Below are 41,314 nucleotides of genomic sequence, written 5' to 3' on the forward strand. Positions count from 1 at the left end.
TAATAAGAGCTACAGTCGATTCTTCCACTAAACTGACTGTTGTTGAAGAATTTCCTCAAAAATAAGCGTTAATTCTTAAAATAAGCGTTAATCCTTCTTTTACTGAAAAACTGGAATGTAAAAAAATCGCTGAATTCCAATGGTATCAAGGGTTTCAAGCGATTTAATCATCTACATTTATTCACGTTAAAAGGATTTATGCGGAGCGAGCCCATTACCCTTGATGTAGGAGACCGTTTAATCCCCCTTTGATTGAAAAGGGGGATTTTTACATCCATTCATCATACATCTCCTTCCGGGCATGGTCGTACAATCGGGCATATACACGGGTAGTCTCAAACTTATCATGGCCTAAGAGAACCTGAATGCATTCAAGTGACATTCCTTTTTTCGCCAGATGAGCAGCAAAGGTGTGTCTCAAGGTGTGCGGTGTCATCTTGAACCCCAATTGCTCTGAATAGATAAGAAACCTTTGATCCACCACACGAGCATGTTTTGAACGTTTCCCGTTTGAAGTCACTAAAGCAAAAACAAAGGGCCAATCGTCGGTTCGGCTATCCAAGTAAGATTTTAAGTGTTCTGCACACTCCCTCGTAAATAAGACGATACGCCCCTTTTTCCGTTTCCCCATTGGAATCAGAATGAGTCTTTCTGACCAATTGATATCTATTTTTTTCATGGCAGCTAACTCACTCTTTCTTATGCCGGTAGCATATAATACTTCGACAATCGCTCTCTCTTCAAGCCGCCCTTCTAAGAGCGCCCTTAGTTTGGTGAGCTTTTCCATCGATAAATAACGAGGCAGTTTCCCCTCTACTTTCGAGAACAAAATATCTTTTGTCGGATTTTTTGAAATGACCTTTTCGTCTAGACAATACTTAAAAAAGAGTTTCACCCCAGCGAGCTTTGTGTTAATCGTACTTGGTTGGTACCCCTTTTCTATCAAATGGCCGAGCCAATTCCGAATATCGTGTTTGGTAATGGTATCAATTTCTTTTCTTATGTAATCGAGCAAGTTTTTGATTGAAAGGTGGTAAAGAGTCAATGTGCTTGAATCCAATCGAAATTGATAATCCAATGTAAATCGCTTAATCCATTTATCTGTATTCATCATTCACATCCACCTTATCCCATATACTTGCGGTACAGGGTAATAACCTTCGATTTGGGAAGGTTGGCGTATACCTGTGTTGTCTTTAAATCGGAATGGCCCAGTTCATCAGCGATAAAAAATAAATCCGCACCTTTTGCCAAAAGTTCCGTCGCAAACGTATGGCGTAGCCGGTGGGGATGTAGTGAACCTGTTACGCCAGCCTCGTTCCCAACTCGGTTGAAGATTTTTTGTATCCATCTACTCGAAATTCGGCTCGATATGATTCCGCTTGCAACAAAGAGGGCCGGATTACCATCCTTTCGGCATTCGAGGTAACGTTCCAAAAGCAGAGCACATTTTTCCGAAAAATGAACCTGGCGAATTTTCCTCCCTTTCCCGACAACCCGAGCCGTTCGATTTTCTAGATCGACACTTGCTCGGTCGAGTAAATGCACCTCCCCCACTCGACAACCAGAGGAAAGAAAAAATTCTAACATCGCTCTGTCTCGTAGCAAGCCTTTCTCGGATATCCAGCGAATTTTAGCAATCTCCTCTTTTCCCATATATTTAGGAATGGGTTTCGGACAACGTGGAAACCATCGTGACTTGACCGGCGATCTATCCAGATAACCTTCTTCTACACAAAATGCATAAAAAGCTGAAAGAGCACTTACATGAAACTTTATGGTATTTTCTTTAACACCCTTATGATGTTGGATGAGCCATTCCTGGATTTCATCCGATGTAAGGGAAGAAAATAATCCTTCCTGTTCTTTAAAAAAGGATTGTAAAAAATACCTGACGTTGTTAATAGTATAAAAACTTCGGTTTGCTACTTTCAGACTTAATAAATACTCGTTAATGAATCTTTTATTCTCTACATTAGGCAGTTGTACCTTTACTTCCCAGTACTTTTCTGTAATACTCCCCTGAAATTTGCTTTTGATAGGCGGTATTGCCATATAGCCTTTTTCTACACAATAGCGAAAAAAAGAACGAAGAGCAATTGAACGGGAACGAATGGTTCCTTCATTCCAGTCCTTTTGATGATCCGAAAGCCATTGCTGGATGTTATTAGATGTGATGGACGAAAAGAGGATTTCTATCTCCCCAAAAAAGGATTGCAAAGTAGTCCTGTACCTGATAATCGTACTCTTACTTCTATTCGTATTTTTCAGGTTAAGTAAGAACTTATTGATCACTTTCTCATTCTCCGAATTAGGTAATTTCTTTTTAATCTCCCAGTACATTATCATTTTCTTTCTCCTTTTTCTTATGACTGAAACCGGTCATACTGTTTTTTACGTGCATGGTTCATGAGACGAGTGTAAATACGAGTACTATTGATATTGGCATGACCGAGCAATTCTTTAATGTAACTAAAATCCATCCCCTTTTCTGCTAGATGAGCTGCAAACGTATGGCGCAAGGTGTGAGGGGTGACTCTAAATCCTAATGTCTCTGTATATTGTCGAAACAGCAATTCCACTAAATCACGACTTAGGGGTCCGCCTCTATGATTCGAAAAGAGGTATGTGCTGTTAATATCACGTAGGTTCAAATACGCTTTCAATCGTTCTGCACAATCATGACTAAATAAAACATATCGTTCTTTGTTCCCCTTTCCTTTTCGAATCCAGATTTGTCGGCTCTCCCATTTCACATCTTCTAATTTGATATTCATCAATTCACTGATTCGAACACCTGTTGCATATAGCGTTTCTACTAATGCTCGTTCCCTAGGATTGTCTTTCGTTAATTCCTGAAGTAGGACTAATTGCCGTTTATCCAAATAGTAAGGAAGGGAATCCTCTTTCTGAGGTGTACGTACCTTTAATGTCGGGGATTTTTCCAATTTGTTTTCTTCCATCAAGTACTGATAAAACGATTTCAATGCAGATAATTTCATTTGAACACTGCGTGGTTTTAACCCTTTCTCAGTCATCATGGCTAACCAGTCCCGTACATCTTTCGCCTTCACCTCATTCACCTTTTTTGGACAAAACGAAAAGAATTGAGAAAGAGCTATTTTGTAGCCCCGGATGGTTTCTGGACTAAAACGAGCCTGCTGGTCATTAAAAAAAGATTGTTGGACTTCTAATTTCATAGATTTCACCCCATAATATTTTGGTATTTTAATATCATATCTTCTGTCGGTATTCGGGCATAAACCCGTGTTGTATTCAAGTCTGAATGGCCCATCTCATCCGCAATAAACTGAAGGTCTGCCCCTCTAGCCAACATATTGGTCGCAAATGTATGCCTACAACAGTGTGGATGGAAGGATTGCTTCAGGCCTGTTTTTTTCCCTACCTTTTTTATTACTTGTTGAATCCCACAGGCTAAAAGTCGTTGACAAAATTTATTCATAAATAATGATTCTGTCGGGTCACCAGAACGAGTTTGTAGATAGTCTTTTAACACTAACGCACATTCTTCTGAAAAATGAACATGCCTTATTTTTTTCCCTTTTCCTTTTACTTCCCCTATTCGTTTATCAATATCAACATCTTGAATATTTAAATTTGATACTTCGGAAACTCTGCAGCCAGAAGAAAAAAGAAATAATATCAGTGCCCTGTCCCGAATCGGCAATTGTTCTGCAGTACGCTTTACACGAGCGTATTCATATTCATCCAGATATTTTGGTAAAGCCTTTGGTATTTTGGGTCTCATCGTTTTTTCATGACGGTATTTTCCATATATTCTTCCTCCAAACAAAAGTTAAAAAAAGAAGATAGGGTGGCTAGGACGAGATCAATGGTTTTCGGTTTTTTATTTACAGAAAATCCGTTTAACCACCTTCGTACCTCTACGGAGGTCAGCTCTTCAAGAGGAGTCGTACATTTAATTAAAAATCTTTCTAAAATTCTTCGGTATTTGATGATGGTTGCTACCGCTTTATTTTCCAGTTTTAAACTTAATAAGTATTCATTTAAGATGGTTCTAGTTTGATTAGATATTTCTTCGTGTGTGCTTTGCCAATATTTGTTGGTTACTTCCAACTAAGTACCCTCCTTTCTCTAAAATAGCTTTATAGTTTGATAGGCTTTACCATTTTTGACTAAAAAACTCTTTTATATACATCTATTTTTTCGAAAATAATGGGTTTTGAATTTAAAAAGGAAATGAGCGTGTTCCCTAATAAGTATTTCATTTTAAAGACTATTCTTCATATTATTGATTTGTTCTACCTTACAAAAGGAGCTTCAATAAATATTAATCCTTTAAATAGAAATAGCCCTTACTTCTCGAACAGAAATAGGGCTCTAAATACTTTATCTACATAAATCTTCAATTCTCTTTTTAAAAATTTTAGGGTTCCTGGCCACGGACCTACCTGGCTAATGTCAATGTTTGAAAAAATGGGCAATAACCCAGAACATACAGATTACCTCAAACCTTTTGATGGGGATGTATGGAATTTTATTAAAAATATTGCAGAATGGTCAGAAAAAAACGATAAGCAAATTAGGAGCCTCTAAGAGGTTCCTTTTATATCGTTTTTAAAACTAATTGTGCTATTAATTGAAAAATTTAGAATGCTTAACGCCTTCCAGTGGAGGTTAAAAATAAGGCTTTCTGAGACTTATGTCTGTAACAGAAATACGTTCCCAATAAAAAAGCACACTTCTCGGTAAAATGGACATATCCAAATTTTTTACCTTTACATACAACTCGTGCGGTGCGGTTCTCAAGATCTACATCCTCTCGATTTAGCTCCCTTACTTCTCTTACTCGACACCCTGTTGTTAGCATGAATTCTACCAGCACCTAATTTCGAAGGGAGGTAAATTCGCTTTGGTAACGTATTTTGGCAATATCTCCTTTCTCTAAATATTTAGGAAGAGATTGTGGAAGTCGAAGAAACCACCGGCTTTTTATTGGAGAACTATCTACATACTCTTCTTGTAAGCAAAATTTGTAAAAGGGAGAAAGGATACTTAAACGAAGCCTGAAAGACGCTTCATTTAGATGGCCATCATTTTTTTTAAACCATACTAGGATAGTATTTGAAGTGAGAGATGTATAGGGTTCTTTCATTTCCCCAAAAAAACGTTCTAAAAAACTCCGATATAAAATGATTGTTCCTCGGCTTCAGTTTGATACTTTTAAACTTAATAAAAATTCTCCGATGATCTCTTGATTGTCTTCATTTGGTAAGTCTTAATTTAACCCCCAGTAATTACCCATTTTTTCTACCTCCCTAATGGTAAAGGTCATATTGTTTTTTACGAGCATGTTCCATCAATCGTGTATAAATACGAGTACTATTAATATCAACATGGCCGAGTAGATCCTGAATGTAACTTTGAGGCATATTTTTTTCTGCTAAATGGGCAGCAAATGTATGTCGCAACGTATGTGGAGTTACTTTAAAATCAAGGGACTTTGAGAAATTGCGAAAGTTCTTTTGTATAAATTCTCGGTGAAGTGCCCCACCTCTTCGATTGGAAAATAAAAACACACTGTTCGTTTCTCGCTTTTCGAGGTACATCTTTAAGCGTTCTGCACAATCGTGCGTAAAAAGGACAAAACGTTCTTTGTTCCCTTTTCCTTTTCTTACCCATATTTGCCGGGTATCCCATTTAATATCTTCTAGTTTGATTTGTAATAGCTCACTGACCCTTACCCCTGTGGAATATAACGTTTCAATGATGGGACGGAATTGGAAATCATTTCTTGTTAATTCTTGAAGTTGGGCTACTTGCCGCCTACTTAAATATTTTGGAAGGATATCATCTTTTTTAGGAGTTTTTACTTTTTGTGCTGGATTTTTCTTGAGGAGATTCTCTTCCATACAATATTGGTAAAACGATTTCAAACCCGATAGTTTAATATGTATCGTACGTTTTTTAAGACCTTTTTCCTCCATTGAAGCAAGCCATGCTCTTATATCTGTTGCTTTCACTTCATCATAATTTTTTCCACAAAATAAAAAAAATTGATTAAGAGAAAGTCTATAGCTTCTAATTGTTTCTTCGCTAAACCTAGAACGATGATCATCAAAAAAAGATTCTAGTACATCTACTTTCAAAGTTATCTACCCCATTTTATTTTGATAAGCTAAAATCATGTCCTCCGTTAGAATTCGTGCATAAATACGTGTGGTATTTAAATTTGAATGTCCTAATTCATCTGCAATGAATTCAATGGTTGCCCCTCTTGCAATCATGTTTGTAGCAAACGTATGGCGACAACAATGTGGATGTAACGATTGCTGTAGACCAGCCTTTTTCCCAATTTTCCTTGTGATGTAATAAATGGATTTGGGTCCTAAACGTTGACCTGAATTATTCAAAAATAATGGATCTGCTTCAATACATTTTCTTGTTTGTAAATACTGATTCAAAATAATTGCACACTCTTCAGAAAAATGCACCTTTCTAATTTTCTTTCCTTTTCCAGTTACTTCTGCTGTTCTTTTTTCTAAATTGACATCTTTAATAGATAGATTAGAAACTTCTGAACTTCTGCATCCCGACGAAAATAAAAATAGTACCATCGCGCGATCATGAGGAGACAAATTTTCTACCGCGATTTTTACCCTAGCAAACTCTGTCTCATTTAAATATTTAGGTAAAGATTGCGGTATTTTGGGTCTCCATCTTTTTTTGATAATTACATTTTCTATATAATCTTCAGCAAGGCAAAATTGAAAAAATGAGGAAAGTGCTGATAAGTAGGCGTCCACGGTCCTTTCCTTTTTGTTGTTAGTGAATTCATTCAGATACTTTCTCACATCATCAGATGTTAATAGTTTTAAAGGCACAGTACACACGCTAAAAAAGCGTTCTAAAAACCAACGATAATTTCTTATTGTTCGTTCGGCTTTATTTTCAAGTTTTAAACCTAGCAAATATTCATTCATAATAGCCTTTGTCGATTCGTCCTCAAGGTTACTCTTCCAGTAATCACTTGATTCTTTCATTTGTTAACCTCTTTTCCTTTTTTCTATCAATGCTAACTATAATAATCTTTAACTAATTTATTTTTTTATATACATTTTAATATGGATAATATAAGACAAAAAACCCTAGGGAACATCCTGATCTGAGACATTAGTTATTATTCATGTAAAATAGTCATAGTATAACAATAACTTTGTAATCCTTTAATTTGGCTAATGAACAAATTGAACGTAAAATAAAACAATAAAATTTGATGTTCTTCTGTGTAACCTGCTTTACTATAAAAAAAAGCATTCCAATCAAGTTACAATTGGAATGCTAAATGGTGTGTTATCCAACTCTATGGGATAACTTGGGTTTATTATGACAATTATATTAATTAGTTGATAACATAATGATATTTATGTTTTTTATAGATTAGTTAGGCAAGATCCCCATATTCCAGTGATATAGTAGTATTTTCATCTCTATTTAAATAGAATGTTCTATATCATAATCAAACAATAATGAATCAAGATGTTCATTTATTTTGTAAGGTTTCCTACTTTTAGTTGTTCTTCCTGTTTCTGCGAATAAGTGTAAATTTGTTATAGCTCTAGATCCAATTACGTATAAAAGATTATATGAAGCAGATTTTGTTACATAATATGGTTGATTTATGATGGAACTCCAATTAGGTATATTTCCCCAAAGTAGTCCAAAAGCTATGACTGTTTCGAATTCCTCACCTTTTACACCGTGACAAGAATTTACAACTACTCCTTTTGATTGTTTAAAAGTACTTTTTAAATATTTTATATCTTTTGGGATATCTTTAAAGTTATCTGATTCATAACGAGCTTCTAACCCATTGAAGAATGAATTCCACTGATCAAACAGTACTGGGTTATCTACAAATTCGATATCAAGAGCCTTGAAGAATTCATTGAATGCTGTTTGCAAGTATTTAATTGCATTGTCATCATGTGGTTTAATTCTATTGACAATCTTTAAATACCTTCGACAATCTAATTGTTCTACATTTAAAGATTTATTGGTATAAATATTAATTTCTTGTATAACTTGTTTTATCCATCGAAACCGGTTTAAAGATGTTTCGGGAGAAATATCTGTTAAAAATATCCTAGTTAATTTCCACCAGAAATTTTCTCTATTTCTCGGTAAAGGAGTTGCAATAGGGGCTTCAAACGGAACATCAGGTAGCAAGCTCCTTAGCTTTTTAACTAATGGAGTAAGGAAGTACCACACAGGTGCAATTATACAAATTTCGTTTGGTTTTACACCGTCATCAAGATTATTCCTTATTATTTTTGTAAACTCAGAGAAAAGGTCATTTTTATCAATTGTTTTATTTAGGGTAATTAATCCTCTCTGCCAGGAATGTGGACCAAGTGCTTGAACTTCTACATCTGTTGATTGAAAGTTTGTGAAAAAGTCCACTATCCTTTGAGTTGACCGATAATTCCCAGATATTTTTTTTAATTCTATTTCTTGTTGACCAATTTCATCTCTTATTTCTTCAATACTTCTTGGTGTACCACCTAAGGAACCATATATTGCCTGATCAGGATCCCCGACTAAAAATAATTTACAAGCATCTCTCCCGTCAATAATGTTTCCAATTATTCCATACTGCAAATCTTGTGTATCTTGATATTCATCAACAAAAATATAACTAATTAAATTAGATAGATGTTGACGAATTTTTTGATGATTATTAATTAGTTTATACGAATAGTAGAGTAATAAATCGAAGTCCATTTCTTTATTTTCTAGAATAGCATGGTGAAATTCCTTTGCTAGATCATTACTGTAACTATCGTTGTTTATATATTCTCCTATCCTATTTAATGAAGTACTTATCTCTGCCCATACGGGTAATGAGCGTTTCAATTTCATTTCACTCAGTATTTTTTCTTTCTTTGTATCATCAATGATTGAAAAGCCATTTACCAAATCTGGTTCATAACAAGAATAAGGCTTTATGATCCACTGATAACAAAATGAATGAATTGTTCCTGCCCAAAGTTGGTCTTGAGGGATACCCATCTCATCTAATCTTTTTTGGATTTCCTCTGCTGCTCTGTTAGTAAAAGTTAGGGCAACAATGAATTTCTTTTTCGTTTTCATCCGTTCTAACTCATATGCAATCTTTCTAGTTAATACACGAGTTTTCCCACTCCCTGGACAAGCGATTACTAGTGTATTTTTTTCTGTTGTCACAGCTTCTAATTGTTCTGGATTTAAACCTTCAAACATTTTTGATTTCCTCGTATTTTTCCATAAATAAATATAAATCATCATCACTTTCTAAAATGTCATTAGAGAGACTCTTTAATAGCTCCAGGTCTCTGTCTCCTAATGGAATGGCCTCTAATTTCTCTTTAAATTTTTCATATTCCTCCTCGCCAACTTCATTTTCTATTCTATACTTGATCATTTTCTCAAAATGTTTATACCCAATATGGCCCGTAGAAAAAGCGATAGCATCAAGAATATATTTAGGTATATAACTTTTATAGGTTATTTCTTCGGCTAATAAAAGAGCAAACCACCCTTTCCCTACTACACTGTCTGCTAATCGTAGGGTCTCCAAACCAACATCGATAGGGTTATTGGACTTAAGTAAGTTTTTAGAGCCTTCAATTGCCTTTTTTTGCTTATAAATCTTATTAAGTGTCCCTCTTACTTCATGATCATTATCATTTAGTACAAAATCAACTTCAAATGTATGCTTAGCATAAAATGCCTCTACCCATTGATTTCCCAAACAATAAGCGTCAAGTTTTTCTTTTCGTTCTTGTCCTTTCTCAGCAGAATTCCTTGCCTTCCTTTCCTGGTCATTATCCTTTGACTTTTCTATAGGAAGGGGAATAAAGGATTGATCATGGTCAGTGATAATCGCACAATTCCTTCTGATACGTTCATCGTGAAATAGATTTGAAATATGTTCAAATACAGTACTATTCATATTAATTAAGCTGACACCTATTTCATCTAGGCTTAAACCGAACACTTTCTTGAATAATGTAGGAATCAAGACTAATTCAGCATCACCTTCAACTAGTATTACACCTTTAGCAAATAATAGTGTACTTCTTGTTGCGTCTAAATACCTTTCGATTCTCAAACACTCTTCAGGTGTCAAACCATTGCTTGGTTGACTAACGAGTGTTTCGTTTGGTTCCTTACAAAGTATATTGACTGAAGTAATTTTATTTGCAGATGAAATATGAGTTGAATGAGTAGTTGTAATAACTTGTGTATTTTGAAATCTGTAATTATCAAACAATGTTTTTTGTATATGCGTATGAATGTGCGCTTCAGGTTCTTCAATTAATAAGAAATGAGCTGCTTTTTCTTCCGTTGGTTGTTTATACTCATATTCAAGTAATTTTAAAGTAATATAAATAAGGTTTGCTCCACCAAGACTAAGATCGTCTAGTTTTCCTAAATGATTATCATTTTCTCCGTCCCCTACCCACAAGGTTAAGGCTTGAAATAATTTATTTATATCTTCTGGTAGTTCAGATTGGATACTGACATTCGGAGCATATGTAAAGCCAATTGTAGAATTAAGTGTATTCCTAACCCGTTCAGCTAGTTGCATTATTTCAGGAAGACCACTAATTGTTTTATTTAAATCTGTAACTTTATCCGTAATAGTCTTTGAATCATCTACTAATATATTTTTTGCACTTCCCCTCAACAAACTTAATAAGGGACTTTGTTTATTTTTTCGTAATTCAGACATAACATCACGCAATGCTTTGATATAAGTACATGAAATTTCCGATCTAACTAAAAATAAATTAGCTGCTGGATATCCTTGAATATCTTTTTTTTCATCTTCAGGGTTAGGGAAAATAATATTTTCAAAATCACCTACTAATTCTTTATAAACCGATTCTTCAGAGAAGTTAGCTTTAGCTCTTAGGTAAAAAACACCTTCATAATCATTAATGGTGATCTCATTTAATATCGCATCTAGCTTGTTTGGATCTTTATGTTCATCCATTGTTAAGTCGTAGAGCTTTTTTCTGTATTTTTTATTAGGTCTAAAATAAAATGTATATGTCCCAGTTGAAACACTTCCTTCGATGTGTTCCAAATTATGAGCTAAAAGACTTGCCCCCTCGCTTGTATCTAAATTTTCAAAATCAATTGAGATAATAATCCAATGTCCTTGCCATCTTCTAATTCCTCTATTAAAATCTGTTTCTAAGAGTTTTGATGCATTAATAGGTAAATTGTTGTCTAACAATAGCCTTAATGCAAAAAGAACATTAGATTTTCCAGATCCATTTTCCCCAATCAGTGTATTTACTCCAGGTTGGAAAATAAATTTTTGGTTTCGAAAATTTCTAAAGTTTAAAATGTGTAATTTTGATATGTGCATAGTACCTCCAAAATAAAGGGAATTTTATATAACTATACTAACATTTCCATTAATAGGATAGTTAAGTAATTGTTAAATTTTGACGAAAAAAAGCCACTTATATATTAGTGACTTTTTCTCTAGTTGAGTTAGTATTGCTGGTACCAAGAGTGACGATACTTCAACATTCCCATTAGAATCATTACCATTATTTCCTTATCGCGATAAAAAAAGGGGGGATTCTATAAACCTGATTCTTTAGTTAATCGAATAAGAAAAAGATTCCGCAACGGCAGCCTGTCTTCAACTCTTGCCCACGTTACTTTAAGTGTAATTCTTCACAATTTGATTTTAAAAAAAGAAGCTACCGCAGCAGCCACTAATGAAAACACTATTTCTTTTTTTGTTCAGTCCAATCTGAAAGGATTTCTTTAATAATTCCTGAAAGGACATCCACAGTTCTATATTCCTCATCCAAAGTATTTTCAGGTCCACCAATTTCTAATAAAACAGAGTTACCAAAAAGGTCTTGATTATAAGTATTTTGATTTGGTGGATTGTCTTTAACAAATACTCCTCTTGATAAGTGAGGATATTTTTCTTCAATATATTGATGAAGCAGCTCAGCGAACTTTAAATTTACTTCGTAATTGACACTTGTTTTGGATACTAAAAACGCAATCCTAGGATAATCTTTTCCATCCAAATTAATCGTGGTCTCACTTCTCTTTCGTGAATCCCTGTGTATATCAAAAACCATTTGAATCGTCTTATTATTAGCTAAGGATTCTTCCAGTGGCTCTCTAGAAACTTTATATGAATCGCTGAATGGTAAGTTTTTTTCTTTTAGAATTTCCATTATATTGGTATTATCATGGATGGAATTTATACCTCTATTTCTTAATGATTGGCTTAATCTCTCGCCAACTAATGTAATATTTTTCGTATCGTGAAACGCTTCATTAGGGTCAATTGTTTTAGACTCTGTGAAAAATGATTCTAAATTGTGTGATTGATAAATATAAACTAAAGGGTTTTGGTTGTTTATAGTTGTGATGGATGAGGAATTCCTTTCCTGAAGGGTGTTTTGATTGTTGGAAATTACATCCTTTCCGCCATAAAAGAAAAACCATGAAATAGCTACGGCACATATTGCAATAATGGTTGAAGTGAAAGAGAATCGTTTAATCCTTTTTTTCCTATTTATTTTCCTTGCAGTTTGTTTAAGTTCAGCGGCTGTGGTTGAGACAAACTCCTCTCTAGGGTTGAGTGGATATGCTTCTTTAATTAAATCAAATAAGTCTTTATCAGTTTGCATTTCCAATAACCTCCTCTGCATCCAATTTCAATTTCTTTTTAAGTTCTTTTAAGGCTCTGTGATAATCTACCTTGACCTTTGATTCGCTACATTGAAGGATCTCGGATGTCTCTTTAATTGAAAATTCGTTTATGCCTCTTAATATTACTACTGCCCGATAGTTTGGTTTTAACTTTGAAATTGCTCCGTGAACCAGCCTTTTCATTTCGTTTTGTTCATATACTTCATTTGGTTCCTTTTCAGTTGATACGATATGTTTAAAAAATCCATCCGTGAAGAGGGAAGAGAATCTTCTTTTCCGATAATGGTCAATTGCAACATGCTTCGCAATTGAAAATATCCAAGTTTTAAAGTTAACGATACTGTTTATGTTAGACAGGTTATTTAGGACTCGAATAAACACTTCTTGAGTTAAATCCTCAGCATCGTTTTGATTTCCAGAAAAACACATAAGGAACCGATACACTTCTAAATAATAGCGATGATAGATAATATCAATCTGTGCCTCTAAATTTTCATTATCAAACAAATCGTTCCCCCCTCGTTTTGGTTTACATATATTAATCGTTTGAGCCCCAAAAAAGGTTACAAGTATTTATTCACGCCTATATAAATAAGACCGTCATTTAAACGGTCTTTATGTCATATGTAAAAAGGAGCCATTTTACAATTTCTCGAAAAGAAGGTATTTTACCTCTAATTTTTTTCTTCTTCTTGTTCCACTAGCCTGCTTCGTTAACACAACAAGAAAAAAGACCGCCGTAGCGATCATTTCTTTTGCTCTTGCCCCCGGTTACTTCAATAAGATTCTTTTCATCATCTTTTCTCTTTGAATGCTAAAAAGGTAAGAACTAATGCAATTAAAACCAACAAGTAAACTGGTGTCATCCAAATTAGATAAATAGATTCAGGACTATTTTTTACTATTCCCGTATCAATTGCAATGGCATTCCAATGAAGACTAACCGAATTATCAGCTTCGATTGAAATTTTAGGAAGGTATAATGTGCTATGTGTAACCCGAACTATTACATAAATTAGGCTAAACAATAAAAATACATTCGCAACTAATAATTTCTTCATTAACAAACCTCCTTCGGTATAAACATATGCTACCGATAGGACAAAGAGTATTCCTTCTTCAACTATCCTGCCCCATTAGTACATTAAGAAGGCTCTACTCCTTCTTGAAGTAAAGCTCTCCGTTAGCTTTTTAAGGGTTGTCATAATTAACCTCTTAAAGAATTTGTCCATGTAAGATACGGGATAAAACAAAAACAATTAACCCAAATATCAGTAATTTCACATGTTTTGATTTACTTTTCTTTTGTTCACTCTTCTTATTTTTCGTGTCTATAATCCCAATATTAATGACGCTAATAAACATAATTAAAATTCCTAAAAATGCCATTAAATAAAATAAAAAATCTTTCATCAAAGCATTCATCTTTTATACTCCTATTCTTTGTATTAATGGATTCGATTTGCTTCTCTTTTATTCGTTTCCCAAAGCGTTTTGATTTAACCTTATTGAACTCCCTCCCGTTACTTTAATAAGAAAATGCATTACCATTGTTCCAGTAATGCACCCGAGTTTAAGAAGGAATCTTTAAAGTTGGAGATCTAAATCATTTAAAGTCACATTCAATATTTATCTGATTTTCTCCGCCAACTCTAAAATAATTCCCTCTGGACCACGAACGTAACATAACTTATAACTTTCTTCATATTGCTGTATCTCACTAAAGATTTCCGTGCCCTTCTTTTTCAATTTTGCAACAATAGCTTCAATATCTTCAACAGCAAAGCAAATATGTCGGATACCCAGCGTATTTGCAAAAGGTTGCTGAATATCTTTTTCATCTGACGGCGTATAAAATTTGACCAGCTCTATCCATGCCTGACCATCTGGCATCCCCAATCCTACACAAGCCGTTTTAACATCATTAAGCCCAACTATTCTGTCCAACTGTTCTCCATCCAATTCCCATTCCGTTTGCACTTCAAGTCCTAAATCAAGAAAAAACGCTTTAGCCTCTGAAAGATCATTTACGTTTATACTCACATGATCTATTCTATTGATCTTCATATCTCATACCTCCTATGTTCCTGTTATTTTCAATACCTGTATTCGTGTAAGGTTTGTTTGAAATTCTAATTCGCTTAAAACAGGAAAATATCCTTCTTCAACAAATCTGCCATTTTAGTTGAAGAAGAAAAAGGGCTGCCGCAGCAACCAGACTGTTCAACACTTGTTTGCAATAGGTAAGCGTTTGAAGTGATCTCCAGCTTTTCCCCTGCTCCACACGGAACGTGATAGTTTCCCATCATTCCGCGTTCCATCTAACGATGTGTACTAGACTATAAGTTCCTCGTTACCCTTAGAAAAAAAGGAGTCTCAACTCTTCCTACTAAGAGCTCACACTGTGGAAATCCCCACGTTCCTACCCGATCGGTGCGATGCACGCTTGGAAAATAATCATTTCATTTCGCTAGACTTGGGGCTGTTCCTCCACTCCCATTACAGGAGCTTCCTCAGTCATACCCCTACCCTCACAAGGATGAATGCTTTTCAGCTTATGCCTTATAACAACCGTTTCGGGTGACAGCCCTTGGTTCAACGTTCCTTGCTTTCCAAGTCCTTTACAACGTAGCTATACATTCTAAACGTAGGTGCTTCCTATAAGCCTGTGAGCTGGATACCGCCGTTGTTCGGTATAGTGTATTTCAGAGGGTGCATTTTTACTTTACACCACTCACCCCATCTTTGGATGGTACATACGTTTCCGTATGTTCTAACTTTAGACCCTTACCTTCGGAAGTTCGTCAGTTCCTTTATAATGGAACGATTCTCACCATATCTAGTTTTTCAGCCGTGCGGCATATCCGTCAGCGTACCTTTTCCATAAGGATGGCTTTAGCCTTCGTTCTGCCGAATCTACCTGTGCTTCACACCCCATGACCTGTCAGTCATAACGCATGCAGGAGTATTGACGGGATAGTTTCAAGAAACATGGCTCCATCATTCCTATCCTCCGTTGTAAAGTTGAAGTAAATCTAGTAAACTTCCTGTATTTCACGCTGCAAAGCGTTTATAACAGAACTTGTCGCGCGCACCCCGTTAGCTGAATAAGAAAATTATTCCTCAAATAATCTTTCCCGTTTTATTTTGAAAGCCATAAGCTATCTAGTCCCTTATTATTTTCCAAGTTGATTTTCACAAGATTTACTAATTTTTCGCATCCGTTTAAATTATTCAATTTATTGCAGGTATCAATGTCTAATTGTTTTAATTCTGTTAAATGTTCAATTCCTTTAAGTTCCACAAGATGTGTACACTTAAACAATTTTAAAACTTTAAGTTTATTTAATGCTTGAATGCCATCTAATGACTGTAATTTTCTAGATGTAATATCTAATATTTCTAAATTTTTTAGATTAGATAATTCTTTTAAGGATTCATAAGGATACTTATTAATAAGTAAATGCTTTAAGGTGTTCACATTAAACATATTCTTATATTTTGAACACCAACTGATAAGACAAATTTTCAGGTTATTAAAGTTGCTAAAATCTAAATCAGTTTTTATATAATCATCAATGCCTAAAAATTCCAAACTTGATAGAGAATAAAGCGGAGTCATATCTTTTATATCAGAGGAAAAATAAATCTCTACTCCCTTTAAAAATTTTATTGATGATAAAAAACTAATATCATTATCACTCCATCCCACAGAACCACTTAATCTTATATTGTAAATGCCGTTATTTTTCATTATTTCAATTAGGTTAGATTCCCATTTTCCAGTACATACAAGCACCTTACCTATATCCCAATCACCATCTGTAATAAAATAATTCTGACCTTTAGGTCCTTCCACTCAAAAACCCCCTAAAAGATTTAATACCTGGAATAATTCGTCAATTATTTATACATTCCTTTTTCAACTAAACTGCCAGTTAGTTCAACAAGAAAAAAGATCGACTCAGCGATCTTAAAATTTAACTAACGCACCCTTTGCTTCAATAACTATAATTGAGACCCCCAATTTATAAAGAGTCGATTCTCCGTTTTTCAGTCTCTATATAGTCATAAACATTCAATATTTCTTTGTCATAGTCGTTTTTGATTTCAAAATACCTTACACCTGCTTTTAAACATTTTGTTTTAAATTCTTTATGTTCCTTGATTAGTTCTTCCATCGTTCTTTCTTCCGGCCAATTACGGAGTTCAACAGCATTCCTATGTTTCACTATTTTTGTTTCGAAGTTTTCTTGTATATAATTTGTCGAAAAACCTAAGAATACTGGAATTACTTTTTCTGAATAATTGGTGTCAAAGTCCTTCATATAGTGAGGCGATATATAGCAGCCCTCAATTATGATATGTTGTTCATTCTCGATATTTGTCATAATAATCCCTTTTAATATTGGCCAGAGCTTATCTCCAATGACATCGGTACTATCTATTGGTGTGAATCCACAATTCTTATCTCCTCTGTACAATCCCATTTTTAAATGGTCTATAGAGAGATAAGAAATATGATATTTTTCTAATAACTTTTGAGCCACCAAGGTTTACCAGTACCACTTACAGCACTTATTAAAATAACCATATATTACTCCGTTCTGATTTTATTTGTAATTTAACCGTTGATTTTTAAACTGACCGTTAGCGGAATAAGAAAAAGGCTGTTTTTTTGCAGCCAGATCTTAAAGAATAGCACCCGATGTTGAATAAGCTTATACCCAATTATTAATCTGGACTATTTTAAAATGAGTTGCCCATTGAAGCTTTTTAAATCCTCAATTACTTCCTTATGATGATTGTCCCAAAATTGATTAGTACCTTTAGGAATGCTATCTAATGGAAAAAATTCAGCGTTTTTACTTTCATCAGTTTCCTTTATGGTAGTTCCAGTCCAATTATCTACTCTAAATAAAAATTCAAACATCTGGTATTCGTCTCCGAATCCATTTTTTATTGATTTATCTGGTCCCGAATATATTGCAATTAACGTGGCATCAATAACGTTAATACCTGTTTCTTCTTTTATCTCTCTTTTAAGTGCTTCAAAAATGGATTCACCTATTTCCATTGAACCTGCGGGCATTCCCCATGTATTTTGTCCCTTTCTTTCAATGAAGAGGATTCGTTCCTTTTCATCCTGAATGATGGCACGAATAGATGGGTGTATAATTTTTTTATGACCAATTAGTTTTCGTAATTGACCTAAATACGACTCTTCCCAACTTATATTAGACATTCTAATCCCCCGTGGTTTTTCATTACTTATTCTCCTATAGAACTGGATTTACCTTCATTTCCTACTGTAAATAAGAAGTATGCTTATTGCACTAGACTGCCAGTTAGTCGAATAAGACACTTTGGATCTGAGTGCTGAAAATTATGAAAAATTACTTCCTGAGTAAACCATATATATAGTAAATAAAATAAATTGGCACATTTACAACAAACAAAGAGGCAATTAAAGATAACAGATTTATTGACATAGGATTTTCCCAGGGAGAAGAAATAGACATAACATAAGGAAATGGTGGGTCATAGCTGGATAGGTCTTGATTAACAAAAGGGAACGGAAAACCAAATGCAGCATTTTTTAGATCATCATAATTGCTTACGGAACTTTTTCTGAAAAATGGTGACAGTAAGACTAAAAGGTTAGCTATTAAAAATAAAAGGACTAAAAATTTCCTCTTAATCATCAAACTACAAGGGGATTATAAAGATAAGGGTGTTATCGGAGTAAGCGGTTATATTGAGTTTGAATTTTTATTTAGTTTATTAAGTAGACTTCATCTGATGTAATTAAGGGATTCACATTATTGATTGGAATTGCCTTTGTTGCTTTTGGAACAGTTATCTTAATTTGAACAAGGACTTCAAATTCATCGAAGTCCTTTTATTATTTTTATAATCAACAATAAAGTTTAACATATCCTTATAATAAATAAAAAGAATCCATTTTGAAAAAAGAATGATCAAAATGGATTCATATCCAGCAGATTAATTTTTGGTTTTATAAAAAAGTTTGAGTATTACTGTGAACCTAATTCCATTAAAGCGCCCGTTTGTTAAAGAAGAAACTATAATGAAGTAAAACATATAAGGGAGCAGAAAAACGCTCCCTTTTTCTGTCTTACCTAACTTTTTAGTTCTTCTATTGTCATAAAAATTCTTGAGTAAACATCTTCAATATGTTCGTTAGTTTTTTCATCATCATACAAACCATATCCCCAAGCTCTTAATTCATCATCTTCTTGCGATTTAAGAACCCCGACAGCGTAGCTATTACCAGGAGTCCAATTCCAAGTCTCTCCATATTCTATATCCTTTTGTGTAAAAGGTAAATGAGATGTAGTTGAAATAAAAAAGAATGGAATTGGTGAATTTATATAGATGTCTGCATATTGACTTTCCGCTGCGTGATTAAGATTTTCTCCCATAATAATTACGGCATCAAAGTCTACTAAGTCTTCTTTTGTTAAATCATCAAATGTAATTTCTTTGAAGTTAATTTGCGCTTCTCTAACTTGCGGTGGTTCTCCAATAACTGCTATACTTAAAGACTTTCCTTCATATAATTCAAATTTAGAGCTTATTGCGGCATTTAGATTTCCCATTTCTGGCTGCGTAATTTGTGTATATATATATCCGCCCATAATCAAAAGTATACTTGTGCACATTACAAACGAAAGAACAGGAGCTAGAAAGTAACGCTTTTTGGTTTTCTCTACGGTTATTGCAGTTTGAAAAATCCTATGCTTATCAGATTCCGTTAACCTTCCACTTTTTAGCACTGTATTATCCATACTTTCTTTCAAATTCTCAAGGCGACGTTCCATTACTTACACCCCTTTTCATATTCTTTTCAAGGATTTTTTTTGCACGCCGTAATCTTGTTTTAATGGTTTCTGAGTTAATACCTGTTAGTTGTACTATTTCATTTATTTTTAAATCTTCATAGTAGTACAGAATAATAATTTCCCGATATTTTGCTTGTAAGGATAAAACCATTTGTGATAATTCTATATCTTCACTTTTAGAAATAAATTGTTCTTCAGGGGAAAGAGTATTAGATTTAAACCGGACTTTATAAAAATCACTTGGAAGGATATGACGATACCATTTACTTCTTAAGTAATCTTTACATAGATTAATAGCTATTTTATAAAGCCAGGTTTTATATGAACTTTCACCTCTAAAGGTATCCATCTTTTGATAACATTTTATAAATACCTCCTGAGTAATATCATCGGACGTCGTCCAGTCTTTGAGGTATGAATAGGCCAATCTTTTTATTTCTTCACTATAATCCCCTATGAGATTTCTCAATAATTCTTCATTTGTCTTTCCAGAATGTATCTGAACCTGTGATATGATTAACACCTCCCCCGGGGAAATTTATCAATAGACGATAAAAAACAAAAATTAGTTTCACATACCTCGAAAAAAAGAAAATCGAAAACGCTTATATAACCATTATAAATACTCTGTGATTGATTTCTTAAGAAAAGAAAATCATTTATTCGGTATATTGGTCTATACTTTATTGCTAAAAAAATACACAAATCTTTTTGGGGTAGTCTCAGGAAACCGCATTTATCTTTAACTTCGATGCGAAGAAAGTCATCAAAATTTTCCTGAATAATCTTTGTATATAATCCATCAAAGGATGTTATTATTAATCCTAAATAACTAGTGCTGTTTTTTATTTTCAATTATTGTAATTATTGTTAATTACCAGAAGGTCGGTCACCATTTAATTATATTTTAGGAAAAGAGGTTATCAGTAATGAAAAAAATCTTTATTATTATGTCTTTAGCTTTTTTATTGATGGGTTGTGGAAAAGGAGAAAATGCTAAAGAACACATTGAGTACAACGGAAATGATTTGAAAATAGCTATTGTAGGAAATGATGTACTTTCAAATTTCAAAAATATTTCATATCAAAAAAGAGAGCTTGATTCTTTAATTAACGACAAGGAAATATATGATGCACTTATCATAACCAAAGATGCCTTTTCAGAAGCTGATCAAGAAAAATATATTGAATTCTATAATAAAGTCAAATATCCAGTATTCTTTTTTGGTACGGAAGGTTTTAGGGATTATGCATTTCTAAATAAAAATATGACTATTGATATGGCAAAAAGTAATAATGCAGGCTATGTACAAGGGTTTATTAATGTTGATGGACAACGTACAAAATGGGAATTAAACTTACCAGATAATCCATCTTCCACAGATAAAAATAGAAAAATGTTAATAAGAATTTTTAAATTAATAGAATCAACCCAGAAAGATACTGAAAAATAATTTTTGCAAATAATGTAATATTTTAGTAGTATTTGGATGATTTTAGTAGTATAATGTTTTTATATTGGAAAAGGAGGAAAAAAATGAGAAAAATTACAGCTTTATTATTAACATTGGTTTTGGGATTAGGAATAGTATTCTTAAATCCATCTTCATCTTCAGCAGCAGAAAACAAAATAGTTCAATCGGGAAAAATTGATTTAAGTAACTTAACAGAACTTAAAAATTCCGAAGGTGTAACAATTAAAGAAGTTACATATGAAGAAATGATTGATGCTATCTCAATTACAGATGGAATTACAAAAGAAAAAGCAAGAGAATTACATCCTAAAAAAATGGAAATATCATATTCAACAAAAACAATGGCAGTAGCAGCTTTACCTGTTATACATGAAATTCTTATTCGTCAAACTGTTACATCAACTTATCACCCTGCAGTACAGGTTTTCGTTTATACAACAGGTAGTGGTTCTTTCTATAATTTTACTGGTATTGAACAAGTAGGATTAAACCGTAAAGATATTAGTACCACTACTTCAAAACAATTTTCAGGAACTGTTCGTGCAGTTCTTCAAAATTCAATATCATTTTGGTGGTTTATTGACGGTGATTTTTATAACAATGGTACTACATCAGGTAGTTTTTCAGCTGAAGCTAACGGCGGAATTTGGAAAGGTACAGCTTCTATAACTCAGACAAGTAACCATTACAAGTACTGGAATAAATCAGGTACATATTCAATTTACTAATAAAAAACAAATAATATATTTTCATCTGATTGATTAGGTTGTCTAAATGGCAACCTTTTTTTTATACCTATAAGATTCCTATTAGATATTAACTATGTGTAAAATATTTCTCAAGGCTAGTTAATGGCAAAAAAATGAGAACACACTTTATCTTGACTTCTCCCACGACTAAAGGTTGCTAACGCCATTGGTGGGCTTTACCGTTCGGAAATACTATAATGGAAAGGGGTATTCCATCTAATTCTTTGGGTTTAATATCCGAAAGGGCCCCCAGGAAGGTTGGCCAAGAAAAAATAAAAAACTTACTCTTAGACAACTAGAGCAAGCTAGTGGAGTTAGTTATTCACAAATTTCTAGAATAGAACGTAATGAAAATAAACCTTCTGATGAAACAATTTATAAATTGTTTACTGCTTTAGAGTTAGGTTCGAAACTATTGCTAAATACCGAACGGCATTCCAACAAAAAAAACGACATTCGAAGTTATACAAGATTTGAAGTATTAACATAGAGATAACTTTACTTGTCAATTATGTGGTCACAAAGCACCACATATACAATTAGAAATTTCATATATTGTTCCCCAAAATTTAGGTGGTACCTTTATTGGAGAAAATTTGATTACTCTTTGTTCAGAGTGTCAATTAGGTAGGAAAAACTTTATAGATGGAATTAAAAATGATGTACTTATTAAAAATAATGGTAAATAAAATGGATTATTATTTTTACACATACAACAAAGGTCAAGTTCTTATTACTAAAACTTGACCTTTTTATATAACGTATCAAATTCTTTAAATGTGGATGTTAGTTCATTTAGTAGTTGCTTATTTTAACCATTTTTCGATATCATATAGGAGGCATCTCTTCGGTATGGTATTGTGATTCTCGACAAATCAACTATACCAAACGAAGAGGTGCTTTTTCATGCCTATATATAAAGTCAAGCACCCTACTTCAACGGCTCCGAACTTTACATACATTTAAACTCATCACATTTTTCTAGGTGCGAAAGTTGAGTAGTTAAGAAATAATTAATTTCAATTCCGTTTGTGAGAGATAAATTATTTAACATAAATACTAAATTATTTTCTCAAGTTTAAAATTATTAATTTTATAGACACTGTCGCAAAGTATATCAATATCCTCTTGATTATGACTTGTAATCAGAATAGTTCTTCCCTCTTTTTTATATGATATCAACAAGTTTCTAATAGCTCTTACACTATCAGTATCCAAGGCATTAAACGGTTCGTCCAAAATTAGAACTTGTTGATCCTCCATTATTGCTTGAGCTATGGCCAATTTCTGCTTCATTCCCAAAGAATAGTTCTTAACTTTCTGGCTGGATTCTGGTTGTAATCCAACCAACTCCATTATCTTCCAAATTTTTTCTTCACCTATCACTCCCCGAATTGAAGCTAGCTCTTTAAGGTTTTGAAAACCTGTTTTATTAGCTATATAACCAGGACGATCGATAATAATTCCGAAATTATTCGGAAATCTATTTTTATTTTGACCTATTGGTTCACCTTCTAAAATAACATTACCTTCATCGGGAAAAATAAAACCACAAATCATTTTAAAAAGGACTGACTTACCTGACCCATTTGGTCCTACTATGCCATAAATTCTACCTTTTTCAACATTAAAGTTGACATGATTGAATAAAATATTACCTCTAAAACTCTTACTTACGTTCTCTAATACGATTAAAGACATATAAACACCACCTATTAAATTTTTAGGCTTTTCCGAAAAAAGTAATTAATAATTAATAAAAATGCAATAATCATAAAAGTTAAGAGTACCGCCACGTATATGATTGAATGGTTAATTAATGATGTAAAACTATTTAAACCAATTGGATTAAATCCAAAAGAATTCAATCCAGGTAACATTAAAACCATAAATAAACTGATTAATATTAACACGTATGAGGATTCTTTACTTGACCAGATTAAGATAAAAACAGCTAATATATAAAATGTTAATTGTAAGAAACTATTTATTAAAAAGTGTGTTAACAAGTAACTTACGGGTATTGAGAGCATAGTAGTGTTGAAATTATTTTTCATTCCCATAATTAATCCAATTATAAGAGTAATAATGGTTAATCCGACAATGAATAGGATGACTGTAGTTAATAACCTCCTAAACCACGACCAAAACCATCTGTATAGACTTTTATATCGAATAATTTTATAATATCCCATTATTTCTATTTCATTAACTAAGAATAGACTAACTAAATATACAAACCCCAAAAATACAATGCAATAAAAGAAATAAGACGAATAGGAAAAACCTTCAGCACCTGTCCCTCTAAAAGATAATAAAAAAAGATCCCATATTGTTGCATCAGAAGAACGTATTGAGTATGCATTTGACAGGATTCCAGATAAACACAGAATTAAATAGACAATCCTGGGACCCAATTGTTTAATTAGTGAATATAAATTTGATTTACTTATATCAACAACATTCATTAAAAATAACGCAATTCCTATAGTAATCAGTATTATTAAGAACACGGTAGGAACAGTTAACGACGATGTTACTTGTATGAGAGAAAAATAAGAAATAGGATTTAAGAAAGAAAGCTTCACAGGTAGGAGTTTAAACGCGATCACTCCTCCGAAAAAAATGAAAGCACAGGCAAAAAGAATAAAATTCCTATTTTTTACAACAAGATAAATCAGCGTTATAAAGGTATGTAAAAGAGATAATGATACTACCAATAAAAATAATTGCAATATTAAAGCCAAAGGAGGCTGCTGAACAGTACTTGCTACATCAGAAAGGGTATTTAAAATGCCCTCTGACTTGCTAAAAGGGCTCCATGTTGAGGAGTAAGGCAAACCTATCATCATAAACAAAGAAATAAATACCCAAATAAATAACAAAGGGCTGGCATTTCTCCAAAAATGCTTAATAGAGTGAAAGATCCATTTTTTATGAGAACCGATACGAATTAGTGCTTGTTCACTAAATTGATAATGAGTTGATCGAATAGAAAAAAACATTACTAATGGAACAATAAAGTACACAATGATGTACATATCATTCATTAATTGTAATGTAATATCCCAGCCATTAATTAAGAGGCTGTGTTCTTGAGAATACCCTAAAATAGGTTTCCTGAGTAACGTACCATAACCATAAATAATCACTCCAAATAATAACCACTTAATACTAATGAGTTCATTAAAAAAAACTTTAATCTTCATCATGCCTTTACGCCACCTCATTGCTACGCCGCAGAGAAACCAATAAAATGATCAAGATTAATATTAAAACTAAAAAAGGAATAAGAACTGTCCATAACGGCTGTTGTTGAATATTAAATGGAAAAACTGTACTTACTGGTGAAAATCTGGCTACTCCCAAAACACCTGCTATAAAGTTAAAAATATGATAGAAAAGAAAGGGGGCAGATAATGCAACAAACCGGGATTTAATTAATAACAATAAAGAAAAAGAAATTGTTGAATATACTACCGCGTTGATAGTAACCCATAATGAATAGATTACCCCATAAGATATTTGCCCTAAAGAAAGAAATTGTGAAAAAGTGACATTTCTCGAACCATGTAAAAATGGTGATGGAACGTATTTTATAATGCCGAGTTTGGGTTCGATATACACTGCAAAAATAAATGGTATAAAAATCATCATGAATGTTACCAATGCAGTTAATAATGCATTGGTTATACCCTTACTTAATAGATATATTTTCTTTGGAATTCTAGGTTGGACATAAGTTATATAATTATTTTTAAGTTCTTGTGTGAATTTTTGTAAGAAAATAAAAATAACTATTACTGGGAAAAGTAAAGGAATAAAACCAGAAACTATTGATTGGAATAATTCAATTTTATTAGAAAACATATAACCATTTTTATAATGAAAAAATGAAATGGCAGGTATTAAAATAATAATAATTGCCCAAATTAATAGATTTGTAATTGTAATAGATTTTTTCAATTCTATCATTAATTGACTTTTCAACATTGTAAAAACCTCTCTTAACTAAATTTACACGTCCAATCAACAAATTATAACATGAATTGACATAAATATATATATTTACTAATTCCAAATCTAATAGTAGAATAGGTATGTAATTACCAATTTTAGGAGGGAATTCCATGAAAAAGAAACTAGCAATTTTAGGATTAACAGTAGTTTTACTAACAACAGCTGGAATTGCACAAGCTGGATCCTATGCATTCAATTTAAATGTAGGAGCATTCAATGGATCAGCTTATACTTCTTGGGAAAATGATCCAACAAATAATGATTTGTTTGTCAGAGTTAATATGTCGAATGTGGGGGGAGGTTATACAGTTGATGTACGAGATAATATGATGAGTCACAACACTGGTTATATTACCAGTACCGCATGGGTAAGGTCAGTGGGAAGCAATACAGCATGGCATTGGTCAGGCTCCCGTAACGGTAGTTATCAGGATCGCATCCAGTTTAGCAACGACCTTTTAACTCCTGTTAAAGTAAATGTATATGGAATTTGGGAAAACAAGTAAAAAATCAATCAAAGAAACTGTTCACTTATAAATAGGGTCCCGCCAACAAAACGCGGAAAACATACGTTAAGTAAATTTCAAAATGAACAAAGTCGATAGTTCCTATGCTAAGGAATCATCAGCTTTGTTCATCTAAGTAGCTATCGTTTTACTAAGGACGCCTCACGCTTATGGCGTCCCCAACGAACTAAGATACATAAAACAGATATGTCGATTGTCCACATATCCACAACTCTACAAGCAGGACTACGTCCCCTATAATATAAGGGAGATGAACCATTAAACTTTTTTTAACCCCCAAAAAGATTGTTTTGTAAAAAAGATTGATCAAAACACGCTCTTGGTATTTTTAATTGACTCATTCTTTTATAAAAAAGTTTGATCTTTTCTACCTATGTTGCTCAACAATTGTGCCCGATTGTAAGCAAGTGATACCCAAGGCGAATTTAAAGGATATATTAATGATTAAAGATATTCAAAAGAACTAGACGATTATACACATCCGCTCCAGCTAATTCGGACCAGGAAGCGGGTGTTTTATGTTTTAAAAACTCTTTTTCATCTAATTAATTTATATTGGTACCCTCTTTACTTTGTATGACTATTCTATATGTTTTACCATCTAACAATTTAGATACATTATCAGACTTTAGATAATTTTGAATTGCCGTTTCTAAATTATGACTAAACTCTTTAATATTCGGATCAGATTCTGTAACTGATGTATATATTATAAGTTCTAAAGGATCCTCTTTATATCCCGTTCCCGTAACGTTATATTCCTTTTTTGACAATAACTCTTCCGTTAAACCCGAAATAAAGCTGGTGGCAGGATTTACTTGAGTAATGCTTCTACCCATAACTGTTATCTTATAGTTTGAATAATGTTCTTTATACTCTGGAATATCTTTGATTTGGATAGGAATATCTTTTTTAGCTTCTTTGAAATTTTGGAAAGCATTCAAATCTAAAGTAACGTATATTCGATGTTGATGTGGATCAACACGTACTGAAGCAGGATAATGAAGTTGTTTCAGTTTACCAGAAATGATATTTTTCACTGCGTCTTTCTCTTTAAGTTGTTCCTCATTCAAACTCTCCTTTTGACTGACCTTTGTATTATTATTAATGTCTACGGCGAAAGCATTGTAGCCTTTAGAATTTAAGATATTCATGGCCACTTCTTTAACATCCTTTTTCACTTTATTGAGATAGATATCTGGACCATCAATTTGAATGGAAATAACTTTTGGATTCACACTGTAGCCAACAGAATTTATTTTATAACCTTTAGATGTTAGTGTGGATTTAAGGCTACGAACAATAGATTCATCGGGATGATAGAACAAATTGATCAAGGGTATTTTTGAAGCGATTTGTGCCATTGCAGGTGATATTAAAGTTGAACTAATAAAGAGGCCAATTAATAAAATAGCAACACTGGATATAGTTATCCACTTACAGTTTCTTTCTTTTTTATTTGCCCTTTTAATCGTTTTCTCGATTAATTGATCTAACTCACTTTGAGGAATTTGCATTTTGTCAATTTCCTCTTTAAAGTAATCTGATATTGGATTCATTGGATATCCTCCTTTAAATCAAACTTTAATTCTCCAATACCTCTATGCAGATTGGTTTTTACAGTACCCTCAGGACAATTTAATGTTTCCGCGATCTGTTTTATCGTAAAATCCTTATAATACCTGAGTATTATCACCGTCTTATAAGGTTCTTTTAAACGGTTTATAGCATCTATTAAATCCATTTTTTCCTCAGGAGTAATACCCTTAAATTCGTGTGGTTTTTCGATTTTTCCAAATGGTTGTACCCGATTTCTTTTATTAATGAAATCTATTGCAGTATTTATTAATATCTTTGTAATCCAAGTTGAAAAATATTGTGGCTCTTTTAATGAGTCTTTCCTTCTAAATGCCTTAAATAGAGTTTCCTGTACAATTTCTAAAGCATCATGTTTATCTCTAGAGTAAAGATAAGCTATTCTAAAAAGCTTATTCTTTTCTTCTCTAATGAGATCTTCGAAATTATTCTCCATCTTAACTTTTGAAGGGTTTGACTTTTTCCGGAAAGGCACTGGATTTTTCCTCCTTTCGTATTTCTAACTGTTAGACCTGTTAGCACTTCAGAACGTTTCAATTTTATTATAAATTGCCAAGATTAATTTAAATAATACAGCGGATAGCTACTCGAAAAACTTCATATATCTAAGATACTTCCCCCTCTGGAGAATAGTTTGAGCAATTTTCATTTTTTGTTTTTAGGGTATTTTTATTAAACTATCATTTTTTATAATATTTGACAAATTTTCCAGTTACAATTATAGTAAAATAGAATTATATAAATATTCCAACTTAGGAACTAATTACAAGAAACTTTTGAAGAGAAACGGAGGGATAATGATATAACTTGATTGATTTACTATTTTAACTTTTTGAGGGAGGAAGAAAATGAAAAAAATATTGTTTACTGTAGGATTTTTGTTTGTTTTTGGTGTTTTTGTGATAAATGTTAATAGTACTCATGCTAGTGCTGCTGAGATTGAACCGCAAGGGACTGACTCACAAGAGATTGACTTTCAAAATGCAAAAAATGGAAAAATTATAGAGTCAACAGTCCTCGATAACGGAGTAACAAGAGAAATTATTAAAATATCAGATGACCCAAATGCTAATGTTATAATGCCAATGGGTGCAGGAGTTTGGGACCTAATTGGAGATGACTTATTTAAGAGTAGATCTAAAACGGTTTATTCTCATGGTGGGGATTTTAAGCTTGTTATTCACCAATATAAATACAACGGTACATTGTATATGTACAAATTGGTTGAAGAAGATCCTCTTTTGGATTTTGCAGTTGATAATTTTACTGGGCCCAAATCAGTAGGTACTTTTGAAGTCGTTTATCGTGGAATTGATGGTTGGACTGATGGATCTGACGGACTTGCAGAGTTACATTTAGCAAAATTAACTTATCCATTTGATGATGTTTATGTTCAATTTTGGGATTGATAGGTATTTTAAAAGTAAAATTAAATGCGTTATAATAAATAACAGAACATGGTTCTGTTATTTATCTTTTTAAGTATACTATACAAAAATGCCTTACCAATTTGAGGTGGATTATGAAAAACGATTTTAAAAAAAGAAACTACAAAAACAATATAAAGAAAAAATGGACTTCAAGAAAAATGAAAAGAAACATACCATAGAAGCCATTATTATAGTATCGTTTTTTATCATAATGATTTTTTATGCTACATTCCATTGGTAAAGATATAATAAACGATTATAAAGGAAGTCAGGTTTGTACTAAGTAGTTCAGATAATGTGGAGAAAATCTAAAATAACTATGAAATTTTGGTATTAAAAAACAGCATAGTTCTGATACTATGTCAAGATAGTAGACACAGAATTTCTACCGCGCTTTCGCTTGGTGGCCTTGCTCAAAAAGTTTAAAATAAACCCCTTTTAAACTTTTTGAGCAAGGTGAAATTCAAGCTGCGGGTGGAGTATACATCTTCTCATATTCATTTGGTGTATGATAACCAAGTGTTGAATGGATTCTTTTTGAGTTATAGAAAAACTCAATATACTCAAAGAGTGATTTTCCCGCTTCATGCCTTGTTTTGTACCTTGTTTGATAGACAAGTTCACGCTTCAGAATCCCATGAAATGACTCTATACAAGCGTTATCATAACAGTTTCCTTTGCGGCTCATGCTGCTCGTCATATGATACTGTTTTACTAGTTTTTGATATTCAATAGAAGCATATTGAACTCCACGGTCTGAGTGGTGGATGACTCCTTGTCCTGGATTCTGACGTTTGTACGCCATTTTTAAGGCATCCATTACTAATTCTTTTGTCATCGTTTTGTCCATTGCCCAACCTACGATTTTACGTGAATAGAGGTCCATAACGCTCGCCAAATACAACCAGCCTTCATTGGTTGGGATGTAGGTGATATCCGCCACCCATGACTGGTTCGGTTTACTAACTTTAAATTGACGGTTTAAGACATTGTCGCTTACTGGATGTTGATGCTTTGAATTTGTGGTAGCCTTATATTTTTTGACCGTACAAGACTTCCAATTATTTTTGGTCATGATACGAGAGACTGTTCGCTCACTTACCTTCACACCGCGTCTGTTCAATGTTTTGGTGATCTTCACACTCCCATACCGTTGTTTAAACTCTAGGTGAGTTTGTAATACTTCTTGGGATAGCTTTTCATGCTTTTTCTGTTGCTCACTTTTCGGCCGTTTGATCCATTTGAAATAGCCGCTTTTGGAACTCCCAGAACGCTGCACATCTTCTCCACTCGGAATTGGGAGCGATTTTCATGAATGAATTCATACTTTACCGAGGGCTTTTCGCGAAGTAGTGCATCGCCTTTTTTAGTATTTCGTTTTCCTCCTTGAGGTCACGCATTTCCTTTTGTAAATCTCTAAGTTCCGCCTCTGGAGAAGGGAATGTTTGAATAGCTTTTATCTCTGGTTGCTGACCATATTTCTTGATCCAACCATGCAAAGTATTTGTATTGACGCCGGTTTCTCTCGCCACTTGTGCAATAGGTTTATGATTCTCTGCGATATACTTTACTGTTTCTCTTTTAAATGTTTCATCATAACGTTTTCCATTTCCTCTAGCCAATTAGACACACCTCGTTATAGTTTATATTTTTATTATAACAATCTGTGTCTACTTTTTAGTCTAGCATCAAAATGTTCAAATATTTCATAAAGAGACAGAAGGATTTTTCGGCAGTTTAGGTATATTGGTCTTGGTATTTTTTATCCCAATCAATACACTCATTAACTACTTTTTTGTCGAAATTTTAAGGAGTAAAATTAAAAACGTACTCAATTAGCCATTACGCCTTACTAAACTACTATGAAAATAAGTTTCCTCAAGTAAATAGAACCTTTTTTATAATATTATAAATATTAAATTAATAATGGTGATTCTTATGAGAATGGATGATAAAAGGAGACAGCTTCAAAAAAAATACAGGCAAGAAATAAAGCAAAAAAGAGTGGATGAAAAAGGTGAAAATAAAGAAAAACTATTAATTGTCACTGTCCTTTTTTTAATAATCATTATAATCATACTTTTCCAAGATGTTTTTGTTAATCCTAACCGGATAATCCGGATAATTAGCTAGGATTGAAAAAGGTAGAATGATGCAAACATATCGGTGAAATAGTCCAAATTCTTTCCAATGTACATTTTATTTTCCTTGCAACCTTGGAATGATTCCATTCATATATTTAAAGTAAAAATGAACATGGAGCCCGACAGAATTCATTATATAAAATACTATGTGAACAAATGTACTGATATGAACGAAACTGTCAATGCCCACTACACAATTTGATTTTGGTTTGGGTTTTGAGCAACTCTAAGAAGAGAAGCGTTTTTCGGCTTCTTTTCTTTTTAGTTTGGGTTCAGCCTTTTAAGGCTAGGGAATCTCCTTCTCAGCTTACTGACTGCTCCTCAATCTTCAAATTGGCTGTCAAGTGCTTTCCTTGACAGGCAATTTGAAGATTGAGATACTTTTTAAAGCTGAGAATAAATAAACTTCTCCTTTCTTAATTGATACTAAAAGTTAAGCACACGGCACGAAGGCAAAAATCTCTACTGCGGTTAGCACTCTGATATTCGTGGGTTATCACATTTTATCTTTCCGTATAAAGGAGCTTCCACTAACTTAAAACGTGCGTTAGTCTATTTAAACATAGCACAAGTACATTTCGTGGTTTCTCCTTACCGGTTTTTACCTTTGCCTCCGAGCCCTATGCTCCGACTTTTTAAAGAAAACTGACATTCATTTTATCGTTATTTTTACTTTACAATGGAGTTATTTTCAATTTCTTGAGTTACTGCCCAGATAAATCCTGCTAATTCTCTTGCAACGGCAGTTATTGCCTTTCCAGCTACTTTTCCGCGTGATAGTAAACGGAAATATTTTTTATGCAGGCGATTTTGAGCTTTCCATGAGATGGTTTGAACACTAGGCAATTGTCCTTCTTGTCTTTTCTTTAAATCTCCCTTTAAAGCAGGTGGAAATCGATAACTCCAGGCTGCTTCTACAAGTAGACGCCGAACATGACGGTTGCCTGTTTTTGTAATATTACCTTGCCTTCTGATTTCACCACTTGAGCTTTCGCTTGGAATTAATCCAACGTATGACATTAATTTTTTGGGAGAGGCAAATCTTTTAAATGATCCAATCTCAGCCACAAGGCTGGTAGCTGTTATAGTAGCTATTCCCCTTAATGACTGGAGTGCTTGAATCATTGGGGCATGGTATCCTTCAATTGATTGTAATTTAATCTCTTCTTCTAAACGTTTTACCCTTTGCTCAACTTCATGCAGGTGGTGAAGGTACTCTTGAAAAACTACTTTAGAAGTAGAACGTTCAAACTTTAGAGTATTTAACCATTCTCGATATCTACGAGTCCATTTTTTTCCTTTGAAAGGCGGGTTAATATCATTTCGTAAAAGAAATTTGGATAATCGATGTTTGGCCCTTAATTCATCCTCTTTAGCATCTTCACGAGCCCGAACTAAATCCCTAAGCGCTTCGTCATCTTCTGTTGGCACATAAACAGAGGTTAATTCACCTGCACGAAATAATTTTGCTAGTTTAATCGAATCTCTACGGTCAGTTTTAATGCGTTCACCTGGTTTTTTAGGAATTAAAGATGATGCGATCACTTCACATTCAATTCCTATGCTAAGAAAAACACGATATAAACCATAGCCAGTTGGACCAGCTTCATAACACACTCGAAGATTCTCTTTTCTCCAAGCTTTTTTACTAACTTTCTAATCGATTCCGCAGTGTTGGGAATCATTCCCCAATACCTTGGCTCATCACGACCTTCATCTGCGATGGCAACGGCAATTTTTTCTTTTGAAACGTCTAAACCTACATATTTTATGGTATCCTTCATAATAACTAGCTCCTTCCGTAATGTAGCTCTGATTTGGTTTGTTTTTTCCAATAAACAGTGTAACCAAATTAACCTACGCTGTTACGAGTAAGGAGCTAGTTTCGTTCATGATAACTTAAAGTAACGGGTGCGTGTGCGGCCGAGCCTAGGTCGTATCATATAGCGGGTGGGATTCCCGTCGAGTAAGAACTAGCCATTCGCTCGTAGCGAGTCTTGGAGGGCTAAAGGTAACTTTAGTGTTTAAGCGTAGACAGTTAGGTAGCGGGCCGAAAGCCAAATGGTTGAAGGGATTGAGCTCCATAATGTTAGTAAATCGAGAGGGCTGATGCCTTACGCACAGCAGAAAGCAACATTTTATCTTTCGTTAAAGGCAAGAACGATAAAACCTCTCTGGAGTCAGAGACCTTGGCACGTTATACATTGATATGATACGGCAACTCGGGAGACCCTACCGGTCTTTTCTTGTTAGAAGAGTATGGTGTACAAGCGATAAAAAGTAAGGAAACCAAATGCCGGTGTAGGGAGTCGGATAGCAGCGTAGTACCAATGAAGTTGGGTAATGCCAATGGAGGAAAGGCTAGCTACCAGTTATCACCCTTGCTAGGGATACATTTACTACACACAGAGGTAGGAATAATAAATGGATACAAAACTAGTAAGGATAGCAGAATTAGCAAAATTTGATCCTAAGAGATTAGCAAGGTTTTGTGAATGGTAACTAGGAGAAGCCGTGTGCATTAATAGTGCAAGCACGGTTCTGTGAGGGGCGCGACTTGTTGTTGCGCACAATCTGACGTGAAAACGTCAATAAAAGCAACGTATGTACTATACATATAACTACTCATTTGATTAGTAATGGGGGCAGCTCCCATTACTAATGGTGGTGCGTGAGAAAAAACCTAATACTCCGACGTGCATGGAATGGCATTACAGGAAGTGTACGAAGCTCGGTGAAGTCGGCGAAACGCAGACCTGAAAAGTGGTTAGCAAAGTAGTCGGGGTGCTATAAAATAACTATGTCTAGAATGTATAAACGTACTTACGAACGTCCGAATGTACGGGTCGATAACGAACGAATCACCGAATAACAAGGTGTTTACCTCCCAAGAGTGGTCCTTTTGTGGAAACCATAATCTCTCATATGGAATCTACTTTAGTCCACAAGAAATGGTCTAGAAACTGAACCTGTATCCACCAAAGCAATAAAAGGTAAAAGGAAAAAGACGGCTCACAGGACAAGACTAAGGTTATATTGTAAAGCTAAAATGAGTGGAACAAGTGAAGTGAGGGAGATGCGGAATATCCGTAATGCAGGAACGTCTAAGTAATAGGAAATGATTACTTAACCTTCATGGCAGCATGGCTATAGTAGCAATGAATCCATGATAATAAGTGGTGGAGCACAGAGCCTGAGTCTATCAATAAATTTTAAAAGTAAAATCAATATCAATGTCGACAACATAATGAAGAGAAGCTTGGTTAATTAGAAATTGTACTCTTGCCATCACATGATGGGTTGACCGAAGGGGTCTAAAACCGTAGCTATGTTTGTAGAATCTAGCTTCCATGATGGGTTCAAGAACCTGTTTGAAACATTGTTGAATCAATCTATCCATGATACATGGAATCCCTAGTGGTCTCCATTTACCGTTCTCTTTTTCAATAAGCTTTCGTCTTACTTTTTTGGGTCGATAGTTTCTTAACCTGTTTTGGATTTCAGTTACTATTTGGTCGTCAGACAGTATTTTAATATCATCAATGGTTTTCTTGTCAGTTCCTGGAGTCTTTGAACCTTTATTAGACTTGATGGTTCGATATGCCAGCAGGATATTTTTTCGAGAAGTAATAATATCGTATAAATGATAGAATGATTCCTTTTTAGACGATTTGGTATATAAATCTGAAAAAGTCTCTGTCATGTCGTAGTAATCCCAATACCTTATCGCTTACACTGTGGCATCCTCCTCTTCGAGGTGATGTTCCCACGTTCCTACCCGATCGGTGCAACTCACTCTTGGAAAATAATCTTTATGTATAGTTAGACTCGGGGCTGTTCCTCCCATCTCATTACAAGATGTTCATCAGTCGTACCCCTACCCTCACAAGAATAAATGCTTTTCGGTGTGTACCTTATAGCAACCGTTTTGAGTGACAGCTCCTGATACAACGTTCCTTGCTTTCCAAGTACCTTACAACGTAGCTATCCATTCTTAACGTAGGTGCTTCCTTTAAGCCTGTGAACTGAATACCGCCATAGTTCGGTATAGTGTATTTCAGAGGGTGCATTTTTACTCTACACCATTCACACCATCGTGAGATGGTACATACGTTTCCGTATGTTCTAACTTTAGACCTGTACCTTCGGAAGTTCGTCAGTTCTTTGCCAGTTGAACTATTCTCACCATATCAAGTTTTTCAGCCATGCGGTCTATCCGTCGGCATACCTTTTCCGTTGGAATGGCTTCAGCCTTCGTTCAACCGAATCTACCTGTGCTTCACACCCCATGACCTGTCAGTCATGACGCATGCAGGAGTATTGATGAGATAGCTTCAGAAAACATGGTTCCATCATTTCTATCTTCCATTGTAAAGTTAAAGTTCAATAGATGAACTTCCTGTATTTTCACGCGTCAACGTTTATAACAGAACTTGTCGCGCGCACCCATTAGTTTAAGTAATAAAAATCACATTGATTTTTGTTTGGTGGTTAATCTACAGTAAACAGCATTCCTAATGATGAAATACCATTCCGTTTTTGAATTCCATTTTTCCCGCAAAGGAAACTACTGATATGACAACACAGTAATGGAATGCTTTCACTCCTCGCTAAAGGCGATAGGTTTTATATTTCATTCGAAATAAGTTTTGTTCATCTCCCTGGAGAGCTCCCTTGCTTGTTTGCTTTCCTCCGGATTGCTTAAAAAATCGTAAAGTTCGAGAAACCGTCTGATTAGAATGGCTTTTGTAGTTACTTTCTGCATATCGAGAATAAATGGGCCTATTTTGCTTGGAGTTGCGATGCTTCCCCTGCGCACAGCATAGGACATGTAAGCCAACCCACCTGGAACATAGAAGTTACCCCAGCTCTTTGTTAACTGCATTTCCGGTGAAAAGAGATTCACAAATGCCTTTTTGCTACTGGCTGTCGAAAGAATAAGATAATAGTCATGTTCCGGTAACAGCTTTTTTTCCGCAGTTTCGAAATATATTTTGTTCGCATACTCTTTCATGTCGTCTTGTACGAATAAGACAAATAGGTTCATGTGCTCTTCACCAAAGGGAATGCTGACCTTTGCAAGCTTGGCAAAGTCTTCTCTTCTATAGGGTATCGGCTCAAGAGTTCCTCCTTTTTTTGAAATAATCTCCGTTAAGTCATTCCGGAGGGTTCCAAGCAGTTCGGATTTAGCTACCTCAAGATAGTTCACATCTTCTTCAAATACTTCCTTATCTTTATAGTCCTTACCCTCTAGAAGCCTTTTAATTTCTTCAGGGTGAGCGGTATCCGAAGAAGAACCTCTTCGAACCCATACCTCATTTTTCCTAAAATGGAATTGTTCCTTCCAATCAATATATTCTCGATTAAACCGGAAGCACTGTCTAGGATTTGGTCCAATCTGAACGATGACAAAACGTTTATCCTTATGTTTTTCATCCACGCCTTTATGGTTCCATACCTCATCAAACACTTTTACAATAGGAACTGGAAATATCCAGTCTGTACACAGCCTTTGGATATTGAGTTCTGTCAACTTTTTATTTTCAACCGATTTAAAACCCTGCCTGTTATCCGACACACCGTAAACAAGAAAGCTGCTTTTATACCCGTTGTTTGCCATGGCGATGATATCTTTTACTAGTTCCGCGGTTGCGCCTTTATCATCAAAAGCATTACTCATAATCTTATAGTCCAGTGATTCATGTTCATTCTCTTGAAGGATCTTTACAAATCTAGTATAGGTAAACTGGCTCATCTTTTCCTCCTAATGTATTCCCATCATTTATTAATATATTATAACTCCTTATTCAACTAACCTACCCCGATAGTTGAAGAAGTTATATCCTTACAGAAAATAAGCCCTTCTCATTTATTTGAGAGGGGCCGATTAAAACAAATAAATTACCTCATAAGTCTACTAATTCTCACAAGCATAATTATCTTTATCTCTGTCCATTTTAGATTGATATGCTGGATGATCAGCTGGAACGCCATTTGGATATACCTTTCTTAAATCAGTACAGTTGGCAAAGAACTCTGACCCTCCACTAGAAGTAGTCGAACTTGCTGAAGTCTCCGCTTGTGCTTTAGCTTCAGCCTCCGCCTTTGCTTTAGCCTCAGCTTCTTCTTTCGCTTTGACTTCAGCTTCTGCCTTTGCTTTAGCCTCAGCTACACCCTGTTCCTTTTTTTTCTCTTCTTTCTTTGTTTCAGCATTTTCCTCTTTGCTAGTTGTTTCATTTGATGAACAAGCTGCAAGGAAAACTAATAAAAACGCCATAAATAAGTAGGTTAATTTCTTCATAAATTGTCCCATTTTTATGAATATCTGTAGAAATACCAATACTATTATACTACTAAAATACTTCAAAAAACGAATAAATTTATATAATTTAAAAAGTATTCCAAGCTAAAGCTGAAATCCTTTTAATCTTAACTCCAACAAATTTATATTCCCCATATGATAATCCTTAATGTTATTAACCTAGTTATGGTAAAACTCCTTATTCCATTAAACTGCTCCGTTAGCACAACAAGAAAAAAGACCGCCGAAGCGATCACTTCTTTAACTCTTGCCCCTGTTACTTTAAGTATATTTTTTCACAATCTTACTAACCTACCCCTTTTATTACTCGCGTATTAATAAATTATTTAGTTCAATAATTTCTCGGCATTTCTCAAAGCATGCCTTTATTTTGCTATATACAGGAAAACATAGTTCGTAATTTCCTACTAAAATGGTTTCTAAAGAAGGGAAGAAAAAATCCGAAAAGTACAACTCCTTAACTGAAAGATTCACCAGAAACTCAAGTGCCTCTTTATCAACGATTTTATATATACCTTTGTTTGTGGCAAAAATTCTTCTAAAAATACTGGCTTCCGTCCGATTTAAGGAACTTAAAATGAATTTGAATTCTGTTTTGCTTACTGCTTTTTTATTGAAATAGACAAATACTTCATCATCCATATGATACATCTGGGTGATCGCATTTAAAAATCTAGAACCATATTTTAAATTATGTTACTCATAGCCTAGTAAGTACAAAAGGAAATATCTCTTTTGGGTTCTCAAGTAGATGGGTATTGAATTTTTTAAACTTTACATATAGTTTTTCAATCTCTTCATTTGTGGCTATTTCTATTATCAAATTGGTCGCCCCACCTTACCAGTTTATATCATTTTATCATTTCTCATATTGAACTAAATGCCCTGTTAGTTGAAGAAGAATTGCAAAAATGAGCGTTAATTCTTGAAATAAGCGTTAATCCTTCTTTTACTGAAAAACTGGAATGTAAAAAAATCGCTGAATTCCAATGGTATCAAGGGTTTCAAGCGATTTAATCATCTACATTTATTCACGTTAAAAGGATTTATGCGGAGCGAGCCCATTACCCTTGATGTAGGAGACCGTTTAATCCCCCTTTGATTGAAAAGGGGGATTTTTACATCCATTCATCATACATCTCCTTCCGGGCATGGTCGTACAATCGGGCATATACACGGGTAGTCTCAAACTTATCATGGCCTAAGAGAACCTGAATGCATTCAAGTGACATTCCTTTTTTCGCCAGATGAGCAGCAAAGGTGTGTCTCAAGGTGTGCGTGGTCAAGGAGAGTCATTTTCATACACGAGTTATTCAACAATCGAAAACGATAAAAAAATTTCAAACCTTAGAAATCCAGAAAAAACAAGAAAAAAGGCACTTTCTTTACTATAGAAAAGCGCCCTATAATGGAATAACAAAAATATGGTTTTAGCCCTAAAATCTTTTAATGTTTGATGAACTAAAGCACCTGTTAAGGCTTATTAGTATTCACTTTAGGTACATTCCAATCTATAAATGTACTTAAATTTACCCCTCTACAATCGCTTATCTTAGTTTTAGCATATCAAACATAGAGTTGTTCCTGTTATAAAGCCAATAAATACTTTTTTCATTTACCTTACCATCCGTTTAAAAAAAGATTCTCACCAAAAATAACATTCACTTTAATTTAAAAGTTGCGAACTTATGTACGATATGGTAAAACTTAGTTACGCCCATAAGGGTTCAATGTTATTTTTAAGGAGTGTTATGCAATGAATAAAACAGAACTTGTGAGTCAAGTGGCTCAAACTTCCGAACTTACACAAAAAGATGCTGGTAAAGCTGTAGATGCGGTTTTTAATTCTATATTGGAAGCATTAAAAAATGGAGATAAAGTTCAATTAATTGGTTTCGGTAACTTCGAGGTTCGTGAACGTGCAGCTCGTAAGGGACGTAACCCACAAACTGGAGAAGAAATTGAAATCCAAGGTGGAAAAGTACCTGCATTTAAGCCAGGAAAGCAATTAAAGGATGCTGTAGCTGGTAAATAACTTACTCTTACTACATAACAAAAAGTGATGGTTTCAATCATCACTTTTTTATTTTGATCTGCTAAATTCCATTGTTGATATAGCGCGAAGAATTCTAATAATTCAGCCAATAATATATTATAGTTTTCAACTAACGCCCCCGTTAGCCATCCATGCAGCACAAAATCAGTGCTGCACCACAGAGAATGAAAATGTAAAGGAAGTGTCAATACTGATACTGACCTTAATCCAGTCAACTCTTATCCATAGGCTTATTAATTAAAGCTCTCCTCTTTTTTTAACGATTGAGCAGGGTCTTCTTTAGTATTGTCATTTTTCTATTCTTGAAGAAACTTATTTTCAAGGTAGCTTAACAAGAAAAACTCATCATTCAGTAAAAAAGTTAATATCATCTAAGGCTGCGGTTGATTGTCCTTTAACAATTTCGCTTTTGTCTTTTAGCCCATTTTGAACAATAGGCATCACAACATCTTTGTCAATTTTTCCATATAATCTTGCTATGTGACCAAATCCAAGTATAGCTATACCTCGGATATTCTCATCTTCACTTTTGCTAAAATTCACTAATGTATTTTGAATAAATTCAAAGTCAGAACCATATAACGCTAATCCCAACAATCCTTTAACTACATTTTCTTTGTTACTGGAGTTTATTTGTTTAATGTAATAATCATTATTGTTATTCTCGATTTCTTCATATTTCACTCGGATTCACCTCAGAAGTACCAATATTTACAGATATTTCTTCAAGTATATCGATAAATCCTTCATCAAGTAACCTGCCCTTTAGTGTAATAAGAAAAGCTGCCTAAATGACGGCTTGATCTGCAACTCTTGGACCCGTTAGTTCAAAATCAATAAAAATAAATAATGCTAAATAATTCAATTAAAATCACTACTAAAAAAACTATACCAAATCCAATTAATTGTTTTTTGGTAGCTTTTTTTAGTACATAACGTTCACATAACGTTAAAGAAAATCCTATAAGTACGCAAATATTAGCAATCCCAATATATATGTTGTCAGGACCGTAATACCAAGGAGAAATCAAGTAAATGACTCCTGCTATTATCCATAAAACTAATGCTGGAAAAAATAAAGGTTTTATTCTGTTACTAAAAAGTCTCATAATAAATCACCTTTCCATAAAGACTTCCGCAGAAAACTCTTAATCTAAAAGTTCTATAAGAATGTCCTTTTTCCATTCTCCACTAATCTGCCCCTTTAGCCATTCATGAAGCGCAAAAATCAGCGCTTCACCACAGAGAATGAAAATGGGTTAGAACCGTCAATACTGATTCTACGGCTGGGAGAGGAAGGTCGCTGAACTATGGTGCGTTAGAGCCCATCCTTTAGTCTGACTCCACCGATCACGGTGCACCACTGACTGTCGCTCCCTTACGGGAAGCACACATAGTAGATTAAT

Annotated in this window: 39 protein-coding genes and 4 pseudogenes; 7 read left to right on the forward strand and 36 right to left on the reverse strand. The window is 34.1% G+C overall.

All coding sequences use genetic code 11. From position 1 onward, the window contains the following. Positions 1 to 268 precede the first annotated feature (268 nt). The 21 genes from RTR43_RS21835 to RTR43_RS21930 form a co-directional block, all read right to left on the reverse strand. Positions 269 to 1,114 carry a tyrosine-type recombinase/integrase gene (locus tag RTR43_RS21835; RefSeq protein ID WP_312475209.1) on the reverse strand — a complete coding sequence of 282 codons (846 nt, stop codon included), beginning with the start codon at positions 1,112 to 1,114 and terminating at the stop codon, positions 269 to 271. An 11-nt stretch (positions 1,115 to 1,125) separates the two neighbouring features. Beyond that, positions 1,126 to 2,349: a tyrosine-type recombinase/integrase gene (locus RTR43_RS21840; protein ID WP_312475211.1), complete on the reverse strand. Its 1,224-nt coding sequence runs from the start codon at positions 2,347 to 2,349 to the stop codon at positions 1,126 to 1,128. A 17-nt stretch (positions 2,350 to 2,366) separates the two neighbouring features. Continuing rightward, positions 2,367 to 3,200: a site-specific tyrosine recombinase/integron integrase gene (gene xerA / locus RTR43_RS21845; RefSeq protein ID WP_312475213.1), complete on the reverse strand. Its 834-nt coding sequence runs from the start codon at positions 3,198 to 3,200 to the stop codon at positions 2,367 to 2,369. A 5-nt stretch (positions 3,201 to 3,205) separates the two neighbouring features. Next, a complete protein-coding gene (locus tag RTR43_RS21850) occupies positions 3,206 to 3,769 on the reverse strand; it encodes a tyrosine-type recombinase/integrase (protein ID WP_312475215.1) in 564 nt (187 codons plus the stop codon). Then, entirely contained in the window at positions 3,766 to 4,098 is a 333-nt protein-coding gene (locus RTR43_RS21855; protein WP_312475218.1) for a phage integrase N-terminal SAM-like domain-containing protein, read from the reverse strand. The genes RTR43_RS21850 and RTR43_RS21855 overlap by 4 nt, the downstream gene beginning before the upstream one ends. A gap of 541 nt (positions 4,099 to 4,639) precedes the next feature. Further along, positions 4,640 to 4,852: a tyrosine-type recombinase/integrase gene (locus RTR43_RS25695; RefSeq protein WP_396954612.1), complete on the reverse strand. Its 213-nt coding sequence runs from the start codon at positions 4,850 to 4,852 to the stop codon at positions 4,640 to 4,642. A gap of 448 nt (positions 4,853 to 5,300) precedes the next feature. Continuing rightward, a complete protein-coding gene (xerA, locus tag RTR43_RS21860; RefSeq protein WP_312475220.1) occupies positions 5,301 to 6,131 on the reverse strand; it encodes a site-specific tyrosine recombinase/integron integrase in 831 nt (276 codons plus the stop codon). A 6-nt stretch (positions 6,132 to 6,137) separates the two neighbouring features. Further along, entirely contained in the window at positions 6,138 to 7,025 is an 888-nt protein-coding gene (xerA, locus tag RTR43_RS21865) for a site-specific tyrosine recombinase/integron integrase (protein WP_312475223.1), read from the reverse strand. Between the two features lie 451 nt (positions 7,026 to 7,476). Then, complete coding sequence (locus tag RTR43_RS21870) at positions 7,477 to 9,264, reverse strand: UvrD-helicase domain-containing protein (protein ID WP_312475225.1); 1,788 nt, start codon at positions 9,262 to 9,264, stop codon at positions 7,477 to 7,479. After that, on the reverse strand, positions 9,257 to 11,404 hold the full coding sequence (locus tag RTR43_RS21875) for an ATP-dependent nuclease (protein ID WP_312475228.1): 2,148 nt from the start codon (positions 11,402 to 11,404) through the stop codon (positions 9,257 to 9,259). The genes RTR43_RS21870 and RTR43_RS21875 overlap by 8 nt, the downstream gene beginning before the upstream one ends. Positions 11,405 to 11,774: 370 nt before the next feature. Further along, positions 11,775 to 12,701, reverse strand: a complete 927-nt coding sequence (gene spoIIP / locus RTR43_RS21880; RefSeq protein WP_312475231.1) for a stage II sporulation protein P — start codon at positions 12,699 to 12,701, stop codon at positions 11,775 to 11,777. After that, positions 12,691 to 13,230 (reverse strand): RNA polymerase sigma factor, encoded by a 540-nt coding sequence (locus RTR43_RS21885; protein ID WP_312475235.1) that lies wholly within the window; start codon positions 13,228 to 13,230, stop codon positions 12,691 to 12,693. Before RTR43_RS21885 ends, spoIIP begins: the two co-directional genes overlap by 11 nt. Before the next feature lie 287 nt (positions 13,231 to 13,517). Continuing rightward, a complete protein-coding gene (locus RTR43_RS21890; RefSeq protein WP_312475238.1) occupies positions 13,518 to 13,784 on the reverse strand; it encodes a hypothetical protein in 267 nt (88 codons plus the stop codon). A 154-nt stretch (positions 13,785 to 13,938) separates the two neighbouring features. After that, positions 13,939 to 14,148 carry a hypothetical protein gene (locus RTR43_RS21895; protein WP_312475240.1) on the reverse strand — a complete coding sequence of 70 codons (210 nt, stop codon included), beginning with the start codon at positions 14,146 to 14,148 and terminating at the stop codon, positions 13,939 to 13,941. Positions 14,149 to 14,352: 204 nt separating this feature from the next. Next, positions 14,353 to 14,790, reverse strand: a complete 438-nt coding sequence (locus RTR43_RS21900) for a VOC family protein (protein WP_312475242.1) — start codon at positions 14,788 to 14,790, stop codon at positions 14,353 to 14,355. A 74-nt stretch (positions 14,791 to 14,864) separates the two neighbouring features. After that, positions 14,865 to 15,032 (reverse strand): hypothetical protein, encoded by a 168-nt coding sequence (locus RTR43_RS21905; RefSeq protein WP_312475244.1) that lies wholly within the window; start codon positions 15,030 to 15,032, stop codon positions 14,865 to 14,867. Between the two features lie 833 nt (positions 15,033 to 15,865). Next, the gene (locus RTR43_RS21910) at positions 15,866 to 16,582 is read right to left on the reverse strand and encodes a hypothetical protein (RefSeq protein WP_312475245.1); all 717 of its coding nucleotides are present in this window, start codon (positions 16,580 to 16,582) and stop codon (positions 15,866 to 15,868) included. Positions 16,583 to 16,751: 169 nt separating this feature from the next. Then, a complete protein-coding gene (locus RTR43_RS21915; protein WP_312475247.1) occupies positions 16,752 to 17,273 on the reverse strand; it encodes a 2-phosphoglycerate kinase in 522 nt (173 codons plus the stop codon). A 194-nt stretch (positions 17,274 to 17,467) separates the two neighbouring features. Further along, positions 17,468 to 17,968: an NUDIX domain-containing protein gene (locus RTR43_RS21920; protein ID WP_312475249.1), complete on the reverse strand. Its 501-nt coding sequence runs from the start codon at positions 17,966 to 17,968 to the stop codon at positions 17,468 to 17,470. A gap of 898 nt (positions 17,969 to 18,866) precedes the next feature. Then, positions 18,867 to 19,568: a hypothetical protein gene (locus tag RTR43_RS21925; protein WP_312475251.1), complete on the reverse strand. Its 702-nt coding sequence runs from the start codon at positions 19,566 to 19,568 to the stop codon at positions 18,867 to 18,869. Beyond that, positions 19,552 to 20,112, reverse strand: a complete 561-nt coding sequence (locus RTR43_RS21930) for a sigma-70 family RNA polymerase sigma factor (protein ID WP_312475254.1) — start codon at positions 20,110 to 20,112, stop codon at positions 19,552 to 19,554. The genes RTR43_RS21925 and RTR43_RS21930 overlap by 17 nt, the downstream gene beginning before the upstream one ends. A 406-nt stretch (positions 20,113 to 20,518) precedes the next feature. Here RTR43_RS21930 and RTR43_RS21935 point away from each other — a divergent pair, with 406 nt between their 5' ends. The 4 genes and pseudogenes from RTR43_RS21935 to RTR43_RS25705 all read left to right on the forward strand — a co-directional run. After that, the gene (locus RTR43_RS21935) at positions 20,519 to 21,043 is read left to right on the forward strand and encodes a hypothetical protein (RefSeq protein ID WP_312475256.1); all 525 of its coding nucleotides are present in this window, start codon (positions 20,519 to 20,521) and stop codon (positions 21,041 to 21,043) included. A gap of 83 nt (positions 21,044 to 21,126) precedes the next feature. Then, on the forward strand, positions 21,127 to 21,792 hold the full coding sequence (locus RTR43_RS21940) for a hypothetical protein (protein WP_312475258.1): 666 nt from the start codon (positions 21,127 to 21,129) through the stop codon (positions 21,790 to 21,792). A 256-nt stretch (positions 21,793 to 22,048) separates the two neighbouring features. Further along, entirely contained in the window at positions 22,049 to 22,303 is a 255-nt protein-coding gene (locus RTR43_RS25700) for a helix-turn-helix domain-containing protein (RefSeq protein ID WP_396954613.1), read from the forward strand. A 25-nt stretch (positions 22,304 to 22,328) separates the two neighbouring features. Next, positions 22,329 to 22,502 (forward strand): annotated as a pseudogene (locus RTR43_RS25705) (HNH endonuclease); the annotation flags it as partial. 370 nt (positions 22,503 to 22,872) lie between these two features. Here RTR43_RS25705 and RTR43_RS21945 read toward each other — a convergent pair. Genes RTR43_RS21945 through RTR43_RS21955 form a run of 3 tightly spaced genes read right to left on the reverse strand, consistent with a single transcriptional unit; the run spans position 22,873 to position 25,806 of the window. Next, the gene (locus tag RTR43_RS21945) at positions 22,873 to 23,514 is read right to left on the reverse strand and encodes an ABC transporter ATP-binding protein (protein ID WP_312475260.1); all 642 of its coding nucleotides are present in this window, start codon (positions 23,512 to 23,514) and stop codon (positions 22,873 to 22,875) included. A gap of 14 nt (positions 23,515 to 23,528) precedes the next feature. After that, positions 23,529 to 25,025: a hypothetical protein gene (locus RTR43_RS21950; protein WP_312475262.1), complete on the reverse strand. Its 1,497-nt coding sequence runs from the start codon at positions 25,023 to 25,025 to the stop codon at positions 23,529 to 23,531. A 4-nt stretch (positions 25,026 to 25,029) separates the two neighbouring features. After that, complete coding sequence (locus RTR43_RS21955; protein ID WP_312475263.1) at positions 25,030 to 25,806, reverse strand: ABC transporter permease; 777 nt, start codon at positions 25,804 to 25,806, stop codon at positions 25,030 to 25,032. 137 nt (positions 25,807 to 25,943) lie between these two features. Between RTR43_RS21955 and RTR43_RS21960 the strand changes: the two genes are divergently transcribed. Next, positions 25,944 to 26,339, forward strand: a complete 396-nt coding sequence (locus tag RTR43_RS21960) for a hypothetical protein (protein ID WP_312475265.1) — start codon at positions 25,944 to 25,946, stop codon at positions 26,337 to 26,339. A 566-nt stretch (positions 26,340 to 26,905) separates the two neighbouring features. Here the strand turns inward: RTR43_RS21960 and RTR43_RS21965 are convergent. Next, positions 26,906 to 27,919 carry a DUF4030 domain-containing protein gene (locus RTR43_RS21965; protein WP_312475267.1) on the reverse strand — a complete coding sequence of 338 codons (1,014 nt, stop codon included), beginning with the start codon at positions 27,917 to 27,919 and terminating at the stop codon, positions 26,906 to 26,908. Continuing rightward, positions 27,916 to 28,431 carry a sigma-70 family RNA polymerase sigma factor gene (locus RTR43_RS21970; protein ID WP_312475269.1) on the reverse strand — a complete coding sequence of 172 codons (516 nt, stop codon included), beginning with the start codon at positions 28,429 to 28,431 and terminating at the stop codon, positions 27,916 to 27,918. The genes RTR43_RS21965 and RTR43_RS21970 overlap by 4 nt, the downstream gene beginning before the upstream one ends. Positions 28,432 to 28,804: 373 nt before the next feature. Here RTR43_RS21970 and RTR43_RS21975 point away from each other — a divergent pair, with 373 nt between their 5' ends. Further along, positions 28,805 to 29,365, forward strand: a complete 561-nt coding sequence (locus RTR43_RS21975) for a hypothetical protein (protein ID WP_312475271.1) — start codon at positions 28,805 to 28,807, stop codon at positions 29,363 to 29,365. A 484-nt stretch (positions 29,366 to 29,849) separates the two neighbouring features. On the opposite strand, the pseudogene RTR43_RS21980 reads toward RTR43_RS21975, so the two are convergent. The 8 genes and pseudogenes from RTR43_RS21980 to RTR43_RS22015 all read right to left on the reverse strand — a co-directional run bounded on the left by RTR43_RS21980 (position 29,850) and on the right by RTR43_RS22015 (position 39,138). Further along, positions 29,850 to 31,008: pseudogene (locus RTR43_RS21980) on the reverse strand (IS3 family transposase). A 1,191-nt stretch (positions 31,009 to 32,199) separates the two neighbouring features. Beyond that, positions 32,200 to 33,147, reverse strand: coding sequence for an IS110 family RNA-guided transposase (locus RTR43_RS21985; protein WP_312475273.1), 948 nt, complete (start codon positions 33,145 to 33,147; stop codon positions 32,200 to 32,202). After that, positions 33,090 to 33,314, reverse strand: a complete 225-nt coding sequence (locus tag RTR43_RS21990; protein WP_312475276.1) for a hypothetical protein — start codon at positions 33,312 to 33,314, stop codon at positions 33,090 to 33,092. Before RTR43_RS21990 ends, RTR43_RS21985 begins: the two co-directional genes overlap by 58 nt. 1,442 nt (positions 33,315 to 34,756) lie before the next feature. Beyond that, positions 34,757 to 35,233, reverse strand: a pseudogene (locus RTR43_RS21995) (reverse transcriptase domain-containing protein); the annotation flags it as partial. A gap of 930 nt (positions 35,234 to 36,163) precedes the next feature. Beyond that, on the reverse strand, positions 36,164 to 37,285 hold the full coding sequence (locus tag RTR43_RS22000; protein WP_312475279.1) for an AlbA family DNA-binding domain-containing protein: 1,122 nt from the start codon (positions 37,283 to 37,285) through the stop codon (positions 36,164 to 36,166). A 162-nt stretch (positions 37,286 to 37,447) separates the two neighbouring features. Beyond that, positions 37,448 to 37,606, reverse strand: a pseudogene (locus tag RTR43_RS22005) (excalibur calcium-binding domain-containing protein); the annotation flags it as partial. A gap of 549 nt (positions 37,607 to 38,155) precedes the next feature. Further along, a complete protein-coding gene (locus tag RTR43_RS22010; RefSeq protein ID WP_312475281.1) occupies positions 38,156 to 38,494 on the reverse strand; it encodes a hypothetical protein in 339 nt (112 codons plus the stop codon). 476 nt (positions 38,495 to 38,970) lie between these two features. Continuing rightward, entirely contained in the window at positions 38,971 to 39,138 is a 168-nt protein-coding gene (locus RTR43_RS22015) for a tyrosine-type recombinase/integrase (RefSeq protein WP_312475283.1), read from the reverse strand. A gap of 470 nt (positions 39,139 to 39,608) precedes the next feature. On the opposite strand from RTR43_RS22015, the gene RTR43_RS22020 reads away from it, so the two are divergent. Beyond that, on the forward strand, positions 39,609 to 39,887 hold the full coding sequence (locus RTR43_RS22020; protein WP_066400187.1) for an HU family DNA-binding protein: 279 nt from the start codon (positions 39,609 to 39,611) through the stop codon (positions 39,885 to 39,887). Between the two features lie 366 nt (positions 39,888 to 40,253). Here RTR43_RS22020 and RTR43_RS22025 read toward each other — a convergent pair whose 3' ends face one another. After that, positions 40,254 to 40,592 carry a hypothetical protein gene (locus RTR43_RS22025; RefSeq protein WP_312475288.1) on the reverse strand — a complete coding sequence of 113 codons (339 nt, stop codon included), beginning with the start codon at positions 40,590 to 40,592 and terminating at the stop codon, positions 40,254 to 40,256. Positions 40,593 to 40,741: 149 nt separating this feature from the next. Then, the gene (locus RTR43_RS22030) at positions 40,742 to 41,017 is read right to left on the reverse strand and encodes a hypothetical protein (RefSeq protein WP_312475290.1); all 276 of its coding nucleotides are present in this window, start codon (positions 41,015 to 41,017) and stop codon (positions 40,742 to 40,744) included. Between the last annotated feature and the right edge of the window lie 297 nt (positions 41,018 to 41,314).

The organism is Neobacillus sp. (genome assembly GCF_031988165.1).
GTDB classification, from domain to species: domain Bacteria; phylum Bacillota; class Bacilli; order Bacillales; family Cytobacillaceae; genus Neobacillus; species Neobacillus rhizosphaerae.

What these genes read in the sequence shown, in the direction of transcription:
- RTR43_RS21835 (WP_312475209.1), bottom strand. Translation starts at nt 1,114, where the DNA reads ATGATGAATACAGATAAATGGATTAAGCGATTTACATTGGATTATCAA.
- RTR43_RS21840 (WP_312475211.1), bottom strand. Translation starts at nt 2,349, where the DNA reads ATGATAATGTACTGGGAGATTAAAAAGAAATTACCTAATTCGGAGAAT.
- xerA (WP_312475213.1), bottom strand. Translation starts at nt 3,200, where the DNA reads ATGAAATTAGAAGTCCAACAATCTTTTTTTAATGACCAGCAGGCTCGT.
- RTR43_RS21850 (WP_312475215.1), bottom strand. Translation starts at nt 3,769, where the DNA reads ATGAGACCCAAAATACCAAAGGCTTTACCAAAATATCTGGATGAATAT.
- RTR43_RS25695 (WP_396954612.1), bottom strand. Translation starts at nt 4,852, where the DNA reads ATGCTAACAACAGGGTGTCGAGTAAGAGAAGTAAGGGAGCTAAATCGA.
- xerA (WP_312475223.1), bottom strand. Translation starts at nt 7,025, where the DNA reads ATGAAAGAATCAAGTGATTACTGGAAGAGTAACCTTGAGGACGAATCG.
- RTR43_RS21870 (WP_312475225.1), bottom strand. Translation starts at nt 9,264, where the DNA reads ATGTTTGAAGGTTTAAATCCAGAACAATTAGAAGCTGTGACAACAGAA.
- RTR43_RS21875 (WP_312475228.1), bottom strand. Translation starts at nt 11,404, where the DNA reads ATGCACATATCAAAATTACACATTTTAAACTTTAGAAATTTTCGAAAC.
- spoIIP (WP_312475231.1), bottom strand. Translation starts at nt 12,701, where the DNA reads ATGCAAACTGATAAAGACTTATTTGATTTAATTAAAGAAGCATATCCA.
- RTR43_RS21890 (WP_312475238.1), bottom strand. Translation starts at nt 13,784, where the DNA reads ATGAAGAAATTATTAGTTGCGAATGTATTTTTATTGTTTAGCCTAATT.
- RTR43_RS21895 (WP_312475240.1), bottom strand. Translation starts at nt 14,148, where the DNA reads ATGAATGCTTTGATGAAAGATTTTTTATTTTATTTAATGGCATTTTTA.
- RTR43_RS21900 (WP_312475242.1), bottom strand. Translation starts at nt 14,790, where the DNA reads ATGAAGATCAATAGAATAGATCATGTGAGTATAAACGTAAATGATCTT.
- RTR43_RS21905 (WP_312475244.1), bottom strand. Translation starts at nt 15,032, where the DNA reads ATGATGGGAAACTATCACGTTCCGTGTGGAGCAGGGGAAAAGCTGGAG.
- RTR43_RS21920 (WP_312475249.1), bottom strand. Translation starts at nt 17,968, where the DNA reads ATGTCTAATATAAGTTGGGAAGAGTCGTATTTAGGTCAATTACGAAAA.
- RTR43_RS21925 (WP_312475251.1), bottom strand. Translation starts at nt 19,568, where the DNA reads ATGGAACGTCGCCTTGAGAATTTGAAAGAAAGTATGGATAATACAGTG.
- RTR43_RS21935 (WP_312475256.1), top strand. Translation starts at nt 20,519, where the DNA reads ATGAAAAAAATCTTTATTATTATGTCTTTAGCTTTTTTATTGATGGGT.
- RTR43_RS21940 (WP_312475258.1), top strand. Translation starts at nt 21,127, where the DNA reads ATGAGAAAAATTACAGCTTTATTATTAACATTGGTTTTGGGATTAGGA.
- RTR43_RS21945 (WP_312475260.1), bottom strand. Translation starts at nt 23,514, where the DNA reads ATGTCTTTAATCGTATTAGAGAACGTAAGTAAGAGTTTTAGAGGTAAT.
- RTR43_RS21950 (WP_312475262.1), bottom strand. Translation starts at nt 25,025, where the DNA reads ATGATGAAGATTAAAGTTTTTTTTAATGAACTCATTAGTATTAAGTGG.
- RTR43_RS21955 (WP_312475263.1), bottom strand. Translation starts at nt 25,806, where the DNA reads ATGTTGAAAAGTCAATTAATGATAGAATTGAAAAAATCTATTACAATT.
- RTR43_RS21960 (WP_312475265.1), top strand. Translation starts at nt 25,944, where the DNA reads ATGAAAAAGAAACTAGCAATTTTAGGATTAACAGTAGTTTTACTAACA.
- RTR43_RS21965 (WP_312475267.1), bottom strand. Translation starts at nt 27,919, where the DNA reads ATGAATCCAATATCAGATTACTTTAAAGAGGAAATTGACAAAATGCAA.
- RTR43_RS21975 (WP_312475271.1), top strand. Translation starts at nt 28,805, where the DNA reads ATGAAAAAAATATTGTTTACTGTAGGATTTTTGTTTGTTTTTGGTGTT.
- RTR43_RS21990 (WP_312475276.1), bottom strand. Translation starts at nt 33,314, where the DNA reads ATGAAGGATACCATAAAATATGTAGGTTTAGACGTTTCAAAAGAAAAA.
- RTR43_RS22000 (WP_312475279.1), bottom strand. Translation starts at nt 37,285, where the DNA reads ATGAGCCAGTTTACCTATACTAGATTTGTAAAGATCCTTCAAGAGAAT.
- RTR43_RS22010 (WP_312475281.1), bottom strand. Translation starts at nt 38,494, where the DNA reads ATGGATGATGAAGTATTTGTCTATTTCAATAAAAAAGCAGTAAGCAAA.
- RTR43_RS22020 (WP_066400187.1), top strand. Translation starts at nt 39,609, where the DNA reads ATGAATAAAACAGAACTTGTGAGTCAAGTGGCTCAAACTTCCGAACTT.
- RTR43_RS22030 (WP_312475290.1), bottom strand. Translation starts at nt 41,017, where the DNA reads ATGAGACTTTTTAGTAACAGAATAAAACCTTTATTTTTTCCAGCATTA.